The sequence below is a fragment of the Pseudochelatococcus sp. B33 genome (assembly GCF_053570585.1).
Window position 1 is genome coordinate 111946 of the sequence record NZ_JBSEFH010000016.1, and the last position, 43936, is coordinate 155881.

A 43936-nucleotide genomic window follows, 5' to 3' on the forward strand; every position below is an offset into this window, starting at 1 on the left:
TTTTCGCTTCAAGTTCGAAGATGCCACGGGCCCCCACGACTGCGCGAATGGCGATTGGGAAGCCCACGCCATGTTCTTCAACGGCCGTCGGAGGGAGGGATCTGACCAGGCTGCGCTTGACTGGATGAGCAAGACCTTCAACGAGGAATACCCTCGGAAAGGCATGTTGTTCTGTGTCGGCAACATGGCCAAGCGCCATCATACATGGCAGTTGCTCGGTGTTCTCCGCGTGGATGACACTGGTCAGACGTCGCTGTTCTGAAAATCGTATGGCCATTGTTGTCCATCCTGGCGCAGACAGGAGCCGAGGACTGCGGGTGCAAGCCGCCATTCGGCTTGCTTCATCATGCACTTGCGGTTTAGTCTGCACGCGTAAACGGCGGTTCTGTCAGCTCATTTTCGCAGGGCGTTCGGCAAGTCCGTCGCCGCCTGACAGGACATAGAATTGATGACAGCCGCGACCGCGATCCCTACCACCTTGCCTGCCCACCGGCCGTCTGCGGTCGAACGCCCGCATGCCTTGCTCCGCATGTCGCGCGCGGGGCATCACGGGTGCGGTGCAGTAGCGGGTGAGGGGCACGAGGGCTGGCAATGTCGCGTCTGACGGATCTCATCGCCCGGGCAAAGGCCAGGGACAGTGCCTTGGGAGAAGAGCTTGAGCGGGAGTTCAAGGCGCTGGCGTCGCGGCGGGCCTTTGGTCTGAACTTCGAGCGGCACCGCCCCGAAAGCGTGGAGCTGCCCGGCCGTCCCGTGCGGCGGGGCGACAAGGTGCGTATCCTGCCGCCGCGGGGCTCTGTCCAGCGCGCAGACCAGCGGCTGTGGCGCGTCAAGCGAATTGACAGCAAGGGCAAGGCGCGGATGGCGCTGGTCGAACTGATCGACGCCGAGGCGCCAGAGACTGTGGAGGTCGCGGTCGCCGATCTGGTCGTGGTGGCCGAGTTCCGGGATTACATCTACCCCGGCCTGGTCAGCACCGGGCGGGTGGAGCGCGGCCGCGACAAGCCGTTCCACACGGTGATCAACGGCGAGAACTTCCATGTGCTGGAGGCGCTGACCTACACACATCGTGGCAAGATCGACGCCATCTACATCGACCCTCCCTACAATTCGGGAGCTACCGACTGGAAATACAATAATGCCTATGTTGAGAAGGATGATCTTTATCGGCATTCCAAGTGGTTGGCGATGGTTGAGCGACGAATAATCGTCGCGAAGTCTCTAATGAGATCCGAAAATTCAGTTCTAATAGTAACGATTGATTCTCGCGAGTATCTGCGGCTGGGATTGCTGTTGGAGCAAATTTTTCCAGAAGCACGGATTCAGATGATCTCCACCATCATAAATCCGAAAGGTGTCTCTGTCGTTGGCGGCTTTCGTAGGGCCGACGAGTATATCTTTGTTGTGATGATGGGCGACGCCGCGCCTTGCCGCCTGCCATTGAGCGCCGAATGGTCACCATCTTCGATTGTGAGCGGCAGCTATAGCGCAGATGAACCAGAGACAACTATCGAGGAAACGGACAAGAAGTCACGCGCTGAGCCGGGGTGGACATCAATGATGCGCCGCGGATCAGAAGCCGCAAGGACCGATAGAGCGTCCATGTTCTATCCGATCTACGCCGAACCTAGCAGCCGCAAGATCGTCGAGGTTGGTGAGCCAATCCCCGAGGGAGAGGACCGCGCTCCGGAAAGGGAGGGGCTGGTGGCGATCCTTCCAATCCGCCGCGATGGTTCACAGGGTCGTTGGCAGATATCGGCCGGCGAACTTAAGGACAGGATAAATCAGGGCAGGATCCGGCTCGGTCGCCCAACCGCCTACGGCTTTGTTGTGAATTACCTTCCAGATGGCGCCTACAGAGACGCACTTTCCGAGGGATATGAGTTGGTTGGCAGGGCTGATGATGGCTCGCTGATCGCCTATCGGAAGGAGGATGAGGACAGTCGCATAGCCCCCACTCAGTGGAAAATTGCTTCACACAACGCCTCTGAGCATGGGTCAGGTTTGCTCGAATACTTCGTTCCGAAGAGAAAATTCCCGTTCCCGAAGTCGCTTTATGCCGTCGAAGACGTGCTCCGCTTCTTTGTCAAGGATAAACCCGACGCGACCATCCTCGACTTCTTCGCTGGCTCCGGCACCACCGCCCATGCTGTCATGCGGCTGAACCGTCAGGACGGCGGGCGGCGGCAGTGCATCTCGGTCACCAACAACGAAGTGGCAGCCGACGAGCAGGCGGCCCTGCGCAAGGCGGGCCTGCGCCCCGGTGACGCGGATTGGGAGAAGCTGGGCATCTGCGACTACATCACCAAACCACGCATCGCCGCAGCCATCACCGGCAAGACGCCGGAAGGAGATGACATCAAGGGCGACTACAAATTCACCGATGAGTTCCCGATGGCCGAGGGGTTCAAAGAGAACGCCGAGTTCTTCACGCTGACGTACGAAGCGCCGGTGGCCGTCAGCCACAACCTCGCATTCCAGCGCATCGCGCCGCTGTTGTGGATGCGCGCCGGATCGGAGGGGCGCCGCATCGACGATCTTTCCGGCGCCGGCTGGGACGTGGCCGACACCTACGGTCTGCTCGTCGATCTGGACCGCGCCGCCGCGTTTTGCGACGCGGCCGCCGCCCAGCCGACCCTGCGCATCGCCTACGTCGTGACAGATGACGACCGCCGGTTCCAGGCGGTGGCGCGCGCGCTGCCCGACAGCGTCGAACCGGTGCGGCTCTACGAGTCCTACCTCTCCAATTTCCGCTTTTCGATGGGCCGCTGAGCCATGAAGTTCACACTCAAGGATTATCAGGAAGAAGCCGTTCGGGAGGTTCTGGTGAACCTCAAGAAGGCCTCGCGTCGCTGGCGCGAGGACGGCGACAAGCATGCCTTCTCGCTGACGGCCACCACGGGCGCGGGCAAGACCGTCATGGCGGCGGCCGTGTTCGAAGCGCTGTTCCACGGCGACGACAACTACGACATCGAGCCTGACCCGGGTGCAGTGGTGATCTGGTTCAGCGACGATCCGTCTCTGAACGAGCAGTCACGTTTCCGCCTGCTCGAGGCATCGGACAGACTGTCGATCTCGGACCTTGTGGTGGTGCAAAGCACGTTCCAGCGCGAGGTGCTGGAACCGGGGAAGGTCTATTTCCTGAATACCCAGAAGCTCAGCAAGTCGAGCCTCCTGGTGCGCGGACACGATCCCGATGACGAGGGGATCGAGAAGGACGGGCAGATCCGGCTGATGCCCGACAGTCGCTCTTTCACCATCTGGGACACGATCCAGAACACCATCGATGACCCGGCGCTGACGCTTTACCTCGTGCTCGACGAGGCGCATCGCGGGATGCGCGCCGCGACCGGTGCCGGCGAGAAGACCACCATCGTCAAGCGGCTGATCAACGGCTCGGGACCGGTCCCCGGCATCCCGGTCGTCTGGGGCATCTCGGCCACGGTCGAGCGGTTCAACGCCGCCATGACCGACATGACGGGCCGCGCGACCCTGCCGAACGTGGTGGTGGATTCCGCCAAGGTCCAGGCGTCAGGTCTGCTGAAGGATACGATCATCCTGGACGTGCCGAAGGAGGCGGGGCAGTTCGATACCGTGCTGGTGCGCCGCGGCACAGACAAGCTGAAGGAGATTTCCTCCGCCTGGGAGGCCTATGGCCAGCAGCAGGACGATGCCGGAACAGTGCTGCCCCTTATGGTTCTGCAGGTTCCGAACGCGCCCGATCACAACGACATCGGCCGGGCTCTCGACACCATCTTCACGCAGTGGCCGGACTTGCCCGAGGATGCGGTGGCGCATGTGTTCGGGGAACACTCCACCCAGACCTTCGGCCGCCACACCGTGCCCTACATCTCGCCCGAACGTGTTCAGGAATCGACGTGGGTCCGGATCCTGATCGCGAAGGACGCCATCAGCACGGGTTGGGACTGTCCGCGCGCCGAAGTCATGGTGTCGTTCCGGCCCGCTCGGGACAAGACGCACATCACGCAGCTCCTAGGACGCATGGTGCGTACGCCGCTGGCGCGGCGGATCCCGGGCAATGAACGACTGAACTCGGTCGATTGCCTGCTTCCGTTCTTCGACGAAGCCTCGGTCAAGGACGTCGCCAAGGCGCTGATGTCCGGTGGGGATGGCGGCGACGCCCTGCCGGGTCGCCGCGTGCTGATCAACCCCGTCGAGCTGAAGCCCAATCCTGCGATCCCGGAGGCGGTTTGGGACAAGCTGCTCTCGCTGCCATCCCAATCCCTGCCGAAGCGGCATGCCCGTCCCGTCAAGCGGCTGACTTCGCTGGCGCATGAGCTTGCCGTGGATGGCCTGCTCGATGACGCTGGCAAGGCTGCCCATGCGGAAATGCACAAGGTTCTCGATGGAGCCAGAGCGCGCTACAAGGCGGAAATCGAGACTGCCCGCAAATCGGTCCTGACAGTCGAAGGCAAGAGCCTGAAGGCCGACCTGAAAGGCGGCGGCATGTCGTTCGACGACTTCCTCGAAGAAGCGGACTACGCCGTGATCGAAGACGCATATCGCAGGGCGGGCCGTGCGATCAGTCCGGATCTCGCGACCTCGTACAGCGACTACCTGGCGCGGAGCGAAGGCGATACGGACGACATGGAGGCCGCTCTCATCGATGCGCACGTCACGATTGGCGCTCTGGGATTGGTTCCCGGCATCAGAGAGACACTTGAGGCTGAGGCCGAGAAACTCGCGAACCAATGGCTTACTCGCTTCCGGGTCGACATCAAGAACCTCTCCGACGAGCGTCAGGACGTGTATCGCCAGATCCGGGAGATGAGCGCGAACCCCATGGATGTGGACCTGGCTCGACCGACGTCATGGATGCAGCCGACGACGATCCGGGAGGCGAACGGCTCAGAGACCCCGCTGCCATCGTTCGAGCGGCACATGCTGTGCGATGAGCATGGGATGTTCCCCGAGGACTTCAATTCCTGGGAAGGTGAAGTCGTGAAATCCGAACTCGTGCGGGCGGGAGCCATCGCGTGGTACCGGAACCCGTCGCGCGCCAGCCAGGACTCGCTTGGCATCATTTACGAGGATGGTGGCGAACCAAGGATTGTCAGGCCCGACTTCGTATTTTTCGTTCAGCAGGACGATGGGACCGTCGCCGCCGATATCGTCGATCCGCACGGCATTCAGTTCGGCGACGCGATGCCGAAGCTCAAGGGGCTGGCGCAGTACGCAGAACGCTTCGGCGATCAGTATCGTCGGATCGAGGCCGTTGCGAAGATCGGTGACAAGTTCCGTGTTCTGGACCTGAAGGAAGCCGCGACGCGCGCATCGGTCTCTACCGCGACAACCATCAAGGCTCTGTATGAAAGCGCGGATGCATTCGATTACTTGCCCTAACCATCACAGAGTTCGACGCCAGTTCCTTGCGGCACCGATACGGCTTCCACAACGGTTACGCATGATTTGCGACCCAAAACTCATAATTATCATGACCTTGATCGGCTTAACCGGACCGCGCGCGGTTAACAGGTCTGGAGAATATCGGCCCGGAGAGACCACGTCCGGGCCTGCAGGCGCGGGCAACGGTTAAGAGCCCCTCCCGCATAACCCTCGAAAACAACGGGAAAATCCGGCCGCAGCCGGATCGGGAGAACGCTTTCGCAAGGGCAAGTGGCGGAGAGAGAGGGATTCGAACCCTCGATACGGTTGCCCGTATACACGCGTTCCAGGCGTGCGCCTTCAACCACTCGGCCACCTCTCCCAATCGCCGGCCAACGGCGCAGACGGATGTGCTTTCGAATCGTCATCCGTCCTGCCGTCAGACCACAACCAACCGCGCTGCGGGCACTCAGATTGGGTGCGATCCCAATGCTTGTCCGGCCGCGGCCGCCTCGGCGACCATGGGCTTCTAGCTTACAATCGGCGCTCGTGGCAAGCGCTGTTTTCAGCCAATTCACGGCCGTTTCGATCAATGTTTCCCGGCTGAGGATAGCGGCGGTCCGCCATGCGGGCGCGCCCTTGCCGCCGCCGCCCGATGCCACGCGGTCGGGCAAACCTGTTGCGATTCTCAAGGGAAAGGCCAAAATCCTGAACAGGCCACCAGCCGGCTATGACGCTGGAAACGGTCTCCAGAGCGCTTGTCCGCAGGAGAGAATCAGTTGGCCGATCAGCGTTCGCGCCAGCGTCCCCGATCCATCCGTCACTCGGGGAGCGTCATTTGGCCTGCGCCGGCACGCTGATGGCGCGGTAGGACAGCAGCGTCGAGGGCTCGGCGTTGAAAGCGCTCGACGACGACAGGGCCGTGCCGAGAGGGAGCGTATAGCTGACGTTGCCTGCCGCCGGCTTTGCCGCCAGTTGCTCAACCGCCGAGGTTTGCGTTGGCGCCGGCGATGACGTTTGCGTCGAAGCCTGCACCTGCGCCGGAGCAATCCCAGCGTTGGTTTCCGCTGCCTTGGCGTCCTGCTGCGGCAGGGCAAGGGCCGTTCTTGGCAGCGGCAGGGGGACGACGGATGCCGCGGCCGGCGTCGCCAGCGCGGCGTGGCGCTCCGCTGGCGGGGCGGCCCTGACGGCGGCGGGTTTGTCCGTCGCGGCGCTCGCAACCGTGACGGGCGTTTCCGGCGCGGCGGGTTTGGCGCTGTCCGGCGCGGTGTCGGCATAGGCCAGCACCGGCCCCTCGACGACGCGCGGCGCGTTGCGGCCGACCTTGCGGTAGAAGATGTTACCGCCTGCGACATGCAGGTAGCGCATGTTCGGATATTTGTAGCGGCGGGTCGCAACGTGGAAGAACATGGCGTCGCCGATGCCCGTGTGCCGCTTGCCGGCCAGCAGCTCGTCGGCCACCGCCTCGGCGTGCTGGCGGTCGCGCGGCGACATGGGGCGCGACAGCACGCCCGCCGCGAACTGGCGCTTCTGCCCGACGACGCCGCAAATCGTGCCGGGGTAGCTCGGCGAATTGACGCGGTTCATGACCACGGTGCCGACCGCGAGCAGTCCTTCGCGGCTGGAACGCTGGGATTCGAAATACATCGCCCGCACCAGGCATTCCCGCTCGCTGTTGCTGGCGACAAGCTGCCGGCGCGGCGTCTGAGCGGATGAGGCCGCCTGTTGCGCCGCATCGACCGCCGCCACCCGGCGGCTCGTGCCAGCGACCTTGACGGTTTCGGATTTCGTCGTGCTGGATTTTGTCCTGGCGCTGGATTTCCTGCCGGAATCGGCTTTCGTCTTCGGATCCGCCGCCGCCTGCTGCCCGCCCGCCGGTTTTGCGGTGTCCGCCACTGTCAGCGAACGTTCCGGAGAATAACTGCATCCGCCGAGGATGAGCGCAGTCAGCACCGTGGTGGCAGCCAATGAGGGACGGCAACGCCGGACGAGGTTCATGCAGCAGCCTCTCGTGTTCCGCCGCGACTTGAGCGACACATGCCTGTTAATCAATGTCAAAGCGTATGGCAAGCCCCCGTGCGTTCGTTTTATCGATTGCAATCGGCGGCCCGAGGCCGGACAAAGGGCGATCGGGTATCCGACTCCCAACTCTCTCCGGTAGGGTAAATGACTTCCATAACACAGAAAATCGCACAAGAACTCGGCGTCAGGGACCAGCAGGCGGCAGCGGCGGTCGCGCTGCTCGACGAGGGCGCGACGGTTCCGTTTATCGCCCGCTATCGCAAGGAGATGACGGGCGGGCTGGACGACGCCCAGTTGCGGGCGCTGGAAGAGCGCCTGCGCTACCTGCGCGAGCTGGAGGAACGCCGCGCCACGGTGCTCGCCAGCATCGAGGAGCAGGGCAAGCTCACCGATGCGCTGAGGGCCAGCATCCTGGCCGCCGAGTCCAAGGCGCGCATCGAGGATATCTATCTGCCGTACAAGCCGAAACGGCGCACCAAGGCGCAGATCGCCCGCGAGGCCGGGCTCGCGCCGTTCGCCGAGGCGCTGCTCGCCGATCCTGCCCTGCCGCCGGAGGAGCGGGCCGGGGCCTTCGTCGACGAGGTCAGGGGCGTGGCCTCGGTGCAGGCGGCGCTCGACGGCGCGCGCGCCATCCTGGTCGAGCGATTCGCGGAGGATGCCGATCTCATCGGCGGGCTGCGCGAGGAGATGTGGAAGCAGGGCCGGCTCGTGTCGAAGGTGCGCGAGGGCAAGGGCGCGGAAGGCGCCAAGTTCGCCGACTACTTCGATTTCAGCGAGCCGTTCGCCAAGCTGCCGTCGCACCGGATCCTGGCCCTGTTTCGCGGCGAGAAGGAAGAGGTGCTGAGCCTTGCGTTCGAGCCGGAACCGGAGAGCCTCTCGGCGACGCCCGCGAGCGGGCCGGGTCCCTATGAACTGCGCATCGCGCACCGCTTCGGCATCGGTGATCGCGGCCGGCCCGGCGATGCCTGGCTGCGCGAGACCGTGCGCTGGGCGTGGCGGACGCGCATCCTGGTGTCGCTGGCGCTCGATCTGCGCGGCCGGCTCTGGCAGCAGGCAGAAGACGAGGGCGTGCGCGTGTTCGCGGGCAACCTGCGCGACCTGCTGCTCGCCGCGCCCGCCGGGATGCGCACCACCATGGGCCTCGATCCCGGCTTCCGCACCGGCGTGAAGGTCGCCGTGGTGGACGGCACGGGCAAGGTGGTGGCCACGAGCACCATCTATCCGCACGAGCCGCAGCGCCGGTGGGACGAGGCACTGGCGACGCTCGCGGCGCTTGCCGCCCGCCACAAGGTCGAGCTCGTCGCCATCGGCAACGGCACCGCATCGCGCGAGACGGACAGGCTCGCCGCCGATCTTATGAAGCAATACCCGCAGCTCGGCCTGACGAAAATCGTGGTGTCGGAAGCGGGCGCGTCGGTCTATTCCGCGTCGAGCTATGCGTCGCAGGAATTGCCGGAGCTCGATGTCACGCTGCGCGGCGCGGTCTCCATCGCCCGCCGGCTGCAGGACCCGCTGGCCGAACTCGTCAAGATCGACCCCAAATCCATCGGCGTCGGCCAGTACCAGCACGATCTCGCCGAGGCGAAGCTGTCGCGCTCGCTCGACGCGGTGGTCGAGGACTGCGTGAACGGCGTGGGCGTGGACGTCAACACCGCCTCCGTGCCGCTCCTGGCGCGGGTGTCGGGCGTGGGCGAGGGGCTCGCACGCAACATCGTCGCGCATCGCGACGAGAACGGCCCGTTCCGCAATCGCGGAGCGCTGAAGAAGGTGGCGCGCCTGGGGCCGAAGGCGTTCGAGCAATGCGCCGGGTTCCTGCGCATCCGCGGCGGCGACGATCCGCTCGACGCCTCCGGCGTGCACCCGGAAGCCTATCCGGTGGTGCGGCGCATTCTGGCGGCGGCGAAGAGCGATATCCGCGCCCTCATCGGCGACGCCGCGACGCTGCGCGGCCTCGATCCTGCCCGCTTCACCGATGACACGTTCGGCGTGCCGACCGTCACCGACATCCTGCGCGAGCTGGAAAAGCCCGGCCGCGATCCGCGCCCGGCGTTCAGGACCGCCACATTCAAGGAGGGCGTCGAGAAGATCGGCGATCTCGTGCCCGGCATGGTGATGGAGGGCGTCGTCACCAATGTGGCGGCCTTCGGCGCCTTCGTGGATATCGGCGTGCACCAGGACGGGCTCGTGCACATCTCGGCAATGTCCACCACCTTCGTGAAGGACCCGCGCGACATCGCCAAGCCCGGCGATGTCGTGCGCGTGAAGGTGCTGGAGGTCGATGCGGCGCGCAGGCGCATCGCGCTCACCATGCGGCTTGACGATGCCGTGGGCGCGGGGCGGGAAGGCGCGCAGCCGCGCGGCGCGCGCCGCGACGACCGGCGCGATCAGCAGCGCGCGGCGAAGCCCGGTGCGGGCAGGCGGGAGGAGACGGCTGGATCCGGCTCTGCTCTCGCCGATGCCCTGCGCCGCGCGGGCCTTTCCACTGACGCCGGCGGCCGCCGCGGCGGCAAGGGCCGCGACGGCAACGGTTGAGGTTTCGGCAACGAAAGGGCCGCCATGCTTGCCTTCTTTCATCGTCTGATCAGGCGGATCCTCGTCCTGCTCGTCGTGGTGTTCGTGGCCGCCTTCGTCTGGCGCGGGTGGGACATGCGGCGCGGCCTGCCGCTCGAACCCTGGCACACGGCGGAACTCACAGAGCCCGGCGTGGACGAGATCGACCGTGCCGACTGGGCGCACTACCTGCGCGCGGAGGCGGCGCTGTTCGACAGGATCGAGCGCGACATCGCCTCGGCGATCCACCCGGAGGACCGCACGCATTTCAACCGCTATTCGAGCACCAGCCCGGTCTATCCCCGGCGCTTCGCAACGGATTGGAACCGCTCCTCCGTGCTGCTGCCCGACGGTGAACCCGTGGGGGCCGTGGTGCTGCTGCACGGCCTGACGGATTCGCCCTACAGCCTGCGCCACGTCGGCAGGCTGTATCGTGAAAAGGGATTTGCCGTCGTCTCCATCCGCCTGCCGGGCCACGGCACGGTGCCGGGGTCGCTCAAGGTGACGCGGCTCGACCAATGGCAGGCGGCGGCGCGTCTGGCCGTGCGCGAGGCCCGGCGGCTTGCCGGCGGCGACGCGCCGCTGCACATCGTCGGCTATTCCAACGGCGGCGCGCTGGCGCTCGACTATACGATCGCGGCCGTGTCCGGCGAGGTGCTGGCGCGGCCGGACCGCCTCGTGCTGCTGTCGCCGATGGTCGGCATCACGCCCGCCGCGCGCTTCACCTGGCTTGCGGGGCTGCCGGCGGTCATTCCGGCTTTCGCGCAGTCGGCGTGGCTGTCGATCCTGCCGGAGTTCAATCCCTTCAAGTACAACTCGATGCCGGTGAACGCCGGCCAGCAGTCGTTCGACATGACGCAGAAGGTGCAGTCCGGCCTGCGTCAGCTCGCGGAGGAGGGGCTGCTCGACCGCCTGCCGCCGATCCTCACCTTCCAGTCGGTGTTCGATTTCACCGTCAGCACCTCGGCCGTCCTCACCGAGCTTTATGCGCGCCTGCCCGCCAACGGGTCGGAACTGGTGCTGTTCGACGCGAACCTCAACGTCAACAGCCGCTTCGGCGCGCAGGTCGACGACGCGGCGCGCGATGCCGTGCTCGCCCGGCTGCCCGATGCGCCGCGCCCGTTCCGCACCGTGCTGGTGACCAACCGCACCGACCGCACCGGCGAGGTCATCGCCCGCGTCACCGAGGCGGGCGCGCGGGAGAGCGCCGACGCCGACACCGGCCTCACCTATCCGCCCGATGTCTATTCGCTGTCGCATGTCGCCGTGCCGTTTCCGCTGACGGACGGGCTCTACGGCCTGACGCCCGACCCCGCCGACGATTTCGGCATCCGCACGGGGGTGGTGAACACGCGCGGCGAAGTCAACACCTTCGTGCTCACCCTCGATCCGATCCTGCGCATGACCTCGCGCATGCAGTCGAACCCGTTTTTCCCGCTGATGATCGAACGGATAGAGGCGGGGATCGGCACGGGCGTGAGCCCCCCGAAGCCATGAGCCGGGCCGAGGCTATTCGCAGAATTTTTTCGCCTTCGGCGTCCAGTTGCCGAAGCCGGTGGCCACCATGTTGGCGATGACGCGGCAGATGTAGCGTTTCTGCGCCGGGTTGTTGTCCGGGCCCGCGTGGTAGCGCGCCACGGCCATGGTCCAGTTGCCCTCGCGCCGGCGCAGCTCCTTGAGGAACCGCGCCGCGTAATTCACGTTGGCGCGCGGATCGAGCATCTCCGCCGCCGATGAAAAGTTCTTGTGATGGTAGTGGTGGTTGATCTGCATGCAGCCGAGATCGATCAGCCTGACGCCTTTCGCCCGTTCTTCGTCGAGACGGCGGATGGCGTCCTGCTTGCTGGCGGCGAAATACGCCTTGCCCGCGATGTTCATGGCGTAGGGCTGCAGCGACCCGCGCCGCCCCGTCTCCGTGAGGCCGACGGCGTAGAGGATGTTGACCGGCACCCGGAACTCGCGAGCGGCGCGGATCATCTCGCGTTCGCACGCGTTCCGGGCCGCAGCCGCGGCCTGCGCTCCGCCCGCCACGGCCAGGGCGGCGCCGAACCCGATCACGGCCAATCCGATCGCGGCAAGACAGGGCGTGATGCCGGCAAACCGAGGCAGCGCACGATCGGATTTTCCAGATCGGATCATGCTCTGCAACTCTTTGATTTTGAGCGAATTCTTATCGGTCGGATGGTTCCATCCGACCGGAGAGCGCTCCGGCCCCTACAGATAAATGGCCTGCGGTTCATCGGAGCGCCGCGCCGGCTTGTCGCCATTTCCGCCCTTGACATCCCCCTCCGGCCGGCCGTTGGCGGCGCCATGCCCGGAGCCGCCCCGATCCGGCGAGCGGTCCGGGTCGCCGGCGGCGCTGCCGCCGTCATGACCGGAGAACTCTTGCCCGGAAAACTCTTGCGAGGGAGACTGGCCGGAGCCGTTGCCGGCCGCCGTCTGGGCCGGGGCCTGATGCAGCGCCTGCGGCCGTGCAAACTCGATGGAGGCGACCTCCGCCTTGTAGCCGGCGCGCCGCAGGGCCTCGATCAGCCCTTCCCGATCCTGCTGCAGCACCTCGACGGATTGTTGCCGGTCAGCGGTGAGGCGCAGTTCGAGGACGCCGCCGACGATGCGCAGCCGCGCGGTCACGAGGCCGAGTTCCTCGGGCTGCAATTGCAGGTGCAGGATGCGGACAGGGCCGCCGCTCTGGTGTGGCGCCTGCGGGAGGGGTGCGCCCGCAGCGGTCAGCTCCCGCGCTTGGGCGACGATCTGGGCGACGATCTGGTCGGCGAGGCGCACGAGCGCCCCGGTGTCGGGCGAGACGGCACTGTCCGGGACGGCCTGGGCGCCGGTGCCCGTCGCTGCGGTGGGCAAGAGGCTGCGCGCCGTTTCCTCCCGCGTCCTGCTTCCGGCGAATCCGGCCTCCGCTCTTGCGTCTTTGGCCTCGGCGCGGCTCGGATGGGGCGCACGCGTGGCGGCGGCTTCCTCGGCCAGTGCAGCCGCTCCGGGGGCGGTGGCCGCCTTGAGATCGGATGCCCCGGCCTGCGCCACTGCCGCCTCTCCGGCCTTTGCCCCGGCGCGGGTCGGGTGCGGCTGCCCTGTAGCGGCGGCTTCATCGGCGATTGGGACGGTGACCGCCTTGAGATCGACTGCTCTCGCCTGCGCCGTGCTCGCGTTTTTGGTGCCAGCGCCGGCCGGGTGTGGCTGTCGCGCGACGGCTTCGCCGGCGATCGCCGCCGCTCTGGCGATGCGGCCGGCCGTCGGATCGTCAGGGGCCGAAACCGCCATGTCGGCCGCGGGGCGGCCATTCGGACTGCCGGGCGAGCCGACGTTCACCGGCGCGAAATGCGTCTCGCGGCCGATCACGACGATACGCGCGGCCTGCGGGCGCTGGCCGGCCTCCGCGTCGGTATTCCGTGCATGTGACGGTTGCGGCAGGACATCGCGCCGCAGCGGCGTCGCCGATTGCGGCTCCTGCGCCGCGCTTGCGGCCTGCGCCGGCGGCGTGCCGATGCCGAGCAGCCGCGTCAGGTCGTCCGCCGCCTCGACCCCGTCCTTTTGCGGCGCGTCAGCCACGACGCGCTCCGCGTGCCCCTCGTCGGCCGGCTCTCCTTCCGGCCCGGCTGCCTCGCCAGCAGCGGGCTTGCGCGTGGCCGGCCCGTCGACCGCGGACCTGGGGCCGCCGCCCTTGCCGGCATCGGCCCCCTTCGACGTCGCGCCGTCCGGTCCGGCCTTGCCGTCGGCGGGCTCGCGCGCGACCGATTCGTAGATCAGGGAGAAGGCGCCGCCATCCTCGCCCGCGTCGGCCGTTTTGGACTTCGCGCCCGCCGGCGCCGGGCCATTCATCGTGGAAGCGACGTCAATCGCGCTCATGAACCAGTTCCCTCTTCGATCAATTTATCGCTGTCGCCGATCAGTTGCCTGACGCGCGATACCGTCGCGCTCAGCGCCGGCGCCGCTTCGAACCCCGGCTCCAGCGCGGGCGCCCCCGCTGCCTGCGCCCCGTCCGCAGGGGCGGATGCGGCGATCTGCGCCGCAGGAATCCCGGCGGCGACCGGCAGTTCGCGAATGCGCGTGGCGAGATAGAGCGCGGAATCCAGCAGGCCGATGTCGTCCGCCGGCAGCCGCCCGCGGTCGATCGACTTCAGGATCGTCTGGCCCTCGATGAAATCCTTTTCGTTGATGACGATGGCCGCGGCGTAATAGAGGTTCGCCCGCTCGAACGCCGAACCGTTCTTCGGCGCGATCTCCAGGGCCCGGCGGGCGCCGAGCACGGCCATGCGCGTCTTGCCCTGGGTGATCGCCTGCTTGGCGAGGATCAGGTTGATGTTGACCTGGGACGGCTCGTCCAGCTCCTTCAGCAGATCGGTGAGCCACTTTTCCTCCTCGGGCGTGCCCGACATGTCGAGCCGCACCAGCGCGGCGGAGAACCGCTGATGGAAATCGCCCGCGTAGACGGATCTGGAATAGCGTTGCAGATAGTGCTTGGCGAGACTCTTGAACTTGTCGTTGAGGCCGAGCTGGCCGGCCAGGAACACCTCGCGGCGCAGCGCGCCCTCGTCGACCAGCGTGCCGGGCAGCAGCAGGCGGCTGAGATCGAGCAGCCGTATCGCCCTCTCCGGCGCGGACCGCGCGTAAAGCGCCGATTGCACCAGCGCGATGCGCCCGTTGATGCCCGGAGCGAGCGTGCGCGGGTCGACGTCGCCGAGGTAGTGCCGCGCATCCTCCTCGTCGCCCTCGACATAGGCGAGGACGCCCTTGAGGATGTCGGGCTCGATGGCGGGTGCGGGATTGAGCCGGACGAGCTTGCGCAGGATCGCGGGCGACCCGCCGCTGAGGGCGAACGAGACGGCCGCGCGTGCGTTCCGGGGGTCCTGCCACACCTCGGCGGGCGCCACCATCAACTGCTGCTCGATCTGCGACAGCAGCGGCGACTGCAGCGCCAGCGCCTCGCGCGAGCCGTGAGCGGTGCGATCCTGAATCGCCTGCAAGGTGCGGACGAGCCGGTAGGGCTCGTTCGCGGACCGCCAGGCCGGCCCCGATGCCTCGCTCTCACTCCCGGTGGCGGCGGTTTCCGGGGACGGGTCCTCCTCGGCATGGGCCGCGGAGGAGACGGGCGCGAGGGGCGCCGCGCAGAGCAGGCCGCCGAGCGCCAGCACGGCCGGCAGGAGCCGCCATGGCGCGCCGGCGGCGATCGTTTTGGTGGCCGGTTGCCGGGGGTGGCGCGCCGTCATCCGCTCTTCTCCCTCAGCAGGATTTCGATGCGCCGGTTCTCGGCCGCGCGGGTGTCCTGGGCGTTGCGGGGCCGCCGGTCGGCGTAGCCCTCTATCCGCTCGACCCGGTTCTGGTCGAGGCCGCCGCGGATCAGCATGTAGGACGCCATGTGCGCGCGTGCCGACGACAGCCGCCAGTTGTCGTAGTTGTCGGACTTGAACGGCAGCGAGTCGGTATGGCCGCGCACGACGATGGTGCCGGGGCGCTCGGCGAGCATGCTGCCGATGCGGGCGAGGGCGCGCACCACCTCGGGTTTCGGTTCGGCGGAGCCGATCGCGAACATGCTGAACGCCTCGGCGTCGGTGAGGCTGATCAGGATGCCCTCGCCTGTGCGCTCCACGTCGACCGCCGGCGCGGCGGACGAGGGGCTTTCGTCCTTCAGCGCGTCGGCGACGCCTTCCCTGAGCGCGGAAATCTCGCGCGCCTGCTCCTGTTCCGCGGGATCGATGAGGTCGGCGAACGGGGCGGGCTCGGTGTTGTCCGCGCGCTCTCCCGTTCCGCCCGAGGTGCCGGCCTGGGGCTGGCCGTCCTGCGAGACGGCGGACGGCTGGCCTTCAGGCGCGAGCCGCCAGTACGCCGGGTCGAACGGATCGCGGACGGTGGACGTACGCGGGGAGCCGCGCTCCGTCGCGATCTCCGCCGTGGCGGCAAGCGTCCTGTCGGCGGGCTTGTCGTCATCGGCGAGCTTGGCGAGGATCGCGTAGGGATCCATGAACAGGACGCTTTCGGGAAAACGCGGCTTGGCCGCATGGGCGGCATCGCCGGTCATCTTCAGGCTCGCGCCGGTGTTGGCGGTCTCGGTTTGCGTCGGCGTGATCGCCTTTTCGCCCTCGGTGTCGTCCTTCGGCGGGGTCTCCTGCGGCTCCTCGACGCCCTTGCGGGTCGGCGAGATGTCGGCCAGCTTGATGGGGTTGAAGTAGTTGGCGACGGACACGCGTTGCTCCTTGTCCGTGACGTTGAGCAGCCACATGATGAGGAAGAAGGCCATCAGCGCCGTCATGAAGTCGGCATAGGCGATCTTCCATATGCCGTGTGCCCCGTGATCCTCGGGTTCCCGGTTGCGCCGCTGGATAAGGATCAGTTCCTGCTCGATCTTGTCCATTCCGCACACTCATTCCCGATGCCGCGGGCCCAACGCCCTGAGCCCTTGCGCTATTGCAGGCCGAGGGCGTTTTCGATGCGCCGGTTCCAGACGGCGAGCTGGGTGGCGCAGACGATGTCGCCGGCAACCACCCGGATGTCCGTCGATTCGCAGACGGTGAAGACGATCTGTCCGCCGCGTTCGGGCGCGCTGTCCGCGATGGCGTCGCGGATCTTCCCGATCAGGTCGCCCGGCCCGGAGACCTCGATACGCGCCTCGTCCGTCTCGCCGAGCAGGGAGAGCACCGTGTCGCGCAACTCGCCGAGGGCCTTGTCGCGCACGGCGTCCTTCAGGAACGGAGCGAAAATCCGCACCATGGACTGCGACAGGCTCTCCTCCAGATCGGAGAGCGCCGCGACGATCTGCTCCGCCAGCCGCGACGCTTCGGTCTCCACCCATTCGGCGCGCTCTTTCCGGCGCTGCTCCTCGTGCGCCTTGCGCTCCTCGGTGATGGCGGCGGCGAGCGCCGTCCTGGCCTTCTCCGCCTCTTCGGCGCGCACCTTGTCGCCGTGTTCCTTGAGCAGCGCGTCGACATCCACCGGCGGCGTGGGCTTGACGAGCGGGCTGATGAAGCCCGGCTCGTCGACGAGCTTGATGTGCCGCACCACCGACTTGAGCGTATCCCCCGCGGATTTCAGCTTGCCTTCCTTCGCCTTGGGCGCGGCGGCGGCCTTCGCCTTCGGCGCGCCGGGGACGCTCCTGAACGTGGCGGTCGTGGGCGGGGAATGATCCTCGATGGCCTTCGGCGCGTCGCCGGAGCCGAAGTCGGGCAGGCAGGTGGCAAGAGGCGTGTTCATTACGCGGCATTCTCACGATATAGCCATTCACGCAGAATGGCGGCGGCTCTTTCCTCGTCCAGGGCGATGACCTGTTCGAGACGTTTCTGGGCTGTGGGCGCCATCTTGCCGGTGAGGTCCCCGATCAGGTTCGGTTCGCCATCGGCCTCGGACACGCCCGGCGTCGACAGGTCGGATGTCAGCAATGCCTCGGGGGCGGCAGCGCCGCTTTCGAGCGCCAGCACCGATTCCGTGGCGGTTTCCTCCTCGGGGCGGGCGAGTATGGCGTTCACCGCCGGACGCAGGCCGAACCAGATCAGCAGCAGCGACACCACCAGAATGGTCGCGGCGTTGATCACGTTGCCCATCTGGCGCAGCAGCAGCTCCATGATGGACAGCGGCGGCACCGGCTCGAGCAGGCGCCCATCCTCGGGAAAATCGACGGCCAGCACCTTGATGGTGTCGCCCCGGTCCTCGGAATATCCGGCGGCGGAGCGGGTCAGTTCCTCGATCTCGGTCACCTGCCGGTCGATCGCTTCGGCGGGCGCATCCTCGCCGATGAGCTGGCGGATGCGCGCCCGGTTGATCAGCACCGCCACCGACATGTTCTCGACCGAATAGCCGTCGCGCACCGTCTGGATCGTCTTGGTCGAGATCTCGTAGTTGGTGATGTCCTCGCGCCGATTCGCCTCGGAACTGGACGAATCGCCGCCGCCGGCGTTGGGCGCTTCCTGCGGAATGTTCTGCTGAACGGTGGTCGGCGTCTGCTGGTTGGCGTTCTGCGACGTTTCCGTCTCGCGCACGGCCCGCGTCGATCGCTCCACGCGCGAGTCCGGATCGAAGATCGTCTCCTGCGTGTTCATCTTGTCGGTGTTGAGCCGCACGGCGATGCTCACCTCGAAGTTGTCGAGGCCCAGGAACGGCGAGAGCGAACGCCTGACGTTCTCCTGCAGATCGCGGGCGATCGCCTTCTCCAGCGCGTTGGCCTGCCCGGTCATCGCCCCCGTGCGGCCGTCGCCCGAGGCGAGCAGGACGCCGTCCGTGTTGAGCACCGACACGCGTTCCACGCTCATGCCCGGAATGGCCGAGGCGACGAGATGGCGAATCGCCTGCGCGGAACCGGTGTCGTCCGCCGGCTCGGTGCGGATGACGACGGAAGCGGACGCGGGCTGCTGGTCGCGGCGGAAGGAGCCCCGGTCCGGCAGCACGATGTGCACGCGGGCCGCCTTCACGCCCTTGATGGATTGGACCGTGCGGGCGATCTCGCCCTCGAGCGCGCGCACGCGCGTGACTTCCTGCATGAAGGAGGTGAGGCCGAGCGAGCCGAGGTCGTTGAACAGCTCGTATCCCGAACTCGCGCTCTGCGGCAGGCCCTTGCTGGCGAGCAGCATGCGCGCACTGGCCGTGTTGCCGTGGGAGACGTAGACGCTGGTGCCGTCGGCGCTGACGTCGAAGGGGATGTCGCCGTCGCGCAGCGCCGCGCCGATGCGCGTCACGTCGTCGCGGCTGAGGCCCGTGTAGAGGACCTCCATTTCCGGCCGGCTGAGGTAATAGGCGCCGAGCGCCACCGCGAAGAAGACGGTGAGCCCGACCACGGCAAGCGCAGCAAGGCGGCGCGCACCGAGATCCCGGATATTGCCCCAAAGTTTCTCCGCGTGCTCTCGGCCGGTCATTGCCAATCCATACTAACCATACGCATAAACAGTTCGGCGGGTATCGATCGTCGATCCGCCGGCTCCCGCCCCTGAACCCGGCGCGGCGGTGACTTCCGGACGTGTTAATCAATCTGGCATGTCAAACTTGTCTGGGGATTGCTTTTCGCGGAGTGACTGGGGCACCATGCGCGGGCTTCTCCACATATGTCCTGCTTCTCTATAGCGGCGTCGCGCCGCGAGCCGGCCGTGCGCCTGATGCTGGGCGCGCGCAGGCGCGGCGGCAGATTCAGGATGCCAACCTGGCCGAATGGGATTATTCTGGATTTATGAAGTGGTGGTCAGACAGTTTCCGGACGCGCGCCGGTGCAGCCTCGCGGGCAGTCGCGCCGCGGCGCGGTCGCCTGCGGGCGGTGGCTGCGTTGCTGGCGTTGGCGCTCGCGGCGGCTTTTCCGTTTGGTCCGGGCCATGAGTCGGGTCGCGCGTGGGCGGCGTCCGCACGCGGCGATGCGCCGGACAATCTCTACGAGCGTCTCGCCGGGGCGCAGGACGAACGCGAGGCCCGGCGCATCGAGGTGGCCATCACCCGCACGTGGCTGCGCTCCGGCAGCCCGACGGCCGATCTTCTCGCCAGCCGCGCGCATGCGGCGCTGGGACTCGAGGACGTGCCGCTGGCGATCGAGCTGCTCGACAGGGCCATCGCCCTCGCGCCCGACTGGGCGGAGGCCTACGCCCGGCGCGGGCAGATATTCGCCGCCATCGGCGACGACGAGCGGGCGGTGGCCGATTTCAATCAGGTTCTCGCCTACAATGAGCGCCACTTCGTCGTGCTGGCGACGCTCGCCGGCATTTTCGACCGGACCGGCGTCCGGCAGGGCGCGCTGACCCTCTACGAGCGCGCCCTGGCGATCAACCCGCACATGCAGGAGGTCCGCCGGGCACGCGACAGGCTGCGCCTGCTCGTGGAGGGGCAGCCGCTCTGATGCCGGGCGCGCCGGTGCGGCCGCGCACTCACAGGCCGTAGGTCTTCAGCGCCTCGGCGATTTCGTCCAGCGAGCGCGGGTCCTCGATGGTGGCGGGCAGCGACCACGGCTCGTGGTCGGCGATCTTCTTCATGGTGCCGCGCAGGATCTTGCCCGAGCGTGTTTTCGGCAGGCGGCCCACCGTGATCGCGAGGCGGAACGCCGCCACGGGGCCGATCTGGTCGCGCACGCGGGCGATGAGCTGCTTTTCGATGTCGGCGGGGTTGTCGGCAACGCCGCTCTTCAGCACCACGAAGCCGCAGGGCACCTCGCCCTTGAGCGCATCGGCGATGCCGATGACGGCGCATTCCGCCACCGCGGGATGCCCGGCCAGCACCTCCTCCATGCCGCCCGTGGACAGGCGGTGGCCGGCGACGTTGATGATGTCGTCGGTGCGGCCCATGATGAAAACATAGCCGTCCTTGTCCCGGAAGCCGGCGTCCGACGTCTTGTACGCGCCGGGAAACTCGGAGAGATAGCCTTCACGGAACCGCTCGTCGTTCTTCCACAGCGTTGGCAGGCAGCCGGGAGGCAGCGGCAGCCTGACGACGATCGAGCCCATCGTCTCGGCCGGCACCTCCTTGTTGCCCTCGTCGACGATGCGCACGTCATAGCCGGGCATCGGCACCGTGGACGAGCCGGCCTTCACCGGCAGCACCCCGAGCCCCACCGGGTTGCCGGCGATGGCCCAGCCGGTTTCCGTCTGCCACCAGTGGTCGACCACCGGAATTTTGAGCGTTTCCTGCGCCCATTTCACGGTGTCGGGATCCGCCCGCTCGCCGGCCAGGAACAGCGTGCGCAGGCTGGAAATGTCGTACTGCGGCAGCAGCTTGCTGTCCGGGTCCTCCTTGCGGATGGCGCGCACGGCGGTCGGCGCGGTGAACAGCGCCGAGACCTTGTATTCGGCGATGACGCGCCAGAACGCGCCGGCGTCCGGCGTGCCCACCGGCTTGCCCTCGTAGACGATCGTGGCCGCGCCGTAGATCAGCGGGCCGTAGACGATGTAGCTGTGGCCGACGACCCAGCCGATGTCGGAGGCAGCCCAGAACACCTCGCCGGGCTTCACGTCGTAGAAATGCCGCATCGTCCACGCCAGCGCCACCAGATAGCCGCCGGTATCGCGCACGACGCCCTTGGGCTTGCCCGTGGTGCCCGACGTATAGAGGATGTAGAGCGGATCGGTCGCCTTCACCGGCACGGGCGGGACGATGCGGCCGGCGTTGCGCGCCTTTTCCACCGCCTGCGCCCAGTCGTGGTCGCACCCCGCGACGAGATCGGCTTTCGCCTGCGGACGCTGGAGCACCAGCGTCGCGGCGTCGGAGCCGGCAAGCCGCAGCGCCTCGTCGAGCAGGGGCTTGTACGCTACCACGCGCGAGGGTTCGACGCCGCAGGAGGCCGTCAGGATCAGCTTGGGTTCGGTGTCCTCGATGCGGGTGGCGAGCTCGGGCGCGGCGAAGCCGCCGAACACGACCGAATGGATCGCGCCGAGCCGCGCCGCCGCCAGCATGCCGATCACCGCCTCGGGGATCATCGGCATGTAGATGACGACGCGATCGCCCTTGCCGACGCCGAGATCGGCGATGACCGCCGCGAGCGCCTGCACCTCCGCCAGCAGGCCGTTATAGGAAATGGTGCGCTTCGATCCCGTCACCGGGCTGTCGTAGATGATCGCCGGCTGCTCGCCGCGCCCTGCTTCGACATGGCGGTCGACGGCGTTGTAGGCGGCGTTCAGCGCCGCATCGGGGAACCAGTGGCCGTAGACGCCCGCCTGCGGGTCGAAAACCGTCCGCGGCGGCTGCACCCAGGAGACCGCCTCCGCCGCCTGCCGCCAAAATCCCTCGGGATCCGCGCGCCACTGCTCATAGACCGCGTGATAGGTGGAAGGCGTTGCGGCAGTGTCTTTCGAACTCGTCGTTTCCGATTGCGTCGTTTCCGATTGCGTCATGGCGCTTCCCCCGTGCCCTGATCGTGGATGTCTCGTGCGTGAGCGCGTTCCGATCGGACGGAATCGTCTGATCGACAAGAATTCGCTCAAGATCAAAGAGTTGGAGCATGTCAGCGTTTCCGTGACATGATGACATGCTCTCCAGCGCATTCCGGCCGATCGGAAAGCGCCCTGGCGCGGCGGGCAAAGAACCGGAATTGTTGCTGCCACGCTCTCTATCTTGTTTTCGCATCGATTTATCCGAACCGAAGGTCCGCAAAGCGAAAAGTGCGGACACTCTTCCGTTCGATGCGTCAGGCGGAACGTAGAAGCATGAAAATTGTCGCGCAAGACCTCAACGATTACGACTTTGGTTGATTATGGGCCTCACGGCGCAACAAATGAACGTAAAAATACGCCTTCCAGCAATTATATTACATAGCCCGATATGAACGGCAAAATGCCCCTGCCGCCGCGACAAAGGTATCGCGACGGGAAGGGCCGACTGGCTGTATTTGAAGGTATCAGTTCAGTTTTTGCCCAGAACGTTGGCGGTTGATACGCTCGATTTCATCTTTCAGTTGAAGTTTCCGTCGTTTCAGTTCGCTTATTTCCTCACTGCTAACGGCTGGTCTGGCGAGATGCAGTTTTATTTCTCTTTCAAGAGCCTCGCGCCGACGCTCCAATTCAACGAGATGACCTTCAATGGACATCGATAGACCTCCATGTCGATGACCTACGTCGCAATCCTGACATAAATTGCCGTGACGTCAAACGCTAATCCGACGAAGGGAGTAGAAAAATTGTCGCGGCCTCGGACGGGGCCATGTGGTATTTCCCCTGTCGATCGCCATCATATTGACACATGAGAGGTTTTCTTGATTGTACGGCCAAGAGAGAGCTTGCAGGCGGAAAGGCTCACCGGCATAGTGTTCCGGACCGTCCGGAAGCCGGTATGCATGCTCGACGGGCGGCGCTCAATTCAACCAGCGGCGCAGGGCGTGGGCTCCCTTGGGGGCCCGCTTTGCCTCGCATTTAGCGGCATCCGGGCAGTGCCGGGGTGATGATGGCATTCGATCTGGACACTGAACAACGGGCGGCCCTCATCGCCGAGCTCGAACGGCTGCGGCAGGAACATCGGGAACTCGACGCGCAGGTCGCCGCGCTCGAGGCGGAGGGCGTGGCCCAGCAGCTTCAGGTGCAGCGCCTGAAGAAGCGCAAGCTCGTACTCAAGGATCGCATCGCCTATCTCGACGACCAGCTCACGCCCGACATCATTGCCTGATCGAAACGCGGCGATTGAAACGTATCGTCTTGGCGCGTACCATCCCGCCCGGCTGTTCCGGTTTTCTGGCGGGAGATTCAATGGCGATTATCGATGGACCACGGCTGCTGCCACGGTCGGGCAAGGCACGCCAGCTCGTCGTTTTTCTGCACGGCTACGGCGCCAACGGCGACGACCTGATCGAGATCGGCCGCGAGTGGCAGGCGTGGCTGCCGGAGGCGGCCTTCGTCGCCCCCCACGCGCCCGAGGCGTGCCCGGCGTCGGGTCTGGGCCGGCAATGGTTCGCGCTGACCTTTCGCGATCCGGGCGAGCGCTGGCGGGGCGTCAACCATGCCGGGCCGGCCCTCGACGCCTTTCTCGACGCCGAGCTCGGACGCTACGGGCTAGAGGCGGACAGGCTGGCGCTGGTGGGTTTCAGCCAGGGCACGATGATGGCGCTGCACGTCGGGCTGCGGCGCCAGGCAGCGCCTGCGGCGATCGTCGGCTATTCGGGCATGCTGGTGACGCCGCCCGCGGGCGGCGAGGATCCTGCCCCGCTTGCCGGGGGGGACGCGCCGCGGGTTCTGCTGGTCCACGGCGACGCCGACGAGGTCATCCCGGTCGACAGCCTGTTCTATTCCGCCGAGGCGCTGGCGAATGCCGGCATCGCCACCCAGTGGCATCTGTCGCTCAGGGTCGGTCACGGCATCGATCGCGGCGGCCTGCGCCATGGCGGCCTGTTCCTGACGTCCGCCTTCGGCCTGCCTTATCCCGCATCGGCGTGAGCCCCGGAAGCGGCTGCCGCTTTCGGAAAGACGATGCGCCACCGCCCCAGCAAACGGCATCGTCTGATCGATAAGAACTCGCTCAAAATCAAGCACTGAGAGCATGTCATCCGTTTCCGTGACATGATGACATGCTCTGATGCTGCGGGAATGCGCCCGTCATGCTCAGGCGCCGCCGCGCACCTCGGCAGCGGCGCGCACCAGCAGTTCCTCCATCTCGCGGCGGATCTGGTGGTCGGACTGCTGCACGCCGGCGGCGTCGAAATCGGTACGGACCTTGCGGAACACGTCTTCGTCGCCCGGCTCCTCGAAATCCGAGAGAACGACGGAACGGGCGTATTCCTCGGCTTGCGTACCGGTCTTGCCGAGCTTTTCCGCCGCCCACAGGCCGAGCAGTTTGTTACGGCGGGCGACAGCCTTGAAGCGCAGCTCCTCGTCGATGGCGAACTTTGCCTCTTCCGCCTTCTGACGATCGTTAAATGAAGTCATCGGTCGTGCTCCCCGTACAAATGCGGTCTGAACTGATCATGTCGATATAATGCCCGGCGAAAGCGAAGGCTAGTGCCGATGTCGGGAACCGGCACGGCCAATCGCGTCTCCTCTGCTGCAGAAGACCACAAGATGCGCGTATCGCATATGACAAAGAACATTTTCCGGTCCATTCCGCCGCCGAGAGGCGGCGCTTGCCGTTGCGCACTATAAGTTATATGTATGCACTTTGGATGCACCGGGTACGGACGGCTGCCGGCGGCGCGACGCCATCCGGCTGTCGTTGTGCTTTGGTGTGCGATCGGATAGGTTGAGCGCGGGGTGAAGCGGCGTCGTATGGTCAATCCGCGGATGTCGTTACCTCGTTCGTTCGAGCCGCGGATCGTTCAGTTACGGAGCCACGGCACCCTGATGGATTTCCTCAAGACACGGTACACGCCGATGAATCGCCGCCGTCGTATTTACGAGGGTAAGGCCAAGGTCCTCTATGAGGGGCCGGAGCCGGGAACCCTGATTCAGCATTTCAAGGACGACGCGACCGCTTTCAATGCCAAAAAGCATGAAGTGATCGATGGCAAGGGAGTACTCAACAACCGCATTTCCGAGTACATCTTCCAGAACCTCAACGACATCGGCGTGCCGACGCACTTCATCAAGCGTCTCAACATGCGCGAGCAGCTCATCCGCGAGGTGGAGATCATCCCGCTCGAGGTGGTGGTGCGCAACGTCGCGGCCGGCTCGCTGTCGACGCGGCTCGGCATTGAGGAGGGCACGCAGCTGCCCCGCTCGATCATCGAATTCTACTACAAGAACGACGCCCTGAACGACCCCATGGTGTCGGAAGAGCACATCACCGCCTTCGGCTGGGCCACGCCGCAGGAGATCGACGACATCATGGCGCTCGCCATCCGCGTCAACGATTTCCTGACCGGCCTGTTCCTCGGCATCGGCATCCGGCTCGTCGACTTCAAGATGGAGACCGGCCGGCTGTGGGAGGGCGACCTGATGCGCATCGTCGTCGCCGACGAGATCTCGCCCGATTCGTGCAGGCTTTGGGACGTGAAGTCCTCCGACAAGCTCGACAAGGACCGCTTCCGCCGCGACATGGGCGGGCTCGTCGAGGCCTACTCCGAAGTGGCGCGCCGGCTCGGGATCCTCGGCGAGAGCGAGAACCCGGTGCGGGGCGAGACGCCGCGCGTGGTCGAGTAGACGCCGCCGGCTGGTTGCGCCGGTTGCGAAGGTGGTTGATATCTTCTAAACGGGGGCTTGCGGCCCCCGTTCGCATTGCTATCTGACAGGCACGGCGGGCCGGTGCGGCCACAGGGAGTTAGCGGCGTGACGAAACCGACGACAAGGGCGCGTGTGACGGTTACACTCAAGAACGGCGTCCTCGATCCGCAGGGCAAGGCCATCGAGGCCGCGCTCGCGTCCCTCGGCGTCGAGGGGGTGGCGGGCGTGCGGCAGGGCAAGGTGTTCGACATCGAGCTGATCCCGACCGACGCGGAGCGCGCGCGGGCGCTGCTCGGGGCCGCCTGCGAGAAGCTGCTCGCCAACACCGTCATCGAGAACTACCGGATCGATCTGGTGGAGGCGTGACGATGAAGGCGGCAGTCATCCTCTTTCCCGGCTCCAACCGCGAGGGCGATGTCACGCGCGCGCTCGCCCAGGCGGGGGCGGAAGTCGCCGCCGTCTGGCATGCCGATCGCGACCTGCCCGCGGGCACCGATCTCGTCGTGCTGCCCGGCGGCTTCTCCTATGGCGACTACCTGCGCTGCGGGGCCATCGCCGCGCGCGCGCCGGTGATGGACGCCGTGCGCGCCCATGCGGGGCGGGGCGGGCTGGTGCTCGGCATCTGCAACGGCTTTCAGATCCTGTGCGAGACGGGCCTGCTGCCCGGCGTGCTGATGCGCAACGCGGGGCTCAACTTCATCTGCCGCCGCCAGTTCCTGCGCGTCGAGCGCAACGACACCGCCTTCAGCCGGGCCTATGCCGTTGGGCAGGCCATCGAGGTGGCGATCGCCCACGGCGAAGGCAATTACGTCGCCGACCCGGATACGCTCGCCCGGCTCGAGGGCGGCGGGCGCGTTGCGTTCCGCTATGCCGACCGGACGGGCGCGGTGGCGCCGGAGGCCAATCCGAACGGCTCGCTGAACAACATCGCCGGGATCTATTCCGAGCGGCTCAACGTGCTCGGCCTGATGCCGCATCCAGAAAACCTGATCGACGACCTCGTCGGCGGCACCGACGGGCGCGGCCTGTTCGAGAGCCTGCTGGCGGCGTGACCCCTTTCCACCGCCCGCTGACATCCGTCTGAGATATCTGCCTCGCCGTGGCATGCACGGCGCTACCCCGTGAGCCCCCGATGACCGCACAAGAGCCTGCCATCACCCCCGAACTCGTCGCGAGCCACGGCCTGACGCCGGACGAGTACGCGCGGTTCAAGGCCCTCATCGGCCGCGAGCCGACGTTTACCGAGCTCGGCATCGTCTCCGCGATGTGGAACGAGCACTGCTCCTACAAGTCCTCGCGCATCCACTTGCGGGGCCTGCCGACCAAGGCACCGTGGGTTATCCAGGGGCCCGGCGAGAACGCCGGCGTCATCGACATCGGCGACGGGCTCGCCTGCGTGTTCAAGATGGAGAGCCACAACCATCCCTCGTTCATCGAGCCCTATCAGGGCGCGACGACGGGCGTGGGCGGCATCCTGCGCGACGTGTTCACCATGGGCGCGCGGCCCATTGCCGCCCTGAACGCGCTGCGTTTCGGCGCGCCGGAGCATCCGCGCACGCGCCATCTCGTTTCCGGCGTCGTGGCGGGCATCGGTGGCTACGGCAATTCCTTCGGGGTGCCGACGGTGGCGGGCTCGGTCGGTTTCCACACCCGCTATGACGGCAACATCCTCGTCAACGCCATGGCCGTTGGTATCGCGCGCACGGACGGCATCTTCTATGCGGCGGCCGCGGGTGTCGGCAATCCCATCGTCTATCTCGGCTCCAAGACCGGCCGCGACGGCATCCACGGCGCCACCATGGCCTCGGCCGAGTTCGACGACAAGTCCGAGGAAAAGCGCCCCACCGTGCAGGTCGGCGATCCCTTCGCCGAGAAGCTGCTGCTGGAGGCTTGCCTCGAACTCATGCGGACCGGCTCCGTCATCGCCATTCAGGACATGGGCGCGGCCGGCCTCACCTGCTCGGCGGTGGAGATGGGCGCGAAGGGCGGGCTCGGCGTCGAGCTCGACCTCGACGCGGTGCCCTGCCGCGAGGAGGGCATGACCGCCTACGAGATGATGCTCTCCGAGAGCCAGGAGCGCATGCTGATGGTGCTCGATCCCGCCCGTCAGGCGGAGGCGGAGGCGATCTTCCGCAAATGGGGCCTCGATTTCGCCGTGGTCGGCCGCACCACGGACACGCTGCGCTTCGTGGTGAAGCATCGGGGCGAGGTGAAAGCCGACCTGCCGATCCGCGAGCTCGGCGACGAGGCGCCGGTCTACGATCGCCCGTGGAACGAGCCCAAGCGCCCGGCCGTGCTGGATGCCGCGAGCCTCGCCGCGCCGGTGCCGACGCTCGATGCGCTGAAGCAGCTCATCGGCTCGCCGGATCTTTCCTCCAAGCGCTGGGTGTGGGAGCAGTACGACCACCTGATTCTCGGCAACACCGTGCAGACCCCCGGCGGCGATGCGGCCATCGTGCGCATCGGCGACGGCCCGAGGGGCCTCGCGCTCACCACCGACGTGACGCCGCGCTACTGCGAGGCCGACCCCGTCGAGGGCGGCCGGCAGGCGGTGGCGGAGACGTGGCGCAACATCACGGCGGTCGGCGGCAAGCCATTGGCGGTGACGGACAATCTCAATTTCGGCAACCCCGAGAAGCCCGACGTCATGGGCCAGTTCGTCGGCTGCCTGCGCGGCATCTCGGAGGCCTGCGTGGCCCTCGACTTCCCCATCGTTTCCGGCAACGTCTCGCTCTACAACGAGACGCAGGGGCGCTCGATCCTGCCCACGCCCACCATCGGTGGCGTCGGCGTCGTGGCGGACGTGAACGTCCATGCCACGCTCGCCTTCAAGCGCGCGGGCGAGGCGATCCTTCTCGTCGGCGACACGGCGGGTTGGCTCGGACAGTCCGTCTACCTGCGCGATATTCTCGGCCGCGAGGAAGGCGCCCCGCCGGCCGTCGATCTCGCCGCCGAGCGGCGCAACGGCGATTTCGTGCGCTCCCTCATTCTCGACAAGCGCGTCAGCGCGGTGCATGATCTGTCGGACGGCGGCCTGCTGGTGGCGCTGGCCGAGATGGCGATCGCTTCGGGAATCGGCGCCATGCTCGCGCCCGCACTGCGGGACGTACCGGCGCACGCCTTCTGGTTCGGCGAGGATCAGGCGCGCTACGTGCTGACGCTCGCCGAGGACGACGTCGCCGCCGTGAAGGCGGTTGCGCGCGCGGCGGGCGTGCCCGTGGCGCGGCTGGGGACGACCGGCGGCGATACGTTGCGTCTCGATGACGGCGAGGCCATATCAGTCGAGGACCTGCGCCGCACCCACGAGGCGTGGTTGCCGGATTACATGAAACAATCATCATAACGACATGATCAAAGAGGGTTTATAGCGACATGGCAATGGATGCGGCTGAGATTGAAGCTCTGATCAAGGCGGCGATACCGGATGCCGTTGTCGAGATACGTGATCTGGCCGGCGACGGCGATCATTACGCGGCGACCGTCATCTCGCCCTCGTTCGCGGGCAAGTCGCGTGTGCAGCAGCACCAGATCGTCTATGCCGCCCTGCAGGGCCGCATGGGCGGCGAGCTGCACGCCCTTGCGCTGACGACGGCGGCGACGCAAGATTAGCTATTCAAGAATGTTCCGGCGGCGACGCCTGAAAGGATCGGTTCATGTCTGACGCGCTTGCATTCATCGACAACGAGGTGAAGTCCAACGACGTCGTGCTTTTCATGAAGGGCACGCCGGATTTTCCGATGTGTGGCTTTTCCGGGCAGGTGGTGAAGATCCTCGACTACATCGGCGTCGCCTACAAGGGCGTCAATGTGCTGGAGAGCGACGACCTGCGTCAGGGGATCAAGGAATACACCAACTGGCCGACGATTCCGCAGCTCTACATCAAGGGCGAGTTCGTCGGCGGCGCGGATATCGTGCGCGAGCTGTTCCAGGAAGGCGAACTGCAGAAGATCCTCGCCGAGCACGGTATCGAAGCGACGGCGGCTGGTTGAGCAGCCGCCTTTCGGGCATCGAGGCGACGGCGGCCGGCTGATCAGCCGCCGATTGCGGCGCGCACGAGCGTGATGGCGTCGTCCGATGCCCATTCGGCCGCGCCGGCGAGATGGCCGAGCGCGCAGCCCTCCGCATCGACGAGGATGGTGGTCGGCATGCCGAAGGCCTTGCCGTCTGATCGCAGCGTCTGAAAGATCTTCGCCTTCGGGTCGCTGTAGCGGACGAGGCGGTCGATGCCGTTGTCGGCGAGCCACTGGACCGCCTTCCCGGGATCGCGCGTGTCGATGTTGACGGCGACGACCTCGAAGTCGTCGCTGCCGAGCTGTTCCTGCAAGGCGTTGAGGGCCGGCATCTCGGCCCGGCACGGCACGCACCACGTCGCCCACAGGTTGAGCAGGACGGTGCGCCCGCGAAAGTCCCTGAGCGTCAGCGGCGCGCCCTCCGGCGACAGGAAGGCGAGTTCCGACAGGGGCGTGGGGCGGTTCTCGATCTGCACCGCCGCCACCTCGCCGACCGCGAGCGGCTTGAGGCGGGCGAGCAGCTCCGTGGAGGCGCGGCATGCGCCGGCCTCGCCGCTGCCGGCGCCCCGGTTGAGCTGGAAGGCGATCACCCCGCCCACGAGCCCCACGGCGGCGGCGGCGAGAATGGCAAGGCTGCGGGAGGATAGGGGCATCGTGCGGATCGATCCGGAATGGGCCTGATACTGTCGGCTGCAAGATAGGCTATTGCGCGCCGATCTCAACCGGGCATCGGGTCGCTCCGGCGGCTGTGGTGCATGATTGCGGCGATTGTGCGTTCACATGCGCGTGCTTGATTATGTGCGATTGAGGGTTAGAAATGTCGCGGCAATTCGCTATAGTGCCGGCGATTTTTGGAGATCTGGCCTTGTCCTCGTCCTCTTCGCAATCCAGCCGGCGCTATCCGCGCGCCCTTGTCCGCTTCTGCCTCGTGGCGGCCGTCTGCGCTCTGGCCGCCGGCTGCGGGCGGCGCGGCGCGCTGGAATATCCCGTCGATCCGAACGATCCGCGCGTCGTCGAATCGGGCCTGCGCGTCGAGTCGTCCGGGCGCGAGGGCCAGAGGGTGATCCGCGGCTATGTGACGCCGGACCGCAAATTCGCGCTCGATCCGCTGCTTTGACTTTTGACCGCTTCGCACCGGTGATTCCATGCATCATTTTTCCTATTCCCACGGTGTGCTGCATGCCGAGGACGTCGATCTGACGGCGCTCGCGGGCGAGGTCGGCACGCCGTTCTACTGCTACTCGACGGCGACCATCGAGCGTCATTACCGGGTGTTTGCGGAAGCCTTCGCCGACGTGCCGTCGCTGGTGTGCTTCGCGGTGAAGGCGAACTCCAACCAGGCGGTGATCGCGACGCTGGCGCGCCAGGGGGCGGGCGTCGACATCGTCTCGGAGGGCGAGCTGCGCCGGGCGCTGGCCGCCGGCGTGCCTGGTGAGCGCATCGTCTTTTCCGGCGTCGCCAAGACGCGCGAGGAGATGGCGGCGGCCCTGAAGGCGTGCATCCTGTGCTTCAACGTCGAATCCGAGCCCGAGCTCGAGGCCCTGTCGGAGGTTGCGGTGTCGCTCGGGGTGAAGGCGCCGGTCTCGGTGCGCGTCAACCCGGACGTCGATGCGCTGACCCACGCCAAGATCTCCACCGGCAAGTCCGAAAACAAGTTCGGCATTCCGCTGTCGCATGCGCGTGACGTCTACGCTCGCGCGGCGGCGCTGCCGGGCTTGCGCATCACCGGCGTCGACATGCACATCGGCAGCCAGATCACGGAGCTTGCGCCCTTCGACAACGCCACGGCGCTGATCGCGGAACTCGCCCGCGACCTCTTGGCGCAGGGCCACAAGCTCGACCACATCGATCTCGGCGGCGGGCTCGGCATTCCCTATCAGGAGGATGCCGAACCGCCGCCGCTGCCCTCCGCCTATGCCGAGATCGTCAAGAGCCACACGCGCGGGCTCGGCCTCAAGCTCGTGTTCGAGGTCGGCCGCATGATCGTCGGCAACGCCGGCATTCTGGTGACGAGGGTCATCTACGTGAAGCAGGGCGAGGGGCGCACCTTCGTCATCGTGGACGCGGGCATGAACGACCTCATCCGCCCGACCCTCTACGAGGCCTATCACGCGGTGCAGCCCGTGCGCGAGACGGCGGCGGACACGCCCCGCATCGTCGCCGACGTGGTGGGGCCGGTGTGCGAGAGCGGCGACTACCTCGCCCTTCAGCGCTCGCTGCCGGCGGTCCAGCCCGGCGACCTCCTGGCGGTGATGACGGCGGGCGCCTATGGCGCGACGCTGTCGAGCACCTACAACAGCCGCCTGCTCGTCCCGGAAGTGCTGGTGAACGGCACGCAGGCCGCCGTGGTGCGCCCGCGCCCAAGTTACGACGACCTCATCGGCCTCGACCGCGTGCCGAACTGGCTGACGGCTTAGATCATTTCATCATTTCACAGAAACGCTGAAATGATCCAACTCTTTGATTTTGAGAGAATTCATGCCGATCAAATGATTTCATTTGATCGGAACGCGCTCTAAGGCCACCGCGCCCTTGGCGGCAGCGACGACAGGATCGATGTCACGTTGCCGCCAGTCTTGAGGCCGAAAATCGTGCCGCGGTCGTGCAGCAGGTTGAACTCGGCATAGCGGCCGCGGCGCACTTCCTGCTCGATGACGTCGGTTTCCGTCCACGATGTCGCGAAGTTGGCGCGCACGATCTGCGGATAGGCGCTGCGGAACGCCTCGCCCACTGCCTGCGTGAAGGCGAAATCGGCCTCGACGTCTCCCGACCAGTGGTGGTCGTAAAAGATGCCGCCGATGCCGCGCGGCTCGTCGCGGTGGGGCAGGAAGAAGTAGCGGTCGCACCATTCCTTGTATGTGTCATAGGGCGCCACCGCCGCATGCGCCTCGCAGGCCGTGCGCATGGCGGCGTGGAAGGCGAGGGCGTCCGGGTCGTCCTGTGTGCGCCTCCGGTCGAGCACCGGCGTGAGGTCGCCGCCGCCGCCGAACCACGCCTTCGTCGTCACCACGAGGCGGGTGTTCATGTGCGCGGTCGGCACGTTCGGGTTCCACGGGTGGGCGATGAGCGAAATCCCCGAGGCCCAGAAGCGCGGGTCTTCCGACGCGCCGGGAATCTGGTTGCGGAACTCGGGCGAGAACGCGCCGAACACGGTCGAGACGTGCACGCCCACCTTCTCGAACACGCGGCCCTTCATCAGCGACATCACGCCGCCGCCCCCCGGCAGGCCGTCCGCGCCGGTGCGCGTCCACGGCTCGCGGATGAAGCGGCCGGGCTTGTCCGCGCCCGGAAAGAAGGGGCCGGTCGCCGCGTCCTCCAGCGCCTCGTAATCGGCGAGGATGCGGTCGCGCAGGTCGGCGAACCACGCGCCGGCGCGTGCCTTGAGGTCGTCCAGATTCTCGGGCAAAGCCATGGCTGCGGGCTCCGGATGGGGTGGGGGAGGCCGCGCCGCGCCGGGTGCGCGGGCGCACGGCGCAAGACGCGATTGTTCCTCAAGCGCATAGGCCCATGCGGCCCGGGCGTCAATTGGACACTCAAAAAACGTCAAAATGCACTATATGCATCCTATGCATCGGGCGGGTTGAGTGCGGCTGTGACGGCGCGGGCTCAGACGGGAGCCCCCGAGAGGAGAATGGTATGTTCCGCTGGTTCGAGACGCGCATCGACCCGTTCAAGGAGGCGCCCATCGAGCGTCCGCCCGCGACGCTGCTCGCCTTCTACTGGCATTTTGTCCGCCAGATCTGGCCGGTGTTCATCGCGCTCATCCTCGCGGGCGGCGTCACGGCGACGCTCGAAGTGATGATGTTCCGGTATATCGGCGAAATCGTCGACATCGTCGGCAAGACCGATCCCGCCCAGATCTTTTCGGAATACGGCCCCACCTTCCTGATCATGGCCTTCGTGGTGCTGGTGGCGCGCCCGGTCAGCTCCGTGCTGCACGACATGATCACGCGTCAGATGCTGATACCCACGTTTCCGGCGCTCGTCCGCTGGCAGGGGCACCGCTATCTCATCCGCCAGAGCCTCGAATTCTTCCAGAACGATTTCGCCGGCAGGCTCGCGCAGCGCGTCATCCAGACCGGCATGGCGCTGCGCGAGTCGGTGGTCGAGGTGTTCGGCTCGCTGTGGTTCGTGATCATCTACGCCGGCGGCGCCGTGGTGCTGTTCGCGGATGCCGATTTCTGGCTCGCCGTGCCGCTGATCGCGTGGATCGCGCTCTATATCCTGACGCTGTCGTGGTTCGTGCCGCGCATCCGCGACAGTGCGCGCGCCGTCTCGCACGCGCGCTCCACGCTCACCGGGCGGGTGGTGGACGGCTACACCAACATCACCACGGTGAAGCTCTTCGCCCATGCCGAGCGGGAGGACGCCTACATCCGCGATTCGATCGCCGACAACGTCGCCGCCACCCAGGCGCAGACCCGGCTCGTCACGCTGATGTCGGCGGTGGTCACCACGCTGAACTGTTTTCTCATCGGCACCACGGCGGGCCTCGCCGTGTGGCTGTGGAGCGCCGGCAGCGTGACGGTGGGCGCGATTGCGCTCTCCACCGGCCTGGCGATCCGCATCTACAACATGTCGGGCTGGATCATGTGGGTGGTGACCGGCATTTTCGAGAACGTCGGCGTGGTGCAGGAAGGCATGGAGACGCTGTCGCGCGCCCACGCCGTCACCGACAGGCCGGATGCGAAGGTGCTGAACGTGACGCGCGGGGCGGTGGATTTCGACCGCATCCGCTTTCATTACGGGCGCGAGTCGGGCGTGATCGAGAACCTCACGCTCAACATCGCGGCGGGCGAGCGCGTCGGCCTCGTCGGGCGCTCGGGCGCGGGCAAGTCGACGCTGGTCAACCTGCTCCTGCGCTTCTACGACCTGCAGGGCGGGCGTATCATGATCGACGGGCAGAACATCGCCGACGTGACGCAGGAGAGCCTGCGCGCCTCCATCGGCATGGTGACGCAGGATACCTCGCTGCTGCACCGCTCGGTGCGCGACAACATCCGTTACGGCAAGCCCGGCGCCACCGAGGAGGAGATCTGGGCCGCCGCGCGGCAGGTCCATGCCGACGGCTTCATTCCCGGCCTCATCGATCCTTTCGGCCGCCGGGGGCTCGACGCCCATGTCGGCGAGCGGGGCGTGAAGCTCTCCGGCGGCCAGCGCCAGCGCATCGCCATCGCGCGCGTGCTGCTGAAGAACGCGCCCATCCTGGTGATGGACGAGGCGACGTCGGCGCTCGATTCCGAGGTGGAGGCCGCCATCCAGGACGAGCTCGATACCATCATGGCCGGCAAGACGGTGATCGCCATCGCGCACCGGCTGTCGACCATCGCGCGCATGGACCGCCTCGTCGTGCTGGAGCAGGGGGAGATCGCCGAAATGGGCACCCATGACGAGCTGCTGCGCCGGGGCGGCATCTATGCCGGCCTGTGGCGGCGCCAGTCGGGCGGCTTCCTGGGCGTCGAGGAGCAGCCGCTCAAGCTGGCGGGCGAATGAGCGCCGATCCGCTGCTGCGGCTGGCGCTCTATCAGCCGGACATTCCGCAGAATGCCGGCACCATGCTGCGGATGTGCGCCTGTTTCGGCATCGCGGCCGAGATCATCGAGCCGGCGGGCTTTCCCGTGTCTGACAGGGCGTTTCGCCGCGCGGGGATGGACTATCTCGACGATGTCGTCATCAACCGGCACGATTCCTGGTCGAGGTTTCAGGAATGGCGGAGCGGTGCGGGCGCGCCGCGTCTGGTGCTGACGACGACGCGCGCCACGGCGACGCACGTCGGCTTCGCCTTCCGGCCCGGGGATATCGTGATGGTCGGGCGCGAATCGGCGGGGGTGCCGGAGGAGGTGCACGCGGCGGCGGACGCGCGCATCGTCGTCCCGATCCGCCCCGGCCTGCGCTCCATCAACGTGGCGGTGACGGCGGCCGTCGTCATCGGCGAGGCGCTCAGGCAGCTTGGCGGGTTCGACGGCCTCGCCGCCCGTGCCTGAGCCCGGTGTTGTGAACGCATCAATCATCATCGGGGCGTGCGATCGGGAGGCTGGCGTGCTAACCTTGGACCGGATGACGATTATGGCAATGCAAGGACAGACCTCGTGAGCGGCGCAGGGCGGGAGCGGCAGGCTCCCGACGCACAGGTTCGAGACCGCGACATCAGGGCGCGGCTGGAGCGCGCCGTGCGCCTTTCCCGCGCCTCGCTCTATGCCGAGCGCCTGTGGCCGCGCCTGTGGCTGCCCTTCGGCGTTGCGGGCGTCTTCGTCGTGGTGTCGTGGCTCGGTTTCTGGGCGCTGCTGCCGGCCGGCGGACGCATGGCGGGCACGCTGCTGTTTGCGGCGCTTTTCGTCGTGGCCTGCATTCCGGCCATCGCCCGGCGCTATCCGTCACGGCAGGAAGCCTTGCGGGCGCTCGACGCCGGGGCGGGCTACGACAACCTGCCCGATCCCGCGAGCCTGCTCGACGACCGGCAGGCGCTGGGGCTCAACGATCCGGCGAGCCGGGCGTTGTGGGCGCTGCATCGCCGCCGGGCCGAGGCCGCGGTGGAGCGCCTGCGCCCACCCGCGCCGAGGCCCGAGACCGCTTCATACGATTATTACGGCCTGCGCGGAGCGCTCGTCGTGGCGCTGGTCGCGGCGGCGTTCATCGCCGGCAACGAGCGCGGCTGGCGGCTGGCGCTCGCTTTCGACTGGCGGTCGGAGGCGGCTGTCGATCAGGTCGCGCTGCGCGTCGACGGCTGGATCGATCCGCCGGCCTACACGCGCCTGCCGCCGGTGATGCTCGATCTGGCGCGGGCCGGTGCGCGCGACGTTTCGGTGCCGGAGGGCAGCGTGCTGGTCCTGCGCTTCGCGGGCCAGGGCGGCGAGCATCTCGCCGGGGACATCGAGGCCTCGGGCGGCCTGGAGGAGCGCGCGGCGGCCACGGCCGGCGGCGACGGCATCACCGAACGGCGCTATGAGGTGACCGGCGCGGCGCGGGTCGACGTGGAGGCGGGCGGCGGCCGGGCGGTGCTGAACATCGCCGTCGTTCCCGACGAGCCGCCGACCATCGCGTTCGTCGGCGAGCCGGAGGCGACGCGCCGCGGCGGCCTCACCATCGCCTACAGGGCCGGCGACGATTACGGCGTGACGCAGGCGCAGGGCATCGTCTCGCTGCCGGGAGACGAGGCGGAGCAGACGCTCGTGCCCGCACCCGTGATCGCGCTGCCGCTGCCACGTGGCGGCGACGCGCCGCAGGAGCTGCGCACCACGGCCGATCTCGCCGCCCATCCCTGGGCCGGGGCCGAGGTGCAGCTCACGCTCGTGGCGCGCGATGCCGCCGATCAGGAGGGGCGCAGCGAAACGCTGACCGTGACCCTGCCGCAGCGTCCGTTCAACAATCCGCTGGCGCGGGCGCTCGTCGAGCAGCGGCGCAATCTGGTGTTCCGCCCGCATGACTGGCGCGACGTGCGCATGGCGCTCAGGGCGCTCCGGATCGCCCCGGAACTGTTCACGCCCGATGCCTCCGTCTATCTCGGTCTGGTGACAGCCGACAGGCTGCTGTCGGGCGCGCGCAAGCAGGAGGATCTGGTCGCGGCGGCGGAATTCCTCTGGAACATGGCGGTGGCGATCGAGGACGGTGACGCCTCCGACACCGAGAAGGCGCTGCGCGCCGCCCAGCAGGCGCTGCAGGAGGCCATCGACCGCAACGCGCCGCCCGAGGAAATCGCCCGCCTCGCACAGGAGCTGCGCGACGCGCTCAACCGCCATCTGGCCGAGATGGCGCGCAACCTGTCACGCAACCGCGACCAGACCGCGCAGAACCAGGGCCAGCCCTCCCGCACCATCACGCCGGAGGAGCTTGCGGCGATGATCGACCGCATGGAGCGTCTGGCGCAGGAGGGCGACATCGCCGGCGCCCAGCAGCTGATGGAGCAGTTGCGCGACATTCTCGACAACATGCAGATGGCGCAGGGCGGCGAGGGCAGCGGCTCGCAGGCCGGCGAGGCGGGGCGGGCGATGCGCTCGCTCGACAACATGATCCGCAACCAGCAGCGCCTGCGCGACGACACGTTCCGCCAGAACAACGAACTGGCGGAAGGCGGCGCGCCGCAGCAGGGCGGCGAGCCGGGCCAGGGGCAGGGTCCGGGAGCGGGCCAGGGCCAACAAGGCCAACAAGGCCAGGGCGGCCAGCAGGATCTGGCCGGACGCCAGCAGGCCCTGCGCCGGCAGCTCGAACGGCTGCAGCAGGGGCTCGCGGACCAGGGGCTTGCGGCGGAGCCGGGGCTGGACGCGGCCGGCCGCGCCATGCGCGACGCCGAGGAGCGGCTGGGGGAAGGCGACGGCGAGGGGGCGGTGGATGCCCAGGGGCAGGCGTTGCAGGCGCTGCTGAATGGCGCGCAGGGGCTCGCCCAGCAGATGCAGCAGGCCCAGCAGGGCGAAAACGGCGAGCCCGGCCAGCAGAGCGCTCAGGAGCCGGGCGGGCGGGACCCGCTCGGCCGCCTCTCCGGCAATCGCCGCTGGTCGGACGGCGACACGCGCGTGCCCGAGGCGGACGAATCGGCCGTCGCGCGGGCCCGGCGCATTCTGGATGAGTTGCGCCGCCGACTCGGCGATCCGACGCGTCCGAGCGAGGAGCGCGACTATCTGGAACGGCTGTTGCGCCGCGACTGACGACGCCGACAACGACAACGCTCAGAAAGGACCGGAGGGAATCATGGGAGCGCTCGGCTATGTTCTGGTGCCGCTGACGGCGGGGGCCGTCGCCGTCGTGCTGGTGCTCGGCCTCGTCAACATGATGCGCGGCGGCAGCCCCGAACGGTCGCAGAAGCTCATGCAGCTGCGCGTGCTGCTCCAGTTCGTCGCCGTTCTGGTGGTGCTGCTCGTGCTGTGGATCGGCGCGCGTTAGAGCGCAGGTTCTGATTCCGTCAGAACGTGCGTTCCAGTTTCTTGAGTTTGCGCAGCTTTGTCGACGAAAAGTGGTACCCGCTTTTCTGCACGCTGCGGATGATCGGAGCCCGGCATGGTTCGTCTCAACCGCATCTACACCCGCACGGGCGACGACGGCACCACCGGCCTGACCGGCGGCGAGCGGCGCAGCAAGCACGACCTGCGCATCGAAGCGCTCGGCGCGGTCGACGAGGCCAACGCCGCCATCGGCCTGGCGCGGCTTCACACTGCGGGCGACGTCGACGCCAGCCTCGCGCGTGTCCAGAACGATCTGTTCGATCTCGGCGCGGACCTGTCGACGCCCCCAGGAGGAGCGCAGGAGCCGGAGGACCCGGAACGGTTCGAGGCGCTGCGTGTCGTCGCCGCGCAGGTCGGGCGGCTGGAGGCCGACATCGATGCCTTCAACGCCGCCCTTGCCCCGCTGCGCTCGTTCGTGCTGCCGGGCGGCACGCCCGCTTCCGCCGCGCTGCACCTCGCGCGCACCATCTGCCGCCGCGCCGAAAGGCTCGCCTTCGCCCTGGCGGAACGGGAGCCGGGCAAGGTCTCGCCCATCCTGCTGCAATATCTCAACCGGCTGTCCGACCTGCTGTTCGTGCTCGCCCGCATCGCCAACGACCATGGCGCGCGCGACGTGCTGTGGCGTCCGGGCGCGGAGCGCTAAAGCGCCCTCCGATCAGTTTGATCGATCAGAATCCGCCCAAAAGACAGAAGCAGGGGCCGGTCGGCGCACGCAAGGCAGAACTTCCACGACGGAGATTGACAAGCGCGAGCTTGCGTCGTTACGGTCTCGGCGGCCGGATCAAACAACTGTTAGGCCATTCGGGCAAATGCGGGCGGTGTGGCGGAAATGTCGGACAACGGAAGAAAACCGGGTCGTGACGCCTTCCGGGCGTCCGCCGACCGCGCTAAACTGTGATAGCCAGATTACTTGATAATAATTACAAACAATTTCAAGCGGATAGCAAGTCAGAAGTGCGCCAAGGAGATCGTCAATGAAAGTGCTGGTGCCCGTCAAGCGGGTGGTGGACTATAATGTCAAGATCCGGGTGAAGCCCGATGGGACGGGTGTTGATCTCGCCAATGTCAAGCAGTCGATGAATCCCTTCGACGAGATCGCCGTCGAGGAGGCGCTGCGTCTCAAGGAAGCGGGCAAGGTGACGGAGGTCGTCGTCGTGTCGATCGGCCCGACGCAGGCGACGGAGACGCTGCGCACCGGCCTTGCGATGGGCGCGGACCGGGGCATCCTGGTGAAGGCCGAAGGCCGGGTCGAGCCGCTCGCCGTTGCCAAGGTGCTGGCGAAGATCGTCGATCAGGAAAAGCCCGATCTCGTCATTCTCGGCAAGCAGGCGATCGACGACGACTCCAACCAGACCGGCCAGATTCTCGCCGCCCTCCTCGGCTGGGCGCAGGGTACCTTCGCCTCGAAGGTGGAGCTCGGCACGGAGAGCGTCGACGTGACGCGCGAGGTCGACGGCGGCCTCCAGACGGTGTCGCTGAAGCTGCCGGCCATCGTCACCACCGACCTGCGCCTCAACGAGCCGCGCTACGCCTCGCTGCCCAACATCATGAAGGCGAAGAAGAAGCCCATCAGCGAGCACACGCCCGAGGAGCTCGGCGTCGACGTCGCGCCGCGTCTCAAGGTGCTCAACACCACCGAGCCGGCGAAGCGTCAGGCGGGTGTCAAGGTGGCCGATGCCGCCGAACTGGTGTCGAAGCTCAAGGAAGCGGGAGTTCTCTGATCATGACGACGTTGCTGATTGCCGATCACGACAATGGCGCTCTCAAGGACGGCACGGCCAAGGCGCTGACGGCGGCCCGCGAGCTCGGCGCGCCGGTGCACGTGCTGGTGGCCGGGCAGAATGCCCGCGCGGCCGCCGACGCGGCGGCGAAGCTCGAAGGCGTCGAGAAGGTGCTGCTTGCGGACGACGCCATCTACGCCCACGCGCTGGCCGAGCCGCTGGCGGCGCTGGTGGCGGGGCTCGCCGAGGGCTACAAGGCGATCGTCTCCCCCTCGTCGTCGAGCGGCAAGAACGTGCTGCCGCGCGTCTCGGCGCTGCTCGACGTGGCGCAGGTGTCGGACGTCACGAAGGTGGTCTCGCCCGATACGTTCGAGCACCCGATCTACGCCGGCAACGCCATCGAGACCGTGCAGACGACGGATGCGAAGCAGATCCTGACCATCCGCACGGCGGCCTTCAAGGCGGCCGGCGAAGGCGGCTCCGCGCCGGTGGAGGCCGTGGCAGTGGCGGCCGATCCGGCGGTGTCGCAGTTCAAGGGCGAGGAAGTGGCGAAGTCCGAGCGGCCGGAGCTGACGGCGGCGAAGGTGATCGTCTCGGGCGGGCGTGCGCTCGGCTCGGCGGAGAAGTTCCAGGAGGTCATCGCACCGCTCGCCGACAAGCTCGGGGCCGCGATCGGCGCGAGCCGCGCGGCGGTGGACGCGGGCTATGCGCCCAACGACTGGCAGGTGGGGCAGACGGGCAAGGTCGTCGCGCCGGATCTCTATGTCGCCGTGGGCATTTCCGGCGCCATCCAGCACCTGGCCGGCATGAAGGACAGCAAGGTCATCGTCGCCATCAACAAGGACGAGGAAGCGCCGATCTTCCAGGTGGCCGATTACGGCCTCGTGGGCGATCTGTTCAAGGTCGTGCCGGAATTGCAGCAGGCGCTGGGCTGAGCCGCCGGCGTCCCGAACGGGTCTTCAGGCGGATGTGATCGTCCGCCTGAAGAAAATACGTCAAAATAAGTCTATATAAGATGTCCTGCAACGAGGGGTGGGGGGACAGGCTGTTCTGGCGCCCGGGGCGTTTGGCTATACCATTCAGCAACGTTTGAACGGACGGACAACATGTCGATCGAAATTCGCAAGGTGGGCGTCATTGGGGCTGGCCAGATGGGCAGCGGCATCGCGCAGGTCGCCGCGGCGGCAGGCTATGACGTGGCGCTCAACGACATCAACGAGGAGCGCGTCAACGCTGGCCTCGCCACCATCAACGGCAATCTCTCGCGGCAGGTGTCCAAGGGCAACCTCAGCGAGGACGAGCGCGGGCAGATCCTGGCGCGGATCGTTGCCGCCACGAGCTACGAGCAGTTCGGCGACAGCGACATCGTCATCGAGGCGGCGGTCGAGAACGAGGACATCAAGCGCAAGATCTTCCAGGCGCTGTGCCCGGCGCTGAAGCCGTCCGCCATCATCGGCACCAACACCTCCTCCATCTCCGTCACGCGGCTCGCGTCCACCACCGACCGGCCGGAGCAGTTCATCGGCATCCACTTCATGAACCCGGTGCCGGTGATGCAGCTCGTCGAGGTCATCCGCGGCATCGCCACCTCCGAGGAGACCTACGAGGCGACGCGGGTTCTGGTGGAGAGGCTCGGCAAGAGCCTGACGGTGGCCGAGGACTTCCCGGGCTTCATCGTCAACCGCATCCTGCTGCCGATGATCAACGAGGCGATCTACACGCTCTACGAGGGCGTCGGATCGGTGGAATCCATCGACACCGCCATGCGGCTCGGCGCCAACCATCCCATGGGTCCGCTGCAGCTCGCCGACTTCATCGGCCTCGACACCTGCCTGTCGATCATGCAGGTGCTGTACGAGGGGCTCGCCGATTCCAAGTACCGGCCGTGCCCGCTGCTGGTGAAATACGTCGAGGCCGGCTGGCTCGGCCGCAAGACGCGCCGCGGCTTCTACGACTATCGCGGCGAAAAGCCGGTGCCGACGCGCTAGAGCGCGTTCCGATCAAATGAAATCATTTGATCGATAGGAATTCGCCCAGAACTCGGAAATGTGTTCGCGCCACGCGGGCAGGCATCACGCAAATGTGAAATCCGGCCGTTGGGCCGGATTTCTTGTTGGAGCGGGTTCAGCACGCCTGCCAGCTCCGGATGCGCCGGGCGCCGTCCGCCCCGCGCGCCTCGCGGGCAAGGCCGTAGTGCGCCGCGAGGCGTTGCAGGGCGAGTTTCAGCACCACCTTTCCCGAGCGCGGCGGCCAGTGGCGTTCGCGTTCGACATCCTCGATGCGTTTCAGGAAGCCGCAGACGTCGAGCAAGATGCCGGCGTAATCGCCGTCGACGGCTTCGAGCGCCCGGTTCAGGCGCTGGCGGGCGGAGACCATGGCGTCCGTGGCGACTGCCGGGCCGCCGCTGCCGCCGCCCGCCGGCGACCACCGGCTGGTGACGCGCGGCATGATCCGGGCCATGGTCATGTCCCGCCGCAGGCGCTCTCCGGCCTCGAAGCAGGTGGCGTCGATGAAGGGCTCGCCGTTGCGGTCGCGTCGTCTGTGCAGCCAGGCGAGCGGGCTTTCGGCCTCGTTGATCGCCACCTTGACCGATTCCGCGCCGTCCCGCAGCACCGCCTCGCCGATCACGCGGTCGGGGCCGGCGGCCGCTGTCCCGGCGACGCCTCTTGCATCGCCCCTCGCACCGCCCTTGGCCTTGCGGCGGGGTGTCCTCGCCGGCAGGGCGGCGCTGGCCGCGTCGTCCCCCGGCTTCCCGGCTGTTTCCTCGGGCAGCCGGCCCGCTGCTGCGCGGCCGGCGTCGGTCAGCGTGAGCGTGCCGGGCGACGTCTCGCGCACGAGGCCGCGCTGCGTCAGGAGTTCCGCGGCGGCGGCGGACACGGTCCCCCGGCCGAGCGATATGCCGTTGCGTGTGCTCGACAGGATCACCCGGTCGGGCGTCAGGCTGCCGGTGACCGCAGCGTGTCCGGGTTCACCGAGGTGGCGAAGCAGGCGTGCGGCCTCGGCGATGGTCTCGGGCACGGGGGCCTCACGCATGGAGGAGCGGGCGCCATGTCGGGTCATTGCGCGCCTCCAGCGAGTTCGCGGGCTGTGTAAACCCGCGCCGATGGAGCGATGCGGTCAGCGATGTCCGCCCCATACTCCGCTCCATGCGGGGAGGCGAGCGCCGGCATCCGCGTCGGTCCATCCCATGCCGGGGCGCTTTCGGCGCACAAGGCGCCCTCGCGCGCGACGCCGGCGACGCGGCGCGCGAGGGCGTGTTCGAGGCAGGCGATCGCGAGGCTGAAGCCGGGGTCGGCATCGCGCCGGTCCTCGACGCGCCGGCATGCGTGGTCGACGGTCGAGCGGTGGCGGCCGAACGCCCGTCCCGTCGCGGTTGCGGAAAGGCCGAAGCCGATTGCGGCGAGGTAGATCGCCACGGCGCGGGCGAGCGCGGCAAGAGCGTCCTGCCGGCGCGCGCTGCGGATGCGGGCGAGCGGCGCCCTGAACGCCGAAGCCGCGCCGGCCTCGCACTGACGGCAGATCATGGCCTCGTACAGCAAGCGGTCGCCACCGCCGTGAACGCAATCGTTCCAGGACATCACAGCCTCCATACCCGATCATGCAAAGGAAATTATGCCTATCGACACGCGTTACGTTACGAAGATAGGATTATCATCCTATACATGAAAAACCAAGAGGGTATGGGGGGTTATTGACAGCTCTGTGCGCGAGGTTGCGGATAAGGGGCTGAACGGAGGCCGCCCGGCGGCCGGACATTGATGCAGGGCGATGCAGGAAAGGGCTTGTCCGGCCAAGCCTGTCCGGACGCCCCATCTGGA

Annotated in this window: 38 protein-coding genes and 1 tRNA gene (1 of these 39 cut by a window edge); 24 read left to right on the forward strand and 15 right to left on the reverse strand. The window is 67.1% G+C overall.

Features of this window, described 5'->3' with window-relative positions; all coding sequences use genetic code 11:
- The 3 genes from ACUSIJ_RS18415 to ACUSIJ_RS18425 all read left to right on the forward strand — a co-directional run.
- Window positions 1-262, forward strand: partial view of a hypothetical protein gene (locus ACUSIJ_RS18415; RefSeq protein WP_449309865.1) — the final stretch only. The gene continues 503 nt to the left of window position 1, outside the view; 262 of the gene's 765 nt are visible here — the last part of the coding sequence; the start codon falls outside the window, past its left edge; it ends in the stop codon at window positions 260-262.
- A gap of 329 nt (window positions 263-591) precedes the next feature.
- Window positions 592-2769, forward strand: coding sequence for a site-specific DNA-methyltransferase (locus ACUSIJ_RS18420; protein WP_449309866.1), 2178 nt, complete (start codon window positions 592-594; stop codon window positions 2767-2769).
- Window positions 2770-2772: 3 nt separating this feature from the next.
- Window positions 2773-5361, forward strand: coding sequence for a DEAD/DEAH box helicase (locus tag ACUSIJ_RS18425; RefSeq protein WP_449309867.1), 2589 nt, complete (start codon window positions 2773-2775; stop codon window positions 5359-5361).
- A 274-nt stretch (window positions 5362-5635) separates the two neighbouring features.
- Here ACUSIJ_RS18425 and ACUSIJ_RS18430 read toward each other — a convergent pair.
- Window positions 5636-5725 (reverse strand) — tRNA-Ser (locus ACUSIJ_RS18430).
- Window positions 5726-6177: 452 nt separating this feature from the next.
- Entirely contained in the window at window positions 6178-7341 is a 1164-nt protein-coding gene (locus ACUSIJ_RS18435) for a cell wall hydrolase (protein WP_449309868.1), read from the reverse strand.
- Window positions 7342-7509: 168 nt separating this feature from the next.
- Here ACUSIJ_RS18435 and ACUSIJ_RS18440 point away from each other — a divergent pair, with 168 nt between their 5' ends.
- Window positions 7510-9897 (forward strand): Tex family protein, encoded by a 2388-nt coding sequence (locus ACUSIJ_RS18440; RefSeq protein ID WP_449309869.1) that lies wholly within the window; start codon window positions 7510-7512, stop codon window positions 9895-9897.
- Between the two features lie 24 nt (window positions 9898-9921).
- Window positions 9922-11412, forward strand: coding sequence for an alpha/beta hydrolase (locus tag ACUSIJ_RS18445; RefSeq protein WP_449309870.1), 1491 nt, complete (start codon window positions 9922-9924; stop codon window positions 11410-11412).
- Between the two features lie 12 nt (window positions 11413-11424).
- Here ACUSIJ_RS18445 and ACUSIJ_RS18450 read toward each other — a convergent pair whose 3' ends face one another.
- The 6 genes from ACUSIJ_RS18450 to fliF all read right to left on the reverse strand — a co-directional run bounded on the left by ACUSIJ_RS18450 (window position 11425) and on the right by fliF (window position 18761).
- Window positions 11425-11892, reverse strand: coding sequence for a transglycosylase SLT domain-containing protein (locus ACUSIJ_RS18450; RefSeq protein WP_449309900.1), 468 nt, complete (start codon window positions 11890-11892; stop codon window positions 11425-11427).
- A 237-nt stretch (window positions 11893-12129) separates the two neighbouring features.
- Window positions 12130-13770 carry a flagellar hook-length control protein FliK gene (gene fliK / locus ACUSIJ_RS18455; RefSeq protein ID WP_449309871.1) on the reverse strand — a complete coding sequence of 547 codons (1641 nt, stop codon included), beginning with the start codon at window positions 13768-13770 and terminating at the stop codon, window positions 12130-12132.
- Window positions 13767-15131, reverse strand: a complete 1365-nt coding sequence (locus tag ACUSIJ_RS18460; protein ID WP_449309872.1) for a chemotaxis protein MotC — start codon at window positions 15129-15131, stop codon at window positions 13767-13769. The genes fliK and ACUSIJ_RS18460 overlap by 4 nt, the downstream gene beginning before the upstream one ends.
- Complete coding sequence (locus tag ACUSIJ_RS18465) at window positions 15128-16273, reverse strand: flagellar motor protein MotB (RefSeq protein WP_449309873.1); 1146 nt, start codon at window positions 16271-16273, stop codon at window positions 15128-15130. Before ACUSIJ_RS18465 ends, ACUSIJ_RS18460 begins: the two co-directional genes overlap by 4 nt.
- Window positions 16274-16323: 50 nt before the next feature.
- Window positions 16324-17109: a hypothetical protein gene (locus ACUSIJ_RS18470; RefSeq protein WP_449309874.1), complete on the reverse strand. Its 786-nt coding sequence runs from the start codon at window positions 17107-17109 to the stop codon at window positions 16324-16326.
- Window positions 17109-18761, reverse strand: coding sequence for a flagellar basal-body MS-ring/collar protein FliF (gene fliF, locus ACUSIJ_RS18475; RefSeq protein WP_449309875.1), 1653 nt, complete (start codon window positions 18759-18761; stop codon window positions 17109-17111). The genes ACUSIJ_RS18470 and fliF overlap by 1 nt, the downstream gene beginning before the upstream one ends.
- A gap of 308 nt (window positions 18762-19069) precedes the next feature.
- Between fliF and ACUSIJ_RS18480 the strand changes: the two genes are divergently transcribed.
- The gene (locus ACUSIJ_RS18480; protein WP_449309876.1) at window positions 19070-19723 is read left to right on the forward strand and encodes a tetratricopeptide repeat protein; all 654 of its coding nucleotides are present in this window, start codon (window positions 19070-19072) and stop codon (window positions 19721-19723) included.
- Window positions 19724-19751: 28 nt separating this feature from the next.
- On the opposite strand, the gene ACUSIJ_RS18485 is transcribed toward ACUSIJ_RS18480, so the two are convergent.
- Together ACUSIJ_RS18485 and ACUSIJ_RS18490 are read right to left on the reverse strand one after the other, a co-directional pair.
- Window positions 19752-21707, reverse strand: a complete 1956-nt coding sequence (locus ACUSIJ_RS18485) for a propionyl-CoA synthetase (RefSeq protein ID WP_449309877.1) — start codon at window positions 21705-21707, stop codon at window positions 19752-19754.
- A 503-nt stretch (window positions 21708-22210) separates the two neighbouring features.
- Window positions 22211-22399 carry a DUF465 domain-containing protein gene (locus tag ACUSIJ_RS18490; protein WP_449309878.1) on the reverse strand — a complete coding sequence of 63 codons (189 nt, stop codon included), beginning with the start codon at window positions 22397-22399 and terminating at the stop codon, window positions 22211-22213.
- 353 nt (window positions 22400-22752) lie between these two features.
- Between ACUSIJ_RS18490 and ACUSIJ_RS18495 the strand changes: the two genes are divergently transcribed.
- Both ACUSIJ_RS18495 and ACUSIJ_RS18500 read left to right on the forward strand, forming a co-directional pair.
- Window positions 22753-22971 carry a YdcH family protein gene (locus ACUSIJ_RS18495; protein WP_449309901.1) on the forward strand — a complete coding sequence of 73 codons (219 nt, stop codon included), beginning with the start codon at window positions 22753-22755 and terminating at the stop codon, window positions 22969-22971.
- Window positions 22972-23051: 80 nt separating this feature from the next.
- Window positions 23052-23735: an alpha/beta hydrolase gene (locus ACUSIJ_RS18500; protein ID WP_449309879.1), complete on the forward strand. Its 684-nt coding sequence runs from the start codon at window positions 23052-23054 to the stop codon at window positions 23733-23735.
- A 165-nt stretch (window positions 23736-23900) separates the two neighbouring features.
- On the opposite strand, the gene ACUSIJ_RS18505 is transcribed toward ACUSIJ_RS18500, so the two are convergent.
- On the reverse strand, window positions 23901-24224 hold the full coding sequence (locus ACUSIJ_RS18505; RefSeq protein ID WP_449309880.1) for a DUF1476 domain-containing protein: 324 nt from the start codon (window positions 24222-24224) through the stop codon (window positions 23901-23903).
- A 411-nt stretch (window positions 24225-24635) separates the two neighbouring features.
- On the opposite strand from ACUSIJ_RS18505, the gene purC reads away from it, so the two are divergent.
- The 6 genes from purC (at window position 24636) to grxD (ending at window position 29443) form a co-directional block, all read left to right on the forward strand.
- Window positions 24636-25433 (forward strand): phosphoribosylaminoimidazolesuccinocarboxamide synthase, encoded by a 798-nt coding sequence (gene purC, locus ACUSIJ_RS18510; protein ID WP_449309902.1) that lies wholly within the window; start codon window positions 24636-24638, stop codon window positions 25431-25433.
- Between the two features lie 126 nt (window positions 25434-25559).
- On the forward strand, window positions 25560-25820 hold the full coding sequence (gene purS / locus ACUSIJ_RS18515) for a phosphoribosylformylglycinamidine synthase subunit PurS (RefSeq protein WP_449309881.1): 261 nt from the start codon (window positions 25560-25562) through the stop codon (window positions 25818-25820).
- Window positions 25821-25822: 2 nt separating this feature from the next.
- Window positions 25823-26506: a phosphoribosylformylglycinamidine synthase subunit PurQ gene (purQ, locus tag ACUSIJ_RS18520; RefSeq protein WP_449309882.1), complete on the forward strand. Its 684-nt coding sequence runs from the start codon at window positions 25823-25825 to the stop codon at window positions 26504-26506.
- Between the two features lie 80 nt (window positions 26507-26586).
- Window positions 26587-28797: a phosphoribosylformylglycinamidine synthase subunit PurL gene (gene purL, locus ACUSIJ_RS18525; RefSeq protein WP_449309883.1), complete on the forward strand. Its 2211-nt coding sequence runs from the start codon at window positions 26587-26589 to the stop codon at window positions 28795-28797.
- A 29-nt stretch (window positions 28798-28826) separates the two neighbouring features.
- Window positions 28827-29063, forward strand: coding sequence for a BolA family protein (locus ACUSIJ_RS18530; RefSeq protein ID WP_449309884.1), 237 nt, complete (start codon window positions 28827-28829; stop codon window positions 29061-29063).
- Window positions 29064-29107: 44 nt separating this feature from the next.
- Window positions 29108-29443, forward strand: a complete 336-nt coding sequence (gene grxD / locus ACUSIJ_RS18535) for a Grx4 family monothiol glutaredoxin (RefSeq protein ID WP_449309885.1) — start codon at window positions 29108-29110, stop codon at window positions 29441-29443.
- Window positions 29444-29484: 41 nt separating this feature from the next.
- Here the strand turns inward: grxD and tlpA are convergent, their stop codons facing one another.
- A complete protein-coding gene (gene tlpA, locus ACUSIJ_RS18540; RefSeq protein WP_449309886.1) occupies window positions 29485-30117 on the reverse strand; it encodes a thiol:disulfide interchange protein TlpA in 633 nt (210 codons plus the stop codon).
- A gap of 212 nt (window positions 30118-30329) precedes the next feature.
- On the opposite strand from tlpA, the gene ACUSIJ_RS18545 reads away from it, so the two are divergent.
- Both ACUSIJ_RS18545 and lysA read left to right on the forward strand, forming a co-directional pair.
- Window positions 30330-30581, forward strand: a complete 252-nt coding sequence (locus tag ACUSIJ_RS18545; protein ID WP_449309887.1) for a hypothetical protein — start codon at window positions 30330-30332, stop codon at window positions 30579-30581.
- Window positions 30582-30609: 28 nt separating this feature from the next.
- A complete protein-coding gene (gene lysA, locus ACUSIJ_RS18550) occupies window positions 30610-31881 on the forward strand; it encodes a diaminopimelate decarboxylase (protein ID WP_449309888.1) in 1272 nt (423 codons plus the stop codon).
- A gap of 98 nt (window positions 31882-31979) precedes the next feature.
- Here the strand turns inward: lysA and hemF are convergent, their stop codons facing one another.
- Window positions 31980-32876, reverse strand: a complete 897-nt coding sequence (hemF, locus tag ACUSIJ_RS18555) for an oxygen-dependent coproporphyrinogen oxidase (RefSeq protein ID WP_449309889.1) — start codon at window positions 32874-32876, stop codon at window positions 31980-31982.
- Between the two features lie 224 nt (window positions 32877-33100).
- Between hemF and ACUSIJ_RS18560 the strand changes: the two genes are divergently transcribed.
- The 8 genes from ACUSIJ_RS18560 to ACUSIJ_RS18595 all read left to right on the forward strand — a co-directional run bounded on the left by ACUSIJ_RS18560 (window position 33101) and on the right by ACUSIJ_RS18595 (window position 42106).
- A complete protein-coding gene (locus tag ACUSIJ_RS18560) occupies window positions 33101-34957 on the forward strand; it encodes an ABC transporter ATP-binding protein (RefSeq protein ID WP_449309890.1) in 1857 nt (618 codons plus the stop codon).
- A gap of 11 nt (window positions 34958-34968) precedes the next feature.
- Window positions 34969-35448: a tRNA (cytidine(34)-2'-O)-methyltransferase gene (locus ACUSIJ_RS18565; RefSeq protein WP_449309903.1), complete on the forward strand. Its 480-nt coding sequence runs from the start codon at window positions 34969-34971 to the stop codon at window positions 35446-35448.
- Window positions 35449-35553: 105 nt separating this feature from the next.
- The gene (locus ACUSIJ_RS18570) at window positions 35554-38103 is read left to right on the forward strand and encodes a TIGR02302 family protein (protein WP_449309891.1); all 2550 of its coding nucleotides are present in this window, start codon (window positions 35554-35556) and stop codon (window positions 38101-38103) included.
- Between the two features lie 43 nt (window positions 38104-38146).
- Window positions 38147-38338 (forward strand): twin transmembrane helix small protein, encoded by a 192-nt coding sequence (locus ACUSIJ_RS18575; RefSeq protein WP_449309892.1) that lies wholly within the window; start codon window positions 38147-38149, stop codon window positions 38336-38338.
- Window positions 38339-38452: 114 nt separating this feature from the next.
- Window positions 38453-39040, forward strand: a complete 588-nt coding sequence (locus ACUSIJ_RS18580) for a cob(I)yrinic acid a,c-diamide adenosyltransferase (RefSeq protein WP_449309893.1) — start codon at window positions 38453-38455, stop codon at window positions 39038-39040.
- 331 nt (window positions 39041-39371) lie between these two features.
- Window positions 39372-40118 carry an electron transfer flavoprotein subunit beta/FixA family protein gene (locus ACUSIJ_RS18585; RefSeq protein WP_449309894.1) on the forward strand — a complete coding sequence of 249 codons (747 nt, stop codon included), beginning with the start codon at window positions 39372-39374 and terminating at the stop codon, window positions 40116-40118.
- A gap of 2 nt (window positions 40119-40120) precedes the next feature.
- Window positions 40121-41053 carry an electron transfer flavoprotein subunit alpha/FixB family protein gene (locus tag ACUSIJ_RS18590; RefSeq protein WP_449309895.1) on the forward strand — a complete coding sequence of 311 codons (933 nt, stop codon included), beginning with the start codon at window positions 40121-40123 and terminating at the stop codon, window positions 41051-41053.
- Between the two features lie 171 nt (window positions 41054-41224).
- A complete protein-coding gene (locus ACUSIJ_RS18595) occupies window positions 41225-42106 on the forward strand; it encodes a 3-hydroxybutyryl-CoA dehydrogenase (protein WP_449309896.1) in 882 nt (293 codons plus the stop codon).
- Window positions 42107-42242: 136 nt separating this feature from the next.
- Here the strand turns inward: ACUSIJ_RS18595 and ACUSIJ_RS18600 are convergent, their stop codons facing one another.
- Together ACUSIJ_RS18600 and ACUSIJ_RS18605 are read right to left on the reverse strand one after the other, a co-directional pair.
- Window positions 42243-43178, reverse strand: coding sequence for a DUF6456 domain-containing protein (locus ACUSIJ_RS18600; RefSeq protein ID WP_449309897.1), 936 nt, complete (start codon window positions 43176-43178; stop codon window positions 42243-42245).
- Complete coding sequence (locus ACUSIJ_RS18605) at window positions 43175-43696, reverse strand: helix-turn-helix domain-containing protein (protein ID WP_449309898.1); 522 nt, start codon at window positions 43694-43696, stop codon at window positions 43175-43177. The genes ACUSIJ_RS18600 and ACUSIJ_RS18605 overlap by 4 nt, the downstream gene beginning before the upstream one ends.
- Window positions 43697-43936: the final 240 nt, after the last annotated feature.

Excerpts from the sequence above, each read along its gene's own strand:
- ACUSIJ_RS18420 (WP_449309866.1), top strand. The coding sequence starts at position 592 with ATGTCGCGTCTGACGGATCTCATCGCCCGGGCAAAGGCCAGGGACAGT.
- ACUSIJ_RS18425 (WP_449309867.1), top strand. The coding sequence starts at position 2,773 with ATGAAGTTCACACTCAAGGATTATCAGGAAGAAGCCGTTCGGGAGGTT.
- ACUSIJ_RS18435 (WP_449309868.1), bottom strand. The coding sequence starts at position 7,341 with ATGAACCTCGTCCGGCGTTGCCGTCCCTCATTGGCTGCCACCACGGTG.
- ACUSIJ_RS18440 (WP_449309869.1), top strand. The coding sequence starts at position 7,510 with ATGACTTCCATAACACAGAAAATCGCACAAGAACTCGGCGTCAGGGAC.
- ACUSIJ_RS18445 (WP_449309870.1), top strand. The coding sequence starts at position 9,922 with ATGCTTGCCTTCTTTCATCGTCTGATCAGGCGGATCCTCGTCCTGCTC.
- ACUSIJ_RS18450 (WP_449309900.1), bottom strand. The coding sequence starts at position 11,892 with ATGATCCGCGCCGCTCGCGAGTTCCGGGTGCCGGTCAACATCCTCTAC.
- fliK (WP_449309871.1), bottom strand. The coding sequence starts at position 13,770 with ATGAGCGCGATTGACGTCGCTTCCACGATGAATGGCCCGGCGCCGGCG.
- ACUSIJ_RS18460 (WP_449309872.1), bottom strand. The coding sequence starts at position 15,131 with ATGACGGCGCGCCACCCCCGGCAACCGGCCACCAAAACGATCGCCGCC.
- ACUSIJ_RS18465 (WP_449309873.1), bottom strand. The coding sequence starts at position 16,273 with ATGGACAAGATCGAGCAGGAACTGATCCTTATCCAGCGGCGCAACCGG.
- ACUSIJ_RS18470 (WP_449309874.1), bottom strand. The coding sequence starts at position 17,109 with ATGAACACGCCTCTTGCCACCTGCCTGCCCGACTTCGGCTCCGGCGAC.
- fliF (WP_449309875.1), bottom strand. The coding sequence starts at position 18,761 with ATGACCGGCCGAGAGCACGCGGAGAAACTTTGGGGCAATATCCGGGAT.
- ACUSIJ_RS18480 (WP_449309876.1), top strand. The coding sequence starts at position 19,070 with ATGAAGTGGTGGTCAGACAGTTTCCGGACGCGCGCCGGTGCAGCCTCG.
- ACUSIJ_RS18485 (WP_449309877.1), bottom strand. The coding sequence starts at position 21,707 with ATGACGCAATCGGAAACGACGCAATCGGAAACGACGAGTTCGAAAGAC.
- ACUSIJ_RS18490 (WP_449309878.1), bottom strand. The coding sequence starts at position 22,399 with ATGTCCATTGAAGGTCATCTCGTTGAATTGGAGCGTCGGCGCGAGGCT.
- ACUSIJ_RS18495 (WP_449309901.1), top strand. The coding sequence starts at position 22,753 with ATGGCATTCGATCTGGACACTGAACAACGGGCGGCCCTCATCGCCGAG.
- ACUSIJ_RS18500 (WP_449309879.1), top strand. The coding sequence starts at position 23,052 with ATGGCGATTATCGATGGACCACGGCTGCTGCCACGGTCGGGCAAGGCA.
- ACUSIJ_RS18505 (WP_449309880.1), bottom strand. The coding sequence starts at position 24,224 with ATGACTTCATTTAACGATCGTCAGAAGGCGGAAGAGGCAAAGTTCGCC.
- purC (WP_449309902.1), top strand. The coding sequence starts at position 24,636 with ATGGATTTCCTCAAGACACGGTACACGCCGATGAATCGCCGCCGTCGT.
- purQ (WP_449309882.1), top strand. The coding sequence starts at position 25,823 with ATGAAGGCGGCAGTCATCCTCTTTCCCGGCTCCAACCGCGAGGGCGAT.
- purL (WP_449309883.1), top strand. The coding sequence starts at position 26,587 with ATGACCGCACAAGAGCCTGCCATCACCCCCGAACTCGTCGCGAGCCAC.
- ACUSIJ_RS18530 (WP_449309884.1), top strand. The coding sequence starts at position 28,827 with ATGGCAATGGATGCGGCTGAGATTGAAGCTCTGATCAAGGCGGCGATA.
- grxD (WP_449309885.1), top strand. The coding sequence starts at position 29,108 with ATGTCTGACGCGCTTGCATTCATCGACAACGAGGTGAAGTCCAACGAC.
- tlpA (WP_449309886.1), bottom strand. The coding sequence starts at position 30,117 with ATGCCCCTATCCTCCCGCAGCCTTGCCATTCTCGCCGCCGCCGCCGTG.
- lysA (WP_449309888.1), top strand. The coding sequence starts at position 30,610 with ATGCATCATTTTTCCTATTCCCACGGTGTGCTGCATGCCGAGGACGTC.
- hemF (WP_449309889.1), bottom strand. The coding sequence starts at position 32,876 with ATGGCTTTGCCCGAGAATCTGGACGACCTCAAGGCACGCGCCGGCGCG.
- ACUSIJ_RS18560 (WP_449309890.1), top strand. The coding sequence starts at position 33,101 with ATGTTCCGCTGGTTCGAGACGCGCATCGACCCGTTCAAGGAGGCGCCC.
- ACUSIJ_RS18575 (WP_449309892.1), top strand. The coding sequence starts at position 38,147 with ATGGGAGCGCTCGGCTATGTTCTGGTGCCGCTGACGGCGGGGGCCGTC.
- ACUSIJ_RS18580 (WP_449309893.1), top strand. The coding sequence starts at position 38,453 with ATGGTTCGTCTCAACCGCATCTACACCCGCACGGGCGACGACGGCACC.
- ACUSIJ_RS18585 (WP_449309894.1), top strand. The coding sequence starts at position 39,372 with ATGAAAGTGCTGGTGCCCGTCAAGCGGGTGGTGGACTATAATGTCAAG.
- ACUSIJ_RS18590 (WP_449309895.1), top strand. The coding sequence starts at position 40,121 with ATGACGACGTTGCTGATTGCCGATCACGACAATGGCGCTCTCAAGGAC.
- ACUSIJ_RS18595 (WP_449309896.1), top strand. The coding sequence starts at position 41,225 with ATGTCGATCGAAATTCGCAAGGTGGGCGTCATTGGGGCTGGCCAGATG.
- ACUSIJ_RS18600 (WP_449309897.1), bottom strand. The coding sequence starts at position 43,178 with ATGACCCGACATGGCGCCCGCTCCTCCATGCGTGAGGCCCCCGTGCCC.
- ACUSIJ_RS18605 (WP_449309898.1), bottom strand. The coding sequence starts at position 43,696 with ATGTCCTGGAACGATTGCGTTCACGGCGGTGGCGACCGCTTGCTGTAC.